This is a genomic window from Streptomyces sp. NBC_00414 (assembly GCF_036038375.1).
Taxonomy (GTDB): domain Bacteria; phylum Actinomycetota; class Actinomycetes; order Streptomycetales; family Streptomycetaceae; genus Streptomyces.
On the sequence record NZ_CP107935.1, the window covers coordinates 6359126 to 6416153 of the forward strand.

A 57028-nucleotide genomic window follows, 5' to 3' on the forward strand; every position below is an offset into this window, starting at 1 on the left:
CTGTAGAAGGGTTCCGCCCCGGTGGGGGGCTGATCGCGCAGTCCCCCGCGCCCCTGGAGGCGGCGCCTTCAGACCACCGGCTTGCCGGTCAGTTCCACGCCGGCCTCGCGCAGGTCCTCCAGGGCCTGGGACGTGGTTTCCGGGGCGACGCCGGCCGTGAGGTCGAGCAGGACCTGGGTGCGGAAGCCCTCCCGGGCGGAGTCCAGGGCGGTGGCCTTCACGCAGTGGTCCGTGGCGATGCCCACGACGTCGACCTCCGTGATCCCACGCTCGCGCAGCCAGTCCGCCAGCGAGACACCGTTCTCGTCGGCGCCCTCGAAGCCGCTGTACGCCGCCGAGTACGCGCCCTTGTCGAAGACGGCGTCGATCGCGCCGGAGGCGACCACCGGAGCGAAGTTCGGGTGGAAGCCCACGCCCTCGGTGCCGGCCACGCAGTGCGCGGGCCAGGAGTGCACGTAGTCGGGGTTGTCCGCGAAGTGGCCGCCCGGCGCGATGTGGTGGTCGCGGGTCGCCACCACATGGCGGTAGCCGGCCGGGGCCTGCCCGATCAGTTCGGTGATCGCGGCGGCCACATCCGCCCCGCCGGAAACCGCGAGGCTGCCTCCCTCGCAGAAGTCGTTCTGGACGTCTACGACGATCAGGGCGCGGCGCATGGTCGGTGTCCTTCGGCTTGGCGAGGCGCTCCGCGGGGAGGCCGGGGGATTGTGTGCGGGTCGTGGAGGGCTGGTCGCGCGGGTTCCGTGCGGCCGAGTCCGACGGCTTGCGGGCATGGCGGAGGGTGCGGTCGTTGCGGTGCCCTTTCCCGGCTTGCCGCCCGTTCACTCCCCTGCGGGCCCGGGCCGTCGCCGGTCCGGGCCCGCGTCTCTCACACGTACTCGGTCGGAATGACGGCTTCCCCCCGCGACAGCTGGGTCGCCGAGAGGGGCAGGTTCGCGCGGGCCCGCGCGTGCCGGTTTCGTACGACGTCCAGCGGTTCGCGGGCGACGACCTGGCCGCCCTTGACGAGCTGCACCAGGAGCTGACGGTCGCTGAGCTCGGCCGGAACCGCCCCCAGGCCGATCACCTCGGCCTCGGCGACCCCGTGCTCGTCGAGCCGCCGCGCGGCCCACTTGCGGCCGCCGATGGACGTCTTGCCACCCGAGGACTTCTTGGCCACCGGCAGGAGCGGAGCCTTCGGATCCGCCGACTCGGCACGAGCGACGATCTTGTAGACCATCGAGCAGGTCGGATGGCCGGAACCCGTCACCAGCTGGGTGCCCACCCCGTACGCGTCCACGGGCGCCGCGGCCAGCGAGGCGATCGCGTACTCGTCCAGGTCCGAGGTCACGATGATCCGCGTCTTCGTGGCGCCCAGGTCGTCCAGCTGCTGCCGTACCCGGTGTGCCACGAGCAGCAGGTCCCCGGAGTCGATCCGGACGGCCCCGAGCTCGGGCCCGGCCACCTCGACGGCGAGGCGCACGGCCTCGGCGACGTCGTACGTGTCCACGAGCAGCGTGGTGCCCCGGCCGAGGGAGTCGACCTGGGCCCGGAAGGCGTCCCGCTCGGTGTCGTGCACGAGGGTGAAGGCGTGGGCGGACGTGCCGACCGTCGGAATGCCGTAGCGGAAGCCCGCGGCCAGGTCGGAGGTGGTGGTGAAGCCGCCGACGTACGCAGCGCGGGACGCGGCCACCGCGGCCAGCTCGTGGGTGCGCCGGGCGCCCATCTCGATCAGCGGGCGCCCGCCGGCGGCCGAGGCCATCCGGGAGGCGGCGGCCGCGATGGCCGAGTCGTGGTTGAGGATGGAGAGGATCACGGTCTCCAGGAGCACGCACTCCGCGAAGGAACCCTCGACCCGAAGGACCGGCGATCCGGCGAAGTACACCTCGCCCTCGGGATAGCCCCAGATGTCCCCGCCGAAGCGGTAGGCGGCCAGCCACTCCAGGGTCGGCTCGTCCACGACGTTGCGCTCGCGCAGGAAGCCGATGACGTCCGGATCGAAGCGGAAGTTCTCCACCGCGTCCAGGACCCGCCCGGTTCCGGCGACGACACCGTAGCGGCGGCCCTCGGGCAGCCGGCGGGTGAAGACCTCGAAGACCGAACGCCGGTCGGCGGTGCCGCCCTTGAGGGCGGCCTGCAGCATGGTCAGCTCGTAGTGGTCCGTGAAGAGCGCTGTCGACGGCACATCCACCGGCAGCCCTAGGTCCGCAGTGTTCATGACCGGAGATGCTACCCCTATCTCGTCACTCTGACGATTTGTGGTGCTCGCGGGTGGTGCGCGTGATTTCCAGGGCTCGTTTGGCCGGGCACCCACCTGTGGTGGCAGCATGGGCCGTGTGACGGCTCCCGCACCCCTAGAGACCGAAAAGACCGAGTCGGCTGAGGAGGTCTTCGCCGTACCCGAGCCCGACGTCCCCTGGGTGACCATCGTCCACAACGATCCGGTCAACCTGATGAGCTACGTGACCTACGTCTTCCAGTCGTACTTCGGGTACTCGAAGGACAAGGCCACGAAGCTGATGATGGATGTCCACCACAAGGGCCGGGCCGTTGTCTCCAGCGGCACCCGTGAGGAGATGGAGCGCGATGTGCAGGCCATGCACGGCTACGGTCTGTGGGCCACCCTCCAGCACGACCGGAAGTGACCCGGCCGGAGACGACCGAGCCGGACTTGATCCTGCCGGACACGGCTGGACCGGCACCCGCCCGACGCCCGCGCTGTACTGGAAGTAGCGACGCAACCTGATGCCAGGACACTTCGAACCGCTCCCCGGCGGCGGCGCGGCCGTCGCGCTCGACGAGGTCGAGATCTCGATCATCCGCTCCCTCGCCGTACAGCTCCTGGAGCTCATCGGACCGGGCCCGGGCGGGGACGTCTCCGACGACCCGCTCGCCGAACTGTTCGCGGAGGGGCCGAGCGAGCCGCCCTCGGACCCCGTGCTGAAACGCCTCTTCCCGGACGCGTACAGCGGCCCCGACGTCGAGGCCACCTCGCCCGAGCAGGCCGAGGAGCAGCGCGCGTACTCCTCGGAGTTCCGGCGCTTCACCGAGAACGACCTGCGTGCCGGCAAGCGGGAGAACGCCCTCGTGGTGATCCGCACCCTGGACGGCGTCGCGGCCGTGGGGGAGGGGGGAGCGGTCCTGAAGCTGAGCCCCGAGGAGTCGAAGCAGTGGCTCAGCTCCCTCAACGACCTGCGCCTCGCGATCGGCTCCCGGCTGGACGTCGTCGACGAGGAGGACACGGACCTCCTCTACCGGCTCCCCGACGAGGACCCGCGCAAGCCGATGGTGATGGCGTACCTGTGGCTCGGCGGGCTGCAGGAGACGCTGGTCGAGACGTTGATGCCCTGACGCGAAGCGGTGATCGGCCGTGTGGCGCGACCCGGACGGTCGGGCGACGCGAAACAGACGGTCGGGCGACGCGAAACAGACGGTCGTACAGCGCGCGGTGGTCCATGACGTGACATGAAACGTTCGCTCAGCGGACGCTCAAATCCGGATAACGATCACATCACCACCCGGGCCTGCTATGTGGGCCCGGGTGTCCTATGTCCGCTTCTTCCTGTGGCATGCGCTACAAGCAGCGCGAATGCCGAATGTTGCGGCCGTGATAAATCTTCACGATCGCTCGGCGGGACACCACCCACGTCCTGCCGGGTGCGCCACTGAGCCGACCACCGTCGGCCAGGCGCGGGCGGCCTCGGGGAGGCCGTTCAGCGGGCTCGGGGAGCCCGTGCGACTCCAGTAATCCGGGGGGATCGGAAACCGGACCGAAGCCGACGAAGGCTCGGACCGGCATGGAGAAAGGCGCATGGACATGACCTCGGTGCAGGTCGGCAAGCACGACGACGAGCAGGGCGGCAACGGCGCCGCCGACGGCGACGCCTCCGAAGAGGGCTACGAACGCGGGCTCGGCAGCCGTCAGGTCCAGATGATCGCGATCGGCGGCGCCATCGGCGTCGGCCTCTTCCTGGGTGCCGGGGCGAACATCGCCAAGGCGGGCCCCAGCCTCATCCTCATGTACGCCCTCGCGGGCGTCATCATCTTCTTCATCATGCGGGCCCTGGGCGAACTGCTGCTCTACCGCCCGGTCTCGGGCTCCTTCGCGGAGTACTCCCGCGAATTCCTCGGCCCGTTCTTCGGCTACTTCACCGGCTGGACGTACTGGCTGATGTGGGTGGTCACCGGCATGGCGGAACTCACCGCCGCCGCGATCTACGTCAACTACTGGTTCCCGCAGATACCGCAGTGGGTCACGGCCCTGGTCTTCCTGGTCGTGCTCTTCGTGGCCAACCTGATCTCCGTCAAGCTCTTCGGCGAGATCGAGTTCTGGTTCTCGATGGTCAAGGTCACCGCCCTCATCGGCATGATCGTGATCGGCCTGGGCGTGCTCACCTTCGGCTTCAGCTCCGCGGGGGACACCGCCGCCGTGTCCAACCTCTGGGCCGTCGACGGCTTCTTCCCCAAGGGCATCGGCTCGTCCCTGATGACCCTCCAGGGCGTGATGTTCGCCTATCTGGCCGTCGAACTCGTCGGCGTCACCGCGGGCGAGTCCGAGAACCCGGAGAAGACCCTCCCCAAGGCGATCAACACCCTGCCCTGGCGCATCGCCCTCTTCTACGTCGGCGCGCTCACGGTCATCCTCTGTGTCGTGAGGTGGACGGAGTTCGCGCCCGGCGTCAGCCCCTTCGTCGCGGCCTTCGCGAAGATCGGTATCCCGGCCGGCGCGGCCATCGTCAACTTCGTCGTCCTGACGGCGGCCCTCTCCTCCTGCAACTCCGGCATGTACTCCACGGGCCGCATGCTGCGCACCCTGGCGGACAACGGCGAGGCCCCGAGGATCTTCAACAGGCTGTCCTCCACCAAGACGCCCGCGTTCGGCATCACCGTCTCCATGCTCTGCATGGGCATCGGCGTGATCCTGAACTACATCGTCCCGGAGAAGGCCTTCGGCTACGTCGTCTCGGTGGCCACGGCGGCGGGCATCTGGACCTGGCTCATGATCCTCGTCAGCCACATCCTGTACCGCCGCGCCGTCGAGGCCGGCCGTCTGCCCGCCTCACCCTTCCCGGCCCCCGGCGGCTCGAAGTTCAGCTGGGTCGCCGTCGCGTTCCTGCTCTTCGTCACCGGCCTCATCGCATACGACGCCGAATCCCGCGTCTGCCTGTACGTGATGGCCGGCTGGGCCGTCGCGCTGGGCATCGGCTGGGCCGTGCTGAAGTCACGCAACCCGGAGGTCACCGAGCGCCGCGAACCGGAGTTCGAGAAGATCGGCTGACTCGAGCAGGTCGGTTGATTCGAGCAGGTCCGCTGATTCGAGCAGGTCTGCCGACGGAGTCCCGGCCGAGTTCCGCGCCGGGCGCCCGGCACTCGTCGCCCAGCATGTGGGCAGCCCCGTACCACCCTTCGGTACGGGGCTGCCGTCTGCCTATCCTGACCTCATGCTGACCATCACCCAGGCCCTCGTCGACCAGATCGTCGCGCACGCGCGCCGGGACCACCCCGACGAGGCGTGCGGCGTGATCGCGGGCCCGGAGGGCACCGGCCGCCCCGAGCGCTTCATCCCCATGCTGAACGCGGCGATGTCACCCACGTTCTACGAGTTCGACTCGGGGGACCTGCTCAAGCTGTACCGCGAGATGGACGACCGCGACGAGGAACCGGTGGTCGTCTACCACTCCCACACCTCCACCGAGGCCCACCCCTCCCGCACGGACGTCTCCCTCGCGAGCGAGCCGAACGCCCACTACGTCCTCGTCTCGACCGCCGACACCGACGGGCTCGGCGACTTCCAGTTCCGCTCGTTCCGGATCGTCGACGGGGTCGTCACCGAGGAGGAGGTCTCCGTGGTGGAGGCCTACTGATCCGACGGATCCCATACTTCGGGCAGAATTCATCCACTATCTGAGATCACATTCCGGGACCCGGACCGGGAATCGATACGATGAGCCCATGGTTTCCCACGACGTGAGCGACAAGACGCCGGGCATGCTGCTCGTGGCGCGGCTGCACGTCGACCTGTGCAGGCTGCAGAGCGCCATCTGTACGCGCTGATCCCTGCCGCCGTACGGCCGTGTGGGCCACGGCTGCGCGGGGCCGCGACCGGCGTCCCCCGCCCTTTCCGGTGCACTTCCCGCGCTGCCGCGCGCACCCAGACCTGACCCGCCTTCCGCCTTCCGACAGGAGCCCGCAATCATGGCCATCGAGGTCCGCATCCCCACCATCCTCCGCACCTACACCGACGGCCAGAAGGCCGTCGAGGGCGGCGGGGAGACCCTCGCCGCCCTCTTCGCCGACCTCGAAAGCCGCCACACGGGCATCCAGGCCCGCATCGTGGACGAGGGTCAGCTGCGCCGCTTCGTGAACGTGTACCTGAACGACGAGGACGTCCGCTTCCTCGACGGCATCAACACCAAGCTCACCGACGGCGACAGCGTCACCATCCTGCCGGCCGTCGCCGGCGGCATGGTCTGACCGGGCTGCCGGGCTCTGATCACCGATGCGCTACGACTCCCCGCTGGCCGCGGTGGGCAACACCCCTCTGGTGCGCCTGCCGCGGCTCTCGCCGTCCGCCGACGTCCGTATCTGGGCGAAGCTTGAGGACCGCAACCCGACCGGCTCGGTCAAGGACCGCCCCGCGCTCCACATGGTCGAACAGGCCGAGAAGGACGGCCGGCTGACACCCGGCTGCACGATCCTCGAACCGACGTCCGGCAACACCGGCATCTCGCTCGCCATGGCCGCGAAGCTCAAGGGCTACCGCATGGTGTGCGTCATGCCCGAGAACACCTCGCAGGAACGGCGCGACCTGCTCGGCATGTGGGGCGCGCAGATCATCCCCTCCCCGGCGGCCGGCGGCTCCAACACGGCGGTGCGCGTGGCGAAGGAGCTCGCCGCCGAGCATCCCGACTGGGTGATGCTCTACCAGTACGGCAACCCCGACAACGCCGGTGCGCACTACGCGACGACGGGGCCCGAGATCCTGGCCGACCTGCCGTCCGTCACGCACTTCGTCGCCGGGCTCGGCACCACGGGGACGCTGATGGGCGTGGGCCGGTTCCTGCGCGAGCACAAGCCCGACGTCAAGATCGTCGCGGCCGAGCCGCGCTACGACGATCTCGTCTACGGGCTGCGCAACCTCGACGAGGGCTTCGTTCCGGAGCTGTACGACGCGTCCGTGCTCACCACCCGCTTCTCGGTCGGCTCGGCGGACGCGGTGACCCGTACGCGGGAGCTGCTCCAGCAGGAGGGCATCTTCGCCGGGGTCTCCACCGGGGCCGCGCTGCACGCGGCGATCGGTGTCGGCCGCAAGGCCGTGGCCGCGGGGTCGCCCGCCGACATCGTGTTCGTCGTGGCCGACGGCGGGTGGAAGTACCTGTCGACCGGCGTCTACACGGCGGCGACGACCGAAGAGGCGATCGCCACGCTGCAGGGCCAACTGTGGGCTTAGCCGGGCCTTTTCCGCCCCGCCGCCCCTACCCGTCCCGTACCTGCCTCGGGGGCGCTGCCCCCGAACCCCCGGTCCTCAAACGCCGGACGGGCTGAAGGTGCCGCCGGACGCGCGGCTATCTCCAGCCCGTCCGGCGTTTGAGGACGAGCGCGCAGCGCGATCAGGGGGCGAGGGGCGCAGCCCCATGCAGTGACGGGAAGGGTAGGGGCGGCGGGGGCGGGGGAAAAAGGGCCTATCCCGCGAGGTGGCGCACCTGGTTCCAGACGCGGGCGTCCACCTCACCGACCCGCCGCCGGAACTCCCGTACCGGCACCCCCCGCAACTCATCCGTCTCAAGGAAACTCGCGCGCCCCCGCGCATCCCCCACAGACCCCGCGGGCAGCGGAATGACCCCGCCCCGCTCGTCGTGGTACTTCGTGGTGATCTTCGCGACGACGGCCTTCCGCCCGCGTACCGACAGGACCAGGCAGGGCCGGTCCTTCGCCCCGGGCCCGTCCTCGAACGGCACGTTCGCCCACCAGATCTCAGCGGGCCGAGGCCGGTTCGAGCGCCGGACACCGTCCGACCGCCCCGGCGGCCTCCGAGTGGGCCGCGAGGGCCGTCGAGAGGGACCCCGCCGCCCGGAGGGCTTGCGTCCGCGCCCCCACCCGTCCACGAACGTCGCGACGCCCGCGAGCAGCACCACCGCCACCAACGCGAGCCACCACGACGTATCCATGCGTACGACGGTACCCGCCACGCCCGCGCCCACGCCTGCCCGCCCCGTGGCCGCCGGACCCTGACCGTTCGGGGCCCCGCACGCCCCCGAACCGGTGACACCGCAGGTGAGTTCCCCCACAACAGCCCTCGACGGAGGAGCGACCCGCCCTTTCGCGCCTTACGCTCGACGGACCGCACGACCCCCGTCTTCACTCCCCGCCCGCGGAGGTTTCTGCTCTATGAAGCTCACCGTCGTCGGCTGCTCGGGGTCGTTCCCGTCCGCGGAATCGGCCTGTTCGAGCTACCTCGTCGAGGCCGACGGCTTCCGGCTGCTTCTCGACATGGGCAACGGTGCCCTTGGCGAGCTGCAGCGCCACTGCGGTCTCTACGACCTTGACGCGATCTTCCTCAGCCACCTGCACGCCGACCACTGCATCGACATGTGCGCGTACTTCGTCGCGCGTTACTACCGCCATGACGGCGGCCGCTGCGATCCGATCCCCGTCTACGGACCGGAGGGCACGGAGCAGCGCCTGACCACCGCCTACGCGGACACCCCCTCCGCCTCCTCCATGAGCGAGGTCTTCGACTTCCACACGGTCAAGCCGGGCTCCTTCGAGGTCGGCCCGTTCTCGGTGCACACCGAGAAGGTCAGCCATCCCGTGGAGGCGTACGGCATCCGCGTGGAGCACGGCGGGCGGTCGCTGACCTACTCCGGGGACACGGGCGTGTGCGACACGCTCGACGAACTGGCCCGGGACACGGACCTGTTCCTCTGCGAGGCCGCGTTCACCCACGGCAAGGAGAACATCCCGGACCTGCACCTCAACGGCCGCGAGGCCGGCGAGACCGCGACCCGTGCCGGCGCCCGCCGCCTCGTCCTCACCCACATCCCACCGTGGACGGACCCCCAGACCAACCTGGACCACGCCCGCGAGGTGTTCCGCGGCCCGGTGGAACTGGCGACGCCGCGAGCGACGTACGAGATCTGAGCCTCCGGCATGCGAAATTCCCCGGCCGCCTACGGGCGACCGGGGAATTCAGCAGGGGCGAAGGGGAGCCTCGGGACTACTTGGCTTCGGCCTTCTGCAGCTCGGCCAGTTCCTCGTCCGACTCGCGGCCCGGCGTCGGGAGGTTGAACTTGGTGATCGCGAAGCGGAAGACCACGTAGTAGACCGCCGCGAAGCACAGACCCACCAGGACCAGGCCCCATGGGTTGGTCGCGATGCCCAGGTTCAGGCCGAAGTCGACCGCGCCGGCCGAGAAGCCGAAGCCGTCCTTCATGCCGAGTGCCCAGGTCAGCGCCATGGAGACACCGGTGAGGACCGCGTGGATCGCGTACAGGACCGGCGCGATGAACATGAAGGTGAACTCGATGGGCTCGGTCACACCCGTGACGAACGAGGTCAGCGCCAGCGAGAACATCATGCCCCCGACGACCTTGCGACGCTCGGGGCGGGCGCAGTGGACGATCGCGAGGCAGGCCGCGGGCAGCGCGAACATCATGATCGGGAAGAAGCCGGTCATGAACTGTCCTGCAGTCGGGTCGCCCGCCAGGAAGCGCGAGATGTCACCGCTCTTGCCCTCGTACTCACCGGCCTGGAACCAGGGGAAGGAGTTCAGCAGGTGGTGCATGCCGATCGGGATGAGTGCGCGGTTGGCGACGCCGAAGATGCCGGCGCCGACGGCACCCGAACCGACCAGCCACTCGCCGAAGTTGTGCAGACCCGTGCCGAGGACCGGCCAGATGTACCCGAAGACGATGCCGAGCAGCAGACCCGCGAAGGCGGAGAGGATCGGGACCAGGCGGCGGCCGCTGAAGAAGCCCGCCCAGTCGGGCAGCTTGGTGCGGTGGAAGCGCTGGTAGAGCAGGGCCACCACGATGCCCATGACCACACCGCCGAGGACCTTGGCGTCCACGGGCGCGTCGACCATGACGACCTTGCCGTCGACGGCCTTCGCGACCTGCGGCAGGTTCTTGTCGGTGAACGTGGCGAGCACGTTCTTGAAGACCAGATAGCCCGTGACCGCAGCGAGGGCCGTGGAGCCGTCCGACTTCTTCGCGAAGCCGATCGCGATGCCCACGGCGAAGAGCAGCGCCATGTTGTCGAGGATCGCGTTGCCGCCCGCAGCCATGAAGCCGGCGATCTTGGTTATGAACGCGGGGAACGACTCGCGACCGAGCATGTCGGTGTTGCCGAGGCGCACCAGGAGCGCGGCCGCGGGCAGGACGGCGACCGGGAGCATGAGGCTGCGGCCGATGCGCTGCAAGACAGCCATCGCGCCGGAGCCCTTCTTCTTCGGAGCCGCGGGGGCGGCGCTGGCCGTGGTCACAACTTCCTCCTGGGTGTCCCCCCGGCCGGAGGCGGCCGGGGGAGGGCAGAGCGCCGCCTGCGAGCAGGGAAAAGGGAGACGGCAGCGTCTTCGGGGAACGCGATCAGAGACCGCGTGGTCTACACCACTCAGTGGTGTAGACCTGTTGTAGCACGGTGAAGGTGAGATAAGGAACCCGCCAATTTTGTGGCCTGGGCCATAGTGGCGAGAGTTATTGCATAACTGGACGAAGGTTCCCGAAGCGCACGTCAAAGGCCCCCGGACCGGGTCGGTCCGGGGGCCTCGCGCTGCCTCTCGTCGGCGGGCTACGCCTTCGTCACGTCCTCGACCTCGTCCTCCGGCTCCCGTCCCGGAGTCCGCAGATCGAACTTCGTGATCGCGAAACGGAACACCACGTAGTACACGACCGCGAAGCACAGACCGATCGGGATGATCGCCCAGGGTCTCGTCGCGAGGTTCCAGTTGATGACGTAGTCGATCAGCCCGGCCGAGAAACTGAAACCGTCGTGCACCCCCAGCCCCCACGTCACCGCCATGGAGACACCGGTGAGCACCGCGTGGATCACGTACAGGAGCGGCGCGATGAACACGAACGAGTACTCGATCGGCTCCGTGATGCCCGTGACGAACGACGTCAGCGCGATCGACAGCATCAGACCGCCGATCTCCTTGCGGCGATGAGGCTTCGCGCAGTGCGTCATGGCCAGACACGCGGCCGGGAGCGCGAACATCATGATCGGGAAGAACCCGGACGTGAACTGACCCGCGTTCGGATCACCCGCCAGGAACATGTTGATGTCACCGTGCACCACCGTTCCGTCAGGCTTCGTGAAACTGCCGAACTGGAACCAGATGGGCACGTTCAGGAACTGATGCAGCCCGATCACCAGCAGCGCGCGGTTGGCGATACCGAAGACACCCGCACCCCACGCCCCCAGACTCACCAGCCAGTCGCTGAAGTCCTCCAGGCCCCGGCCGATCGGCGGCCACACCCACAGGCAGAGCGCGGCGAACGCGATCGCCACGAACGCCATGATGATCGGCACCAGCCGGCGGCCGTTGAAGAAACCCAGCCAGTCGACGAGCCGCGTCCGGTGGTAACGCTGCCAGAAGTAGGCCGCCATCAGCCCCATGGCGATACCACCGAACACACCCGGATTCTGGTACGTGAAGACCGTCACCGAGCCGTCCTGCGCCTGGCAGCCGGCGGCCACCACCTTCGCCTGCTGCGCACAGTCCTCCGGGAACTGCCGCAGCACGTTGTAGTAGACGAGGAAGCCCGCCACCGCGGCCAGCGCCGTCGAACCGTCCGCCTTCTTCGCCATCCCGATGGCCACACCGATGCAGAACAGCAGCGGCAGCCCCAGCGAACCGTCGAGCAGCGCACCTCCCGCGCCCGCCATCACCTTCGAGACGTTCGTCCAGCCCAGACCGTCGGCCCCGAACACATCCGGCTGCCCCAGCCGGTTGAGGATGCCCGCCGCCGGCAGTACGGCGATGGGCAGTTGGAGGCTGCGGCCCATCTTCTGCAGGCCCTGGAACAGGTCGCTCCCTCGGGAGCGCGCGGGCGCGGCCGCACTGTCGGCACTCATGGGTGTCCTCCTGCGTCCCTCCGGCGCCTTCCGCACCCCCGGGAACAGGATGGGTTTGGCGGCCGTTGAAAACTGGTGTAGACCAGTCGGCGAACGGTTCGCGAACGGTTTGCGCTGTCGTGATCGCCATCCTTCGGCAGGGGCGCCGGAACCGCTCGCGAAGATGGGCCAACTGTGGGTTACTGCGACAAAGCGCTGCGACAAAGCGGTTCGGATCAGGGAGTAGGACATGGCCAGCAAGGCTGAGAAGATCGTCGCCGGGCTCGGTGGCATCGACAACATCGAAGAGGTCGAGGGCTGCATCACCCGGCTGCGCACCGAGGTCGTCGACGCGAGCAAGGTCGACGAGGCCGCCCTGAAGGCCGCGGGCGCCCACGGCGTCGTCAAGATGGGCACGGCGATCCAGGTCGTCATCGGCACCGACGCCGACCCGATCGCCGCCGACATCGAGGACATGATGTAAGTCCCCGTACAACGAGACTCGCGAGCAGCGAGGTCTCACCCCTGAGGGGCCGCTTCCGCAGTACGGGGGCGGCCCCTCACCCGTATACGACTAGGCTCTTCGCCATGTCTCGCATCGACGGCCGCACGCCCGAACAGCTCCGCCCGATCACCATCGAACGCGGCTGGAGCAAGCACGCCGAGGGCTCCGTCCTCGTCTCCTTCGGTGACACGAAGGTCTTCTGCACCGCCTCCGTCACCGAAGGCGTCCCGCGCTGGCGCAAGGGCAGCGGAGAAGGCTGGGTGACCGCCGAATACTCCATGCTTCCCCGCGCCACGAACTCCCGCGGCGACCGCGAGTCCGTCCGCGGCAAGATCGGCGGCCGCACCCACGAGATCAGCCGGCTCATCGGCCGCTCCCTGCGCGCGGTCATCGACTACAAGGCACTCGGCGAGAACACCATCGTCCTGGACTGCGACGTCCTCCAGGCCGACGGAGGCACCCGCACCGCCGCCATCACCGGCGCGTACGTCGCCCTCGCCGACGCCGTCACCTGGGCCCAGGGCAAGAAGCTCATCAAGGCCAACCGGCAGCCCCTGACCGGAACGGTCAGCGCCGTCTCCGTCGGCATCGTCGGCGGCATCCCCCTCCTCGACCTCTGCTACGAGGAGGACGTCCGCGCCGACACCGACATGAACGTCGTCTGCACCGGCGACGGCCGCTTCGTCGAGGTCCAAGGCACCGCCGAGGCCGAGCCGTTCGACCGCGACGAGCTCAACTCCATTCTCGACCTGGCCGTTCTCGGCTGCACGGAACTCGCTGTCGCCCAGCGCACGGCACTTGATACCGTCCTCGGAAAGTAAAGGACGTACCAAGACGGCCGGATGTCGCGGGCAACCACGGCACCGGCCGTCGCGTCCCTACAGGTGCGGGTGAACGGCACACCACCGTCTCGCCCGCCCAGCACCAAACGGGGGCCCTGAGGCCTACGAAACGGGGCCCTCGGGGGCACCTGACCACGGGAGGACCGTTCCATGGCCGCGAGCCGCCGCCGACCACGCCGTATCACCGCCGTCGCCGCAGCAGTGGCAGCCGTCGCGCTGACGGCCGGGCTCACCACCGGTTGCGACGCCGTCAACAAGGCGCTCGACTGCGTCCAGACCGCCGACACGATCGCCGACAGCGTCACCGACCTCCAGCAGGCCGTGGAGAACGCGTCGAACGACCCGACACGGACGGACGAGGCACTCGACTCGATCGACAAGAACCTCGACACCATCGGCGACAAGACCGACGACGTCGACATCAACAAGGCCGTGGACGACCTCCAGAAGGCGGTCGGCGACGTCCGCGACGACATCAAGGCCGGCGACGAGACACCCGACATCAGCTCCGTGACCGACGCGGCGGGCGAGCTCACCAAGGTCTGCACCCCGTAGCGGCACCGGCCGGCCCCGGCGGGCGGCGGACGATCACGGGCGGCACGCGAACGGGAGCGTCCGCCTGGCTAGGGTGAGCATCATGACCCGCCTGATCCTCGCCACCCGCAACCCCGGAAAGATCACCGAGCTGAGGGCGATCCTCGCCGCGGCAGATCTACCGCACGACCTCGTCGGCGCGGACGCCTACCCGGAGATCCCCGACGTCAAGGAAACCGGCGTCACCTTCGCCGAGAACGCGCTGCTCAAGGCCCACGCCCTCGCCCAGGCCACCGGACTCCCGGCCGTCGCCGACGACTCCGGCCTGTGCGTCGACGTCCTCGGCGGCGCCCCCGGCATCTTCTCCGCCCGCTGGTCCGGCACACACGGCGACGACCGGGCCAACCTCCAGCTCCTCCTCGCCCAGCTCGGCGACATCGCCGACGAACACCGAGCCGCCCACTTCGCCTGCGCCGCCGCCCTCGCCCTGCCCGACGGCACCGAGCGAGTCGTCGAAGGCCGGCTGCGCGGCACCCTGCGCCACGAACCCACCGGTTCCCACGGCTTCGGCTACGACCCGATCCTCCAGCCCGAGGGCCACACCCGCACCTGCGCGGAACTCACCCCCGACGAGAAGAACGCGATCAGCCACCGGGGCAAGGCGTTCCGCGGACTGGTGCCGGTGGTGAGGGAGTTGCTGGGCTGAGGCACGCCGGGCCGCGGCTCTGCCCCTCGCCCGGCGTGGGGCTCCGCCCTCCCCCTGGGCCCCGATCACTCCACCTTCCCGATCACCCCACCTCTCCGTACGAGCGCATCGTCACCCGGGCGTCCAGGTCGATGCCGTTCGCGCCCGCCGGTGACGGAAGCCGCAGCACCTTGTCGAGCACGGGGCCCAGGAAGCCGCAGCCCGAAGTCCCCGGCACGGCAAAGCGGTTGTCCTTCACCCCGAACGTGACGACCAGCGGGTCCGGCGTGACGACCTCCGGCGGATCCGTCTCCATGAGCACCAGATGGACCGGGTCCGGCTCGCTGCCTATCGAGCAACCGGGCGGGACCCCGGGCCCGGATATCCGGAACGTCAGATCCAGCTCGCCCCGCCGCTCGTCGTTCGACTGGAAATCGGAGTACCCGCCGTACCGAGGCGTGATCGACAGCGGCGTCCCCCGAACTCGTAGGGGAGTGGCGGCCATCGCACCGAACACCTGACGGAACTCGCCGTCCACGGTGCCCTCCGCGAACGTGATCGCCAGCGGCCGGTCGATCGGCACGTCGGCCCGGCCGAGGGTGAGTTGCCCGGTGGCGGTCATCGCCTCGCAGCGCCACTTCGCCGGATCGGCGCCCTCCGGCAACGCGGAGAGGGCGGGACAGTCCTCGAAGCCACGATCTCGCATGCCGGCGCCGGTGTCGGCCCCGGCGTGAGGGGGCACCGCCGCTGCCGCCCCCGTGCTCGCGGCGAGAGCCGCGGCGGACAGCGTCATGGCGGACAGTGCCAAGGCCAGACGTCGACGTCGGGCACGGAACATGAAAACCCCCAGGTGAGTGACCAGGCGAGCGGGATGCTCCCGTCTGCCTCAAGGATTGCAGCCATTCCTCTGCAATGGAAGGTCTGCAGAGAATATTCTGCAGAAGTATCTCTGCAGAGATTCGGCTGCGTGTGGCGGTAGGCTTCCCGCATGAGTGATGAAGGCGAGCCGCAGGCCGCGCTCGAACCCGGGTCGGAGCCGGTGTCGGAGTCGGCGCCGGAACCAGCGCCTGAACCCGCGTCGGACCCCGAACAGGGCAGTGGAGCCGGTCACGAGCCGGGCGGCGCCGGGCGCCGCACCGTCAGTGACCCGGCGGCCCTCAAGGCGCTCGCCCACCCGCTGCGGCTGAAGATCCTCCGGCAGATGGCCGTCTCCGGCCCCGCGACCTCCACGACCCTCGCCGCCGCGCTCGGGGAGAACACCGGCACGCTCAGCTATCACCTGCGCCGCCTGGAGAGCGGCGGCTTCATCGAGGACGTACCGGAACGGCCCAACAGCCGTGAGCGGTGGTGGCGGGCGGTGCGCGGACTCGACGTACGCAGGCCGGCGCAGGACGGGATGACCGACGGCGAGCGGGCGGTCGCGGGCGCCCTGGACCGGATGCGGCTCGACGAGGACATCGCGCTGGCCCGGCGGTTCACGGAGGAGCAGGGCGACTCGGAGGGCTGGATGCGCGGCTCCCGCAGCCTCAGCCACCTCACCAAGGACGAGGTGACGGCTTTCCACGACGCCTACCTGGACCTGCTGACCCGCTTCGCCCGAGGCCCGGAGGACGCCCCGCCGGACGCGAAGCCGGTGCTGCTGCGGTGGTTCGCGCTGCCGGCGGAGTAGCGGCCCGGAGCCAAGAGCTTCGGAGCTACGAGTTCCGTGTTGCGAGTTTCGCACCACGCGTTCCGTGCTGCGCGTTCCGTGCTCGGCGCAGAAGAACGGCCTGCGAACCGGTCAATCACGATTCACAGGCCGTCCACTGTGCGGCGGAAGGGATTCGAACCCTCAAGCCGTTTCACGGGCCACAGATCCTAAGTCTGCTGCGTCAGCCATTGCGCCACCGCCGCCAGCGCATGCCATCGTACCGGTCAAGTGGGCGCTGGTCGGCGGGGGTTTGCGGTGGCTGCGCCCTCAGATCTCCAGATCCTTGATGATCTTGGCGACGTGGCCGGTAGCGCGGACGTTGTACAGGGCCCGTTCCACCTTGCCCTCCTCGTCCACCACGATCGTGGAGCGGATGACGCCCATGTAGGTCTTGCCGTAGTTCTTCTTCTCGCCGAAGGCGCCGTACGCGTCCAGGACCGTCTTCTCCGGGTCGGCGACCAGCGTGACCTTGAGGTTCTCCTTCTCGCGGAACTTGGCGAGCTTCTCGGGCTTGTCGGGGGAGACGCCGATGACGTCGTAGCCGGCGCCCGCGAGCAGGTCCAGGTTGTCCGTGAAGTCGCAGGCCTGCTTGGTGCAGCCTGGAGTCAGGGCCGAGGGGTAGAAGTACACGATGACCTTGCGGCCCTTGTGGTCGGCAAGGGACACCTCGTTGCCGTCGGCGTCGGGCAGGGTGAAGGCGGGGGCGGTGTCGCCGGGCTGGAGTCGCTCGCTCATCTCGGTTCGGTCTCCTTGCGAGGTGGTGGATACGGAAGCGAGCGTAATGGGGGTGCCGGGCGGTGCGCGGAGGACGAAGCTGACAGACTGTCGATCCGGGACAAGGCCGACGGGAACCGGCCATGGACCGGCCACGGGAAGAAACGACCACGATTACGGAGGCAGCGCGTGTCGGACACGTCGAGCACGCCGGACACCAGGACTCCGGCGCAGATCGAGGCGGACATCAAACGCCGTCGCGAGACCCTCGCCGAGACGCTCGACGAGATCGGTGTGCGGGTGCACCCGAAGACCATCGTCGGGGACGCCAAGGCCAAGGTGGCGTCCAGCATCGACCACACCCTCGGACGTGCCTACGTCGGCGTCAATCGTGTGGTCGACGACGTGAAGGGCCAGTTCGTCACGGAGGACGGGGCGCCGCGGCTGGACCGCATCGTGCCCGTGGCCCTCGTGGTGGTCGGCGTCGTCGGACTGCTCACCCTGGGCACCAGGCGCCGCAGGCGCTGAACCCACCCGCACCCCACCTACGTACGACCCGCCTACGTACGAGTGGCGCGAAGGCAGGTAAATTCGGACCGTGAGCGCCAAGAGGACTGAGCCCAGCAGCCATCACGACAAGCTGCCCATCCGGATGCTGCACGACCGTGTGCTCGTGCGGCAGGACGCCGCCGAGGGCGAGCGCCGGTCCGGTGGCGGCATCCTGATCCCCGCGACCGCGGCGGTGGGCAGGCGGCTCGCCTGGGCCGAGGTCGTGGCGGTCGGGCAGAACGTACGGACGGTGGAGCCGGGTGACCGGGTGCTGTACGACCCGGAGGACCCCGCCGAGGTGGAGGTGCGCGGCATCGCGTACGTGCTGATGCGCGAGCGGGATCTGCACGCCGTGGCCGCGGACCGGTTCGAAGGGTCCGAGGACTCCACCGGGCTGTATCTCTAGAACCTCCCGAGCAGTGCCCGAAGGGGCTGGTGACCGTTGTCACCAGCCCCTTCCGGCTGCTCCTTGCTACCTTTGAAGGGACCCGACGAGACGCGCCGTACCGGGACAGGCAAAGACGACGCACCCCTGTTGATTCCTTCACGGAGGTGCCTGATGGCCTGGGTCCTGCTCGTCGTCGCCGGTCTGCTCGAAGTCGGCTGGTCGATCGGTATGAAGTACACCGAGGGGTTCACGCGGCTCGTGCCCAGCGTGCTCACCGGTGCCGGCATCGTCGCCAGCATGCTGCTGCTGTCGCACGCGGCGAAGACACTGCCCATCGGTACCGCGTACGGGGTCTGGGTGGGCATCGGCGCGGCCGGGGCGGCGGTGTTCGGCATGGCGGTGCTCGGTGAACCGGCGACCGCCGCCCGGATCTTCTTCGTCTGTCTGCTGCTGGTGGCCGTGGTCGGGCTGAAGGCGACTTCAGGCCACTAGCCGCTCAATCGACGGCCGACGGCCGGCGGACGGTCGCCGGCCGCCGATCGGGCGAGGCTACGGGAAGTCTCCGAACGTCGTCCCGGTGCTCCCGTCCGCGCCGTCCGTCGTCGTCCCGCCGTCGCCGGTGGTGCCTCCGTCGGTGGTGGTGCCGCCGCCCGTGCCGCCGTCCGTGGTCGTGCCACCGTCCGTCGTCGCGCCGCCGGTGCCGGTCGTGCCGCCGTCCGTGGTGGTGCCGCCGCCGTCGGTCGTCGTGCCGCCGGTGTCGGTGCCGCCCCCGCCGGTGGTGGAGCCGCCGTTGTCCTGGCCCTGGGTGCCCGGGGTCTCCTCGCCGCCGGTGGTCGTGCCGCCGTCGCCGGTGGTGCCGCCCGTGGCGGTCTCGTCCTCGTCGGGGTCCGCCGGCGGGAGTTCCTGCTCCTCGGCGCCGTCCTGGAGGTTCAGGTCGAAGTCCTGGACCTCGACGCCCTTCAGCGCGGCCTTCGTGTACTGGGCCCAGATCTGCGCCGGGTACCCGCCGCCGTTGATACGTGCCTGGCCGAGTGCCCCGTACAGCGACTTGTGGGCGCCGGTGTCGGGGTCCTGGCCCATGACGGCGACGACCGTGGCGAGGTTCGGGGTGTAGCCCGCGAACCAGGCCGCCTCGTCCTCCTCCGCGGTGCCGGTCTTGCCCGCCACGGGCCGCCCGGCGGCCTGCGCGGCCGTACCGGTGCCGCCCTCGACGACGCTCTGCAGGATCGAGGTCGTGGTGTCGGCGGCCGCACGGCTGACGGCCTGCTCGGTCTTCTCGTCCGGCAGCTTCACGTCCTGCGAGCCGTCCTTGGTGACCTTCTCGATCATCGTGTACGTGCCGTGCTTGCCGTGGTTGGCGAGTGTCGCGTACGCCTCCGCCATGTCGAGGACGCTGGCGCGGGCCGCGCCGAGCGCGATGGACGGGGACGGGTTCAGGTCGGGGGTGTCCGAGGGGATGCCGAGGTCGACGGCGGTCCGTACGACCTTCGCGGAGCCGACGTCCACGGCCATCTGCGCGTACACGGAGTTCACGGACTTGTCGGTGGCCGTACGGACCGGGATCTGGCCGTACGAGACCTGGTCCTCGTTCTCCGGGGCGTACGTGCCGCCGCTCCAGCCCTGCACGGGCCGCTTGTTCGTGCCGTCGTAGAGGGTGTTCGGGGTGATCGTGCGGCCGTCCTGGGTGACCGAGTCGTTCTGCACGGCCGAGGTGAACACGAACGGCTTGAAGATGGAGCCGACCTGGTAGTCCCGGCGTGTGGCGTTGTTGTAGTACTGCTTCGTGTAGTCGATGCCGCCGTACATCGCGAGGACCTTGCCGGTCTTCGGGTCGATGGAGGCGCCGCCCGCGCGGACGTAGTTGTCGACCTTGCGGTTCTTCTTGTCGAGTTCGTCCATCACCTGGTCGTCGACGGCCTTCACGAAGGAGTCCTGCTTCGTCTTCTGCAGGGTGGTCGTGATGCGGTAGCCGCCCGCGTTCAGCGCGTCCTCGTCGAGGATCTTGTGGTCGGCGAGGTAGTCGTTGACGGCCTTGACGATGTAGCCGCGCTGGCCCGACATCCCGGCCGCGATCACCGTCTCCTTGGGCGCGGGGAACTTGAGGCCGGTCCGGTCCGACTCGCTGATCCACTTCTTCTTGACCATGCCGTCGAGAACGTAGTTCCAGCGGGCCAGCGCGGCCGGCTTGTTCTCGGGGTGCGCGACCACGTCGTACTCGCTCGGCGCGTTGAGGAGCGCCGCGAGGTAGGCGCCCTGGGCGGCCGTCAGCCCCTTGGCGTCGACGCCGTAGTAGGCCTGGGCGGCTGCCTGGATGCCGTAGGCGTTGCGGCCGAAGTAGCTGGTGTTGAGGTAGCCCTCAAGGATGTCGTCCTTGCTCTTCTCGCGGTCCAGCTTGATGGAGATGAAGAACTCCTTCACCTTCCGCGTGACCGTCTGCTCCTGGGCCAGGTAGTAGTTCTTCACGTACTGCTGGGTGATCGTCGAGCCGGACTGCTTGCCCTTGCCGGTCGCGGTGTTCCAGCCGGCGCGGAGCATCGCCTTGGGGTCGACCGCGGACTCGGTGTAGAAGTCGCGGTCCTCGGCGGCCAGTACGGCGTGCTGGGCGTCCTTGGAGATGAGGTCCAGGGTCACGTTCTCCCGGTTGACCTCGCCGTCGCGGGCGAGCTGGCTGCCGTCCGCGTACAGGTAGATGTTGCTCTGCTTCATCGCCGTGGCGTTCGCCGACGGGATCTTCACCAGGTAGTAGCCGAGCGCGAACGCGCCGACGAGCAGCAGGATCCCGACGACGAACGTGCCGAGCACCATCCGCCAGGTCGGGACCAGCCGCTTCCAGCCGGTGCGCTTGGGCCGCTTGGCCTTCTTGGCCTTCTCGGCCTTCTCGGCCTTCTCGGACATCTCAGCCGTCTCGGACTCCTCACCGGAGCCCAGGGTGTCCGGCGCCTCCGGGCCGTCCGCGGTACTTGAAGTACTCCCACTGCTCCCCGTACTCGCGGTGTCCGGAGTGTCGGGGTCTCTCGGTGCCCAGCCCTCGCTCGGCTGCTGCGGCTCAGGCTGCGGCTGGTCGTTCATCTTGTGCCGTGCTCCCGTTTCACGTCGTACGTCTGGTACGCCCTCGTACGCCTGGTGCGCCCTCCCTTGAAGACTGTCCCATCCGGCGATTCGTTCCCGGTGCGTGGCACGCGTCGCCAGAACGAGACACGAAGAAAATGCCTGGCACGGGGCACTGCCCCGGGGCTAGGCTCCAGCGCTTTGGCTCGGAACGGCTGGAGAGGCTTCGTGGTGCGGGCTTGGAGGTTGTACGCGGCCGTCGCGGCGGGCGGGTTCCGGCGGTACGCGACCTATCGGGTGGCCACCGCCGCGGGCGTGTTCACCAACACGGTCTTCGGGCTGATCCTGGCGTACACGTACATCGCGCTGTGGGACGAGAGGCCCGGTCTCGGCGGGTACGACCAGGCCCAGGCGGTGACGTTCGTGTGGGTCGGACAGGGGCTGCTCTCGGTGGTCGCGGTGATGGGCGGCGGCTTCGAGGACGAGCTGATCGAGAGAATCCGTACGGGTGACATCGCGATCGACCTCTACCGGCCCGCGGACCTCCAGGCGTGGTGGCTGGCGGCCGACGCGGGGCGGGCCGCGTTCCAGTTGCTGGGGCGCGGGGTGGTGCCGATGGCGGTCGGCGGGCTCGTCTTCCAGCTCGCGCTGCCGACCGACGCCGGGACCTGGCTGGCGTTCCTCGTCGCCGTGGTGCTCGGGGTCCTGGTGAGTTTCGGGATCCGCTATCTCGTGGCGCTGGCGGCGTTCTGGTTCATGGACGGGGCGGGGGTGCAGCAGCTGGCCGTGCTGGCGGGACTGTTCTTCTCCGGGATGACGCTGCCGCTGAACGTCTTCCCGGGCGCGCTCGGCGAGCTGGCCCGCGCACTGCCCTGGTCGGCGCTGATGCAGGCCCCGGCGGACGTGCTGCTGGGGGAGCGCACGGGCCTCGCGCTGCTGCGCACGTACGCCTTCCAGGCCGCCTGGGCCGTCGGGCTGCTGGCCGTGGGCCGGCTGGTCCAGTCGGCGGCGACGCGCAGGGTGGTGGTCCAGGGTGGCTGACCCCGGCATCCGGGAGAGGCCCGGCACAGGCTCCGGCTCGGGTACGGACACCGGGTTCGCGCCGATGGGCCGGTCGCGGCTGGTGGACGGGCTGCGGGCCTACCGGCTGATCGCCTGGATGTGGATCCGCTCGACGATGGCGTACCGGGCGTCGTTCGCGATGACCCTCCTCGGCAACTTCGCGGGGACCGCGCTCGACTTCGTGACGATCCTGCTGATGTTCTCGCGGGTCGACGAGCTCGGCGGCTACTCGTTCGGGCAGGTGGCGTTCCTCTACGGGCTGTCCAGCGCCGCGTTCGGCCTCACCGACCTGGTGATCGGCTCGGTGGACCGGCTCGGGCAGCGGGTGCGGGACGGCACGCTCGACACGCTGCTCGTACGGCCCGCGCCGGTGCTCGCGCAGGTCGCGGCGGACCGGTTCGCGCTGCGCCGGCTGGGCCGGATCACGCAGGGGCTGCTGGTCCTCGGCTACGCGCTCGCCGTGGTCGACATCGAGTGGACCCCGGTGAAGGTGCTGCTGATGCCGGTGATGGTGATCAGCGGGGCCGCCATCTTCGCGTCGGTGTTCGTGGCGGGCGCGGCCTTCCAGTTCGTGGCGCAGGACGCGTCCCAGGTGCAGAACTCGTTCACGTACGGCGGCACCACGCTGCTGCAGTATCCGCCGACCGTCTTCGCGAAGGACCTGGTGCGCGGGGTGACCTTCGTGCTGCCGCTGGCCTTCGTCAACTGGCTGCCCGCGCTGTACGTGCTCGGGCTGCCGTATCCGCTCGACCTGCCGGAGTGGGTCGCGTTCCTGTCGCCACTCGTGGCCGTCGTCTGCTGCGGGCTCTCGGGTCTCGCGTGGCGGGCGGGCCTTCGTTCGTACCGGAGCACGGGGAGTTAGCCGCGCATGAAACCCACCGACCTCGACCGTCCCTACCGTTCCGACGACCTCGGCACCGACTTCATCAGCCTCGACGGCGTCGAGAAGGTCTTCGACGTACGCAAGAAGACCGGCTTCCTGCGCAGTGAGCGGCGGGAGGTGCGGGCGGTCGACTCGATCTCCTTCACCGTGTCGCGCGGCGAGATGGTCGGCTACATCGGGCCGAACGGCGCGGGCAAGTCCACCACCATCAAGATGCTCACGGGCATCCTCACGCCCAGCGGCGGACGCCTGCGGGTCGCGGGCATCGACCCGTCCCGTGAACGCACCCGGCTCGCGCACCGCATCGGGGTGGTGTTCGGGCAGCGGACCACCCTGTGGTGGGACCTCCCGCTGATCGACTCGTACCGGCTGATGCACCGCATGTACCGGATTCCCGACGCGCGGTACGCGGAGAACCTCGACCGGTGTGTCGAACTCCTCGAACTGGGCGAACTGTTGGACGTGCCCGTACGGCAGCTCTCGCTCGGGCAGCGGATGCGCGGGGACATCGCGGCGGCGCTGCTGCACGACCCGGAGGTGCTGTATCTGGACGAGCCGACGATCGGGCTCGACGTGATCAGCAAGGCGAGGGTGCGGGAGTTCCTTCGGGACCTCAACGCGGAGCGGGGCACGACCGTGCTCCTGACGACCCACGACCTCTCCGACATCGAGCAGCTGTGCCGGCGGGTGATGGTCATCGACCACGGGCGCCTGATGTACGACGGGCCGCTCACCGGGCTGCACGAGATCGGGGAGAGCGAGCGGACGCTCGTGGTGGACCTGGAGCGCGAACTGCCACCCATCGACGTGGAGTCGGCGCGGGTGGTGAAGGTCGAGGGGCCGCGGCAGTGGCTCGCCTTCCCGGCGGCTCAGTCGGCGGCGCCGCTGGTGGCGCGGATCGCGGCGGAGTATCCGCTGGTGGACCTGTCGGTGCGGGAACCCGACATCGAGGCGGTCATCAGCCGCATGTACGCGGGGAAGGCAACCTCGTAGGCTTCTGTCCATGACGGACGAACTCCCGGCCGGCCCTTCCGGCGGATCTCCCGGCGGACTTCCCGAGTTGCGCGCCTCCGACGCCGATCGCGAGCAGGTCGCCGAGGTGCTGAGGGACGCCCTCGCCGAAGGCCGCCTGGACATGGCTGAGTTCGAGGAGCGGCTGGAGGAGACGTACAAGGCGCGTACGTACGGGGAGTTGGAGCCGATCACGCGGGATCTGCCCGCCTCCGGTGTCTCCGCGCCCGCGCCGGCCGTGTCGATGCTGAAGCGGTCCGCGGGCGCCGTGGACACCGGGGACTGGTCGAGCCGGATCGTCGGCGGTGAGGGCTCGTCCCGTTGGGGCGTGGCGATCATGTCGGGGTTCGAGCGCCGGGGGCACTGGACCGTGCCGAAGCGGTTCAACGGCTTCGCGTTCTGGGGTGGCGGGGTCATCGACCTGCGCGAGGCGAACTTCGCGGACGGTGAGGTCGTCGTCAACTGCGTCGCCGTCATGGGCGGGTTGAACGTGATGGTGCCGCCCGGGGTCGAGGTCGTCGTCCGTGGGATCGGCGTCATGGGCGGCTTCGACCACAGCCAGGAGGGGGTGCCGGGGGATCGTGGCGCGCCGCGCGTGGTCGTGACGGGGTTCGCGTTCTGGGGCGGGGTCGGGGTGGAACGCCGGGTCTCCAAGGCGGAGCGGCTGCGGCTGAAGCAGGAGCGGCTTCGTCTCAAGGAGGAGCGGCGGCGGGAGAGGTTGGAGCGGCGGGATTGAGGGGGCGCCCCTCTTTCTTGTTCGCTCCCGCGGGTCGGGTGTCCGGCCGCGCAGTTCCCCGCGCCCCTTAGGGGCGCGGGGAACTGCGCAATCTTTTGCCTTCAGGGGCGCGGGGAACCGCGCGCTCAGCCCTCACCGGCCTGCAGGGCAGTGAGTGCCCAGGCCTCCCCCCCGCCCGGAGGGCTACAGCTCGGCCGGGGCCGAACCCTTCAGGTCGTCGAGGTCGAAGACCTCAGCCATCCGCTTGTAGCCCTTGTCGCTCGGGTGAAGGTGGTCCCCCGAGTCGTAGTCGGACCGCAGACGACGCGGGTTGTACCCGTCGCGGAGCGCCTTGTCGAAGTCCGCGTAGGCGTCGAAGACGTCACCGGAGCGGATCTGGGCGTTGACGGCCTGGCGGGTGTCCTCCAGATGGGGCTGGTATCCGCGGTGCCCCTGGAACGGCATGAGCGTGGCCCCGACGACCCGCAGCCCGCGGGAGTGCGCCAGCCGCTTCAGCTCGCGCAGCCCGTCGGTGATCCGGTTCGCGTCGGTCTGGCTGGGCGTCCGCAGGATGTCGTTGACTCCGAGGGCGACCACGACGGCCTTCACGTTGGTGCGGCCGAGCACGTCACGGTCGAAGCGGACCAGACCGCTCGGGTTCTCGGCGGGCCGGCCGAGGCCGCTGGTCAGGACGCGGTTGCCGCTGATTCCCTGGTTGACCACGCTGTAGCGGGGCCCGTCCGAGTCGGAGCGCAGCCGCTCGGTGAGGACGTCCGTCCAGCGCCGGTTCTCGCCGACGGTCGAGGTCACGCCGTCGGTGAGCGAGTCGCCGATGACGACGACCGTGCCCTGCGACTCGTTGCTCAGCACGTCCAGCGCGGTCAGATAGCGCCAGTAGGGCGTCTGCCCGGTGTACGCGACACCGCTGACGTCCTCGGTGCGGTCGCCCTCCGCGGTGTACGAGATCTGCCGGGCCTGCGGGTGGTAGGTGACGGGTCCCGAAGGGGTCGGCGAGTACGTCGTCACGAGGACGTCGGCGTCGTGCGGGACGAGCAGCCGTACGGCGTCGCTGATCACCTGCTGTCCGGCGGGCACCACCACGGAGGGACGGCCGCCGAAGGTCAGGCGCCGCATCGTCTCGGCGTTCGCGGCGGCGTTGTTCGCGCCGGCCGCGACGGCGATCGAGGCGTGCGTGATGCTGAGCGGCTGCTGCCCGTACAGGTTGGACAGGGTGATCCGGGCCGCGGTGCCGCCGACGCCCACGTGCACCACGTTGCGTACCGAACGGCCCGCCATGCCGTTCGTCTCGGTGCCCGGCTCCGATCCTGCCGGGGAGGCCGACCAGGCGCCCACCCAGGTGCCGACGGACGCGGGAGCCGCGGAGTTGTGCGGGGTGCGACCACCGACCACCGCCGTGTTCTCCCCGCCGTCGTCGGCGGCGACTCCGACGTATATGGCGGTCGAAATGGCGACGATCACAGCAACGATCGCGGCCAGCAAGGCATAACCGTGACGCTTGGTCATGCGGTGCGTCTCTCCTCGGAAAAGTGGGAGCCCGGGGCTCCGGTGTGATCACCCCATGATGAGGCATGGCGTGGGAGGAACCCGACAGGACCCCCCGGATCACCCAGGACCCCGGGGCCCCGTTGAAATCCCCCGCCCGGACAGACGCGGGGAACTCCTGTTCCGTTCCAGGAGTCGGTCAGGTTGGGACAATGCGTTATGGGGGACCGGGAACGGATGGAGCGGATGGAACGAACGAAAGAGGACGAAACAGGGGAAACAAGCCCGGAAGGGCAGTCTTCCCGGCCCGACGGTGTGGCGAACCCCACGGGCGCCACCGGGGCCGGGCGTGCCGCGCCGAACCGGGCCATGAACTCGTTCAGCCCCGCCGACGAGGAGAAGTTCCGCGGGGTCCGCCGGATGAAGCTCACGGCGACGGGACTTCTGCTGTTCGTCGCCCTCGTCTACGTACTCGCGAAGTGGGCCGGGAACTCCGGCGCGGGCGCCTGGACGGGTTACGTGGCGGCGGCCGCCGAGGCGGGCATGGTGGGCGCGCTCGCCGACTGGTTCGCCGTCACCGCCCTGTTCCGCCGGCCCATGGGCCTGCCCATCCCGCACACCGCGATCATCCCGACCAAGAAAGACCAGCTCGGCGTCTCCCTGGGCGAGTTCGTCGGGGAGAACTTCCTCTCGCAGGACGTCGTACGGCAGCGGCTGCGCGCCGTCGGCATCGGCAGCCGACTCGGCACCTGGCTGGCCCTGCCCGAGCACGCCGACCGGGTGACCGAGGAGCTCGCCACCGCGCTCAGGGGAGCCCTCGCGGTGCTCCGCGACTCGGACGTGCAGGCCGTCGTCGGCGAGGCCATCAACCGGCGGGCCGACGCCCAGGAGATCGCCCCCGGCATCGGGAAGACCCTGGAGAAGGTCGTCGCGGACGGCGGCCACCGGCGGGTCGTCGACCTGATCTGCGTACGCGCCCACGACTGGCTCGTCCTCCACAACGACCAGGTGATGGACGCCGTGCAGGGCGGCGCCCCCGGCTGGACCCCGCGGTTCGTCGACAAGAGGGTCGGCGAGCGCGTCTACAAGGAACTGCTGCGGTTCGTCACCGAGATGCGGGACATGCCCGAGCATCCGGCCCGTGGCGCCCTCGACCGGTTCCTCACCGACTTCGCCTCCGACCTCCAGTCCGACACCGACACCCGTGCGCGGGTGGAGAACCTCAAGCGCGAGGTCCTCGGGCGCGGCGAGGTCCAGGACCTCATCGCCTCCACGTGGTCCTCCGTACGGCGGATGATCGTGTCCGCGGCGGAGGACGAGCGCAGTGAGCTGCGGTTGCGTGTGCGGGCGTCGCTGCTGTCCCTCGGGACGCGGATGGCCACCGACGCGAGGTTGCAGGGCAAGGTCGACGGGTGGGTCGAGGGGGCGGCGGTCTATGTCGTGACGACCTACCGCGACGAGATCACCTCGCTCATCACCGAGACCGTCGCGGGGTGGGACGCCGAGCACACCTCCCGGAAGATCGAGGCGCACATCGGGCGGGATCTGCAGTTCATCCGGATCAACGGCACGGTTGTCGGCTCGCTGGCGGGCCTTCTCATTTATGCGGTGTCGCGGGCTTTCGGGGCGTGACCCCGACCGGGGGTTCGCTTCCGCGGGTCGGGTGATGGTCTGCGGGTGCGTCGTGGCTGGTCGCGCGGTTCCCGGCCCCCCTGAAGGCAAAAGATTGCGCCGTTCCCCGCGCCCCCAGGAGGGGCTGCGCCCCATTGGGGGGGCGGGGAACGGCGCAATCTTTGCTCTTGGAGGGGGGCGGGGAACTGCGCGAACGGGCCCCCACCGGCCCGCAGCCGAAGCACGATCCGCAGACCCCCCGCCCGGCCAGGGAAGTGGCAGGTGAGAGCGCGGCGGATCGGGGAACTCGGGGAGATGTTCCCGAGCCGCAGGAGGGGTGCCGTGGCCGTCACCGACGCCGGATCCGCAGACACCGGAGCCGTCACCACCGCCGTGCCCGCCCGACTGGACCGGCTGCCCTGGTCCCGCTGGCACTGGACCATCGTCATCGGGCTCGGCACGGTCTGGATCCTGGACGGTCTGGAAGTCACCGTCGTCGGAAACATCGCCGGCCGGCTCTCCGAGGAGGGCAGCGGACTGCCCATCTCGGCCGCGCAGGTCACCGGCATCGCCGCCGCCCTCTATGTGGCCGGAGCCTGCTCGGGCGCCCTGTTCTTCGGCCGGCTCACGGACAAGTTCGGCCGCCGCAAGCTGTTCATGGTCACCCTGGCCGTCTATCTCGCGGCCACCGCCATGACGGCTCTCTCCTTCTCCACCTGGTGGTTCCTCCTCTTCCGCTTCCTCACCGGCTTCGGCATCGGCGGCGAGTACGCGGCCATCAACTCGGCGATCGACGAACTGATCCCCTCGAAGTACCGCGGCCGCGTCGACCTGATCATCAACGGCAGCTTCTGGCTGGGCGCGATCGCCGGCTCACTCCTGTCGATCGTCGCGCTGAACACGGACCTGTTCGCGATGAACGTCGGCTGGCGGCTCACCTTCGTCCTCGGCGTCGTCCTCGGCCTGGTGATCCTCCTCGTACGCCGCAACGTCCCCGAGAGCCCGCGATGGCTGTTCATCCACGGCAAGGGGGAGGAGGCGGAACGCCTGGTCACCGAGGCCGAGCGGCAGATCGAGGAGGAGACCGGACGCGAGCTCCCACCGCCCGCGGGTGAGATCACCATCCACCAGCGCAAGAGCATCGGCTTCGGCATGATCGCCCGCACGGTCTTCACGACCTACCGCAAGCGCGCCGTGCTCGGCCTCTCCCTCTTCATCGGGCAGGCGTTCCTCTACAACGCGATCACCTTCGGCTTCGGCGCGATCCTCACCAAGTTCTTCGACGTGCCGACCGGCAGCACCGGCTACTACTTCGCCGTCATCGCGGTCGGCAACTTCCTCGGCCCGCTGCTCCTCGGCAAGTTCTTCGACACCGTGGGCCGCCGGATCATGATCTCGTCCACGTACCTGCTGTCCGGCATCCTGCTCTTCGGCACGGCCTGGCTCTTCGACCAGGGCTCGCTGAGCGCGACCACCCTCACCGCCTGCTGGTGCGTCGTCCTGTTCTTCGCCTCGGCGGGCGCGAGCAGCGCGTATCTGACGGTCTCCGAGATCTTCCCGATGGAGACCCGCGCCATGGCGATCGCCTTCTTCTACGCCATCGGCACCGCGGCCGGCGGTATCAGCGGCCCGCTGATCTTCTCGGAGCTGACCAGCACGGGTGTCGTCGGGGACACGGTCCTCGCCTTCCAGATCGGCGCCGGACTGATGTGCGCGGCCGGACTCGTCGCGGCCGTGCTCGCGGTGAAGGCGGAGGGCCGCTCCCTGGAGGACATCGCCAGCCCCCTGTCGAAGGCAGAAGCCCCGTAGCCTGCGGCGTCCAGCCGTCCAGGGCCACGTCCAGGGGCTGTTGTACGACTCCGAGCCCGCGCTGCGACTCAGAGGAACGGGCGGGAACTGAGTACGCGTACTCTGTCGGCCCTGTGTACGGCAGGGGGACCTTTGTTCCCATGACCGAGAAGCTGCTGGGCCCGCTGTCGAAGCGCCCCTGGACGGAACGCTGGCCGACCCGCCTGCTGGGTGCCGCCCTGTCCTCGGCGGCGTACCTGCTCTGTGTCCCCTGGGATCTGCGCGACCACCCCGTGTCACCCGGTACGGCCGCGGAGGCGACGCCCGTGACCGTCCTCGGAGTCGCGGCCCTGGCCGTGCTGCTGCTCCTGCTGGCCGCGTACTTCGGCCGCCGTGACGCCCTCGCCTGGCCCCTGCTGCTGGTGGCGGCGCCCCCGGCCACGCTCATGTACCTCTCGTTCCACACGCACCCCGAGCCGCCCGAGCCGTCCGGTGCGCCCGGGTGGCCCTGGCAGCTGATCTGGGCGTTCTCCACCCTCGTCATCGCGGCGGGCGTGCTCGTCGCGACATCCGTGGCCCGGCGGTTCAGGGAGGACGCGGAGGAGTCGCTGGACGGGTTGGTGTTCGCCCACCAGCACCCGCACCCGTGCCGGCAGCGGGCGTGAGCGTCAGGCGCCCGTCGTGGAACCGGGCCGCACGATCATCAGGATCGTGACGGTGGCCCAGAGCAGGTTGAAGATGCCGGTGAACATGGCGAGTTGCACGGTGACCCGGGGGTTCACGGCGACCGCGGCCGACGCGGGTGCGCCCGCCTCGGATGTCGCCGCCGTCCCGGGTGTCGCCGGTGCCCCCGGCGCCTGCGCGGTCCCCGGCCCCACCGCTTCCACCGCTTCCACCGCTTCGAGGATCTCCTCCTGGCGGGGCAGCACCAGAGCCAGCAGGACGGCCGCCGCGACGCCGGTCAGGGCCATCGAAATGATCAGCCAGGTGTCGTTGAGCACGCCCATGCTGAGAGCCGTGGCCATGCCGAGTACGGGAACGGCGATGCCCAGAGCCGCGTACACCCGGCAGATCCGGTGCAGCAGGCGCACGGTCTCCGTCGCCCTCGGGTTGCCGGGATCGGCGAGGGCCCGCCGGGCGCTGGGCGGGAACATGCTGGCCGCGACGGTGACGGGCCCGACGGCGATGATCGCGACGAGGACGTGGAGTACGAGGAGCAACTTGGTCACGAGGTGACGGTAGGCGGCGTACCGGATCTTGTGGAAGTGGCGGTATCGCCAGCCTTCAACGGATTCTCGCCAGGCCTTGGCCGTGCCTCAGTCGGGCTCCGGCCAAGCTTCGGCCGAGCCCTGGCCGGTTCCGGCCGAGCCCCACCTGAGGTCCAGGCCGGTGGGGTGCCGCTTGGCCGGAATCCGGTGGCTGCCTATTCTTTTGCCATGCACACCGTGGCTGTACTGGCGCTCGACGGGGTCATCCCGTTCGATCTCTCCGCTCCGATCGACACCTTCAACTGGGCCCGGCTGCCCGACGGCCGCGCGCCCTACCGGATCAAGGTCTGCTCGCCGACCGAGGAGGTGAGCGCGGGTGCGTTCATGGTCCGGGTGCCGTACGGGCTGGAGGCGCTGGCCGAGGCGGACACGATCATCGTGCCCGGCACCACCGACCCGACCTCCCCGCTGCCGCCCGGCGTGACCGAGGCCCTGCGCGCGGCGGCCGCGAACGGGACGCGTATCGCCTCCATCTGCGTCGGCGCGTTCATCTTCGCCGCCACCGGGCTGCTGGACGGGCAGCGGGCGACCACGCACTGGATCGCGGCGGCCGACCTGACGGCCATGCACCCGGCGGTGACGGTCGACCCCAACGTCCTGTACGTCGACAACGGCCAGTTCCTCACCTCCGCGGGGGCCGCCGCGGCCATGGACATGTGCCTGCACATGATCCGCAAGGACTACGGCTCGGCCGTCGCCGCCCACGCCGCCCGGATGTCCGTCATGCCGCTCGAACGGGAGGGCGGGCAGGCCCAGTTCATCGTCCACACCCAGCCCCCGGCCCCGGCGGGCACGACGATGGAGCCCTTGCTGAACTGGCTGGAGGAGAACGCCGACCGCGATCTGACGCTGGACGACATCGCCGCCCGGGCCGGCACCAGCGCGCGTACGCTCAACCGCCGGTTCCGCGAGCAGACCGGTACGACGCCCCTGCAGTGGCTGCACCGGGCGCGGGTGCGCAGGGCCCAGCACCTGCTGGAGAGCACCTCCCATCCGGTCGAACGCATCGCCGTCCAGGCGGGGTTCGGCTCGCCGACCGCCTTCCGGGACCGGTTCAGGAGGGTGGTGGGGACGAGCCCGCAGGCGTACCGGAGGGCGTTCCGCGGAGCGCCGGACGGCGGCGCGGCCGGTGGTGTGAAGGGCGGTGCGGTCGGCGGTGTGAAGGGTGGTGCGAACGGCGGTGCGGTCGGTGGTGCGAAGGGCGGTGCGGACTTCGACCGCGGCCATGAGGTCCGCGTACCGCAACAGACGTAACCGCTGCGTCACGGCCCCCTCTGGTGCCACAACTCTCCCGGCATGACTCGTGTCGAAGTGGGCGTGAGTGAGAGCAACTCGGCTTTACCCGTGTATTCACATACAAGCCGGGCTTCCGTTCTCACCTGACACTTCATCAACGGGGGAACACATCATGACCATCAACAACCTCGGCTCCCGCCGCAGGACCGTCTCCGTCGCCGTGTCCGCGGCCTCCTTCCTGCTGCTGGGCGGCCTCGCCATCGCCGCCGCGCCCGCCTCCTTCGCGGGCACCCCTGGCGGGACCTCCGCGAACGACCGCAACTCCGACTTCGACGGCGACGGCTACAACGACGTCCTGATCGGCGCGCCGAGAGGCACCGTCGACGGCAAGGCGGGCGCCGGATTCGTCACCGTCCAGTACGGGGCGGCCAACGGCATGGGCAAGAACGACAGCGTCCCCGGGGCCCGTACCGCGGTCTTCAGCCAGTCCACCGCCGGAGTCCCCGGCACCTCGCAGACATCCGACTCCTTCGGCTCGGCCGTCGCCACGGGTGACCTCGATGCCGACGGTTACGACGATGCGGTGATCGGGGCGCCCGGCGAGGAGGTCGGTTCGCTGGAGGACGCCGGCCGGGTGACCGTGCTGTTCGGCTCCGAGGCCGGACTGGGCACCGCCCGCAGCGTCACGATCGCGTCCGCTGACCCGGCCGCCGGGACCCGCTTCGGCTCCGCCGCCACCGCGGCACGGCTGACGGGGGCGACGCAGGGCGACGTCGTCGCCGTGACCGACCACCGCGGTGCGGAACTCTTCACCTACAGCGCGGGCGCGCTGCGGCACACGGGCACCCTCGACACGACCGCGCACCCCGCCGGGCGCGCCCTCACGCCGGCCTACCTGACCACCGGCGACTACGACTCGGACGGCTACGCCGAGCTGGTCATCTCGGGGTACGGCCCCGGCGACGGCCACGCCCAGGGCTGGTCGTCGGTCTACTCGGGCGGCGAGAGCGGTGTGACCTACCAGCGTGACCTGCGCGGCGGTGTCTCCACCGCGTCGGGAGACATCGACAACGACGGGTACGACGACCTCGTCACGGGCCACAACAGCAGCCTCGACCACGAGGCGGAGGGCATGACAGGTGGCCTGATCGGCGTCTACTACGGCGGTGACAGCGGCCTGAGGGGCCAGGAGGCTCCCGAGGACGCGACCGAGGAGGCACCCCAGTACTGGACGCAGAACTCCCCGGGCGTGCCCGGCACCGGCGAGCGCGGTGACGCGTGGGGCACCGAGCTGTCGGTCGCCGATGTCGACGGGGACGGTTACGCGGACGTCGCCGTGGGCGCTCCCGGCGAGGACGTCGGCACCGTCCCGGACGCGGGCGCGGTGTGGCTGCTGCGCGGCTCGGCCGAGGGTCTGACGGCCACGGGTGCCCAGTCCTTCGACCAGAACAGCGCCGAGGTTCCCGGTACCGCGGAGGCCGGTGACGCGTGGGGGCAGCAGGTGCGGCTCGCCGACACGGACCACGACGGCCGCTCCGAACTGCTGGCCGCCGCGCCGGACGAGGACAGCGACGACGGGGTTGTCTGGCACCTGTCCGCGAGCACGAAGGGACTCGTCACGACCGGCTCGTGGCTGTACGGCGCGCAGTCGCTCGGCGCCCCGGGCGACGGCGCCGCCTTCGGCACGGCGATCGACGAGTGATCAGTACCGGCCGGTGAGGTCGAGTGGCCGGTGACGCCGGGCGGGGGGATGACCCGTGGTGTGGTGACCGGTGGTGCGGTGACCCGTGGTGTGGTGACTGGTGGTGCGGTGACCCGTGGGGCGATGACCGGTGGGGCCGAATGGTCTCAGCCCCGCCGGTCTGCCACGGCCCACGACGCCAGGGCGACGGCCCCGGCGGCCCCGAACACCGCGGGCCACGCCCCGACCTTCTTGGCGAGCGGATGGGATCCGGCGAAGGCGGCGACGTACGCGACGGACAGCGCCCCGGCGGCCCACCCGCCGGCCTGCTGCCGCCACCGCTGGGCGGCCGCTGCCCCGGCGGCGGCGAGTACGACCCCGCCGAGCTGCCGCTTCCTGGTCCAGCGGGCGGCCCCGTACCCGCCGATGAGCCCACCGGCGGCCACCACCGCGGCCGGTACCTTCGCCATCACTGCCTCCTGTGCTGCCGCGTCCGTCGATCAGCCGAGACTAGCCCGCCGGTCCACCAGCTCGCCGACCCGGCCTACCGGGCGCCCGGCAGCACCTCTCCCGACAGCGGCAGCCCCAGCCCCGCCACCGCGCGGGCGACCAGGCGGGCCATCTCGACGGCGCCCCGCTCCTGGAAGTGGGTGTTGTCCTGCACCCCGTCGGGGAAGTTCGGATACTGCCCCGCGGCCAGCCAGAGGAAGATCCCCTTGGAGGCCTCGACGCCGATCCCGTCGAGATAGGCCCGGCTGGACGCCGAGAGATCGACCAGCGCGGCCCCCTCCTCCTGCGCGACCGCCTTCGCGGCGTTCACGTACTCGGGGAAGGAGACGTTGAACTTCCCGGTGGTGGCGTTGTAGGAGCGCCGCGAGACGGGCGTCACGACGACCGGTGTCGCGCCGCGCGCCCGGGTGCCCCGGATGTAGTCGTTGCGCAGGTACTCCTTGTAGTCGCCGGGGGAGGTGTACCGCTCGGCGTTGCCCACGGTGGCGTCGTTGTGCCCGAACTGCACGAAGAGGTAGTCGCCGGCCTTGATCACCTGGTGGATCGCGGCCAGCCGCCCCTGCTCGATGAAGGAACGCGAACTGCGCCCGCCGATGGCACGGTTGGCGACGGTGATGTTCGAGGTGAAGTACGAGGACAGCTTCTGGCCCCAGCCGGCCTGGGGGTAGTAGCCGGAGCTGTAGGTCTGCGCGGTGGAGTCACTGGCGATGTAGAGGGTCCCGGCCGCCGCCGCGGCGGCACGAGCGGTACCGGGCAGACCCAGAGCACCGAGGACCCCGGCACCGGCCGCACCGCCCAGAAACCGTCTGCGACTGCTCGCCCGATCGCCCGCCCGACGATCGCTGTCGCTGTCGCTGTTGCCGGTGCTGTGACCGTGGTTGTCGCCGTAACTGTTGCCGTTGTCGCTGCTGCGGCTCATCTGACCTTCCCTTTACGGGAGTTGGGGGGATGTCAGAGCTTGGTGGCAGCAGTGGACGGAAAGGTTGCCGGGTACGGAGCGCCGCCGTTCACTGCTGGGTGTCCGCGAGCCAAGTCCGCCAGACACGACGGCTGTTGGGCACCTCGGGCCGGTCCAGCAGCCACAGCACGTACCCGGCGTGCAACCGGGCCCAGGGGTTCTCCGAACGCCGGGCCGCTTCGAGCCGTACGCGCAGCGGAGGCCCGTCGACGACCCGGGCGATGCGCACGTACTCGCGGTCCTTGCAGCGGTACGCCCGCCGCACGACGATCTCCACCAGGTCGATCAGCTTGGCCCGGGCCACCGGATCCCGCCCGATGGAGTCCACGGCCAGATGCCGGATGAGCAGTTCCTTCGTCCCCCACTCCTTGGCGGTGAGGGTCCACTCATCCGGAAAGCGGGCTTCCCACTCAAGGAAGAGCAGGGCGTAGGGCAGCCCCGGCCACGAGGCGATGTCCTCGTGGTCGAATCGGTACCACACACCGTCGGGCAGCGAACGGCTCCCGACCCGCAGACGCTCCTCCCAGGCCGACCGCAGGGCCGGAACCTCGTACGGGTTCTCCACCCCCTGCTCCTGCAACCTCAGCAACGCCGAGTTGAACCGCGCCGCGGCCTCCGCCGTCGCCTTCCTGGCGGAGGCCAAGTGATCGAGTGCGACGGCCCGTTCGGCCGGATCCTTCGAAATCAGTCCGTACGTCCAGGCCAGCCGCTCGTCCCACGCCCGGGCGTCGTCCATGTCCGCCCCGCGCCCTTTCTCATGCCCCATGGGACAGATCATCCCCGAGTGCGCCGGGCCCCGCCCCTCCGGGCACCGGTACCAGGAGGGAACGGGAGGGAAAGGGAGCGGATCGAGCGCAAGGATCCGGGAGCGGATCAGAGACTGGACCAGGGAGTTGACCAGGGAGTTGACCAGAGGGTGACGGTGACCCAGGAGGTGCTCCGGATCAGCCGGCGCAGAGCGTCACATTGACGGTGTCGCCTTTGGCCACTGTCTTCGGGCTGTGCGGGTCGACCTGGATCACGGTGCCGGGCTTGCCGTACGTGCCGCAGTCCGCCTTGTTGACCGTGCCCAGCTCGGTCTGGGTCTTCGCGATCTGCCCCTTGACGTCGTCCAGGCTCCGGCCGAGGAGCTCGATGGGGATGGTGAGGCCCTGGGGGTGGGCGTACAGCAGCGTGGCGGCGTCCTTGTCGGGTGCCGCGGTGATGGTGGCGGCGGGGGAGGACTGCGCCGAGTCCGAACTGCCGGTGATGGAGGCGAGGGCGGTACCGCCGCCGGCCACGATGAGGGCGGCCGAGATACCGGCTATGAAGGTGGCCCGCTTCCGGCGGGACCTGCGGGCGATACCGGACGCGTCGAAGCCGGGCGCGTCGGCGGAGTTCGCGAAGTCGTTCATGGCGTTCACCAGTTCCTGCTCGAATTGTGTGTGATCGCCGCAGCCGAAGGGCCGCCCGTCATGCGCGTTCATCGGCGTCCTTCCATGGGCTGCGGCGAGGAGGGTGGGGAGGAGAGTGAGGGGAACTGGCTCCGGAGCTTTTCCATCCCGCGGGCGAGCTGGGACCGTACGGTGCTCTGCGAGATCCGCAGATCGGCGGCGATCTCGGCGTCGGACAGATCGTGGAAGTACCGCAGCACCACGACCGTCCGCATCCGCATCGGCAGCCCCTGCAGGGCGCGGACCAACTGGTCCCTGCTGTCGATACGTCCGTACTCGTCGCCCGGAGCCGCCAGATCGTCGCCGACCTGCTGCGGAGCCACGCGACGGAACCGCCGCCACCGGTCGTTGGCCAGATTCACCATGATCCGCCGCACGTACGCGTCCGGGGCGTCCTTGCCCGCCACCACCCGCCACTTACGGCAGACCCGCTCCAGAGTCTCCTGAACCAGGTCCTCAGCGGCCTCACGGTTCCCGGTCAGCACAAGAGCCCCACGGAACAGGGCGGCGGCCCGAGCATCGACGAACCCACGAAAATCCATCTCCGCGGCCTCGACCTCGCCACGCCCACCGACCCCCCGATGCCACCCACTCACCAGATCCACACGCCCCTCCCTTCCTGTCACCCCCCTCGACGGAGAAGCCCGCGCTTCTGCTGCACGGGAGCAAAGAGACTTGGGTCACAGGAGCGACGGGACGCGACGCGAGACGGGGCCGGGGGGAGAGAGACACCCACCGGGCCACCAACGCAGCCGCACCGCCCCAGCCAAGTGGCAACCACACACAGAAAGCCGCTGAGCCAGCCCGGCGTACCGGCGAGACGCGACTGCGCCCGAAAACCCCGCCCCACAGCCCAACCAACCCACCCGCAAACACGCCTGGTGGGCCCCCACTCTTCCGGGCCGCGCGCTCGCTTCCAACCCGTGCTGGAGCGGGCCGAGTCAAGGGTGAAGCGAAGCGCAATCGCCGCAGGCGACGGCCGCAGGCCGCCCTTTACACGGCCCGCGGAAGCACGACACTCCCAAGAAGCGGGCGGCCCAAGCAGCACTTTGGAAGCAGGACTCACGAACACCCACTCGGCTCCACGGAGCTCAACTCATCCAGTCATCAGAGGTGGCCCTACAGCACCCGTATGAATGCCTGCCAGGCGTACGCACGGACAGCCACCATCGGTCCGCCCGCTCGCTTGGAGTCACGCACGTGCAAGCGGCCATCGACGTGGGTGCACTCGACGCACTCGCCGCCCGCACCGTTGCTGTAGGAGGACTTGAACCACGACGAGGGGGCGTCCGGAGCGGGCCGCACAATCTTCATCCTGCGTATTCCTTAAGAACGGACTTGATCAGTTGGGCGGAGCGTTGAGGGCTCAGGGCGGCGGCCCTCAAGCCGTCGAAGGCCCTGGCGTACTCCCGCACATGATGCTCCCCTTCGAGGTAGACGGCATCGGTGATGCCGTCCCGGTACACGATGTCCGGGTCCTCCTGGTCGGGGAAACCGAGCATGGTGAACGATCCCGTTGCCGGGTAGGTTCCTGAGTCGAACGGGAGGATCTGCAGGGTCACACTCGGCAGCTCCGAGCACTCCAAGAGACGTTCGAGCTGTTCTCGCATCAGTGCCCGCTCCCCGATGACATTGCGGAGAGACCCCTCGTTCACGACGAACCAGGCGTCCGGGGCTTCAGGCCGCGTCAGCATGCTCTGGCGCTCCATGCGTACACGCACGGCCCGTTCGATGTCCTGAACCGAGAGATGGGCCCCCGTCGTGTGAAGTTCGCCGGCGTAGGCCGGAGTCTGCATGAGTCCGGGAAGCAACTCGCACTGGTACTGGCGGAATGTGGAGGCCTCCTGCTCCAGGCCGATGTAGATGGAGAACCACTGGGGCACTCCCGATCCGTGCTCCTGCCACCACCCGCGCGTTTTGGCCTGCCTCGCAAGGGACTTCAAGAACTCCCGCAGCTCGTCGCCGGTCTCGTAGTAGCGACACAGCGCATCGATGTCGGACGGCTGGACCCTGCCGCTTCCCGTCTCCATCCGATTGACCTTGGAACCGCTCCAGTCCAGAGCCGCACCGACTTGGGCGCAGGTGAGGGAGTTGGCCTCGCGCAGCTTCTTCAGCTCGATCGAGAGGCGACGACGGCGTGCCGTCGGTGAACCTGCCACAACAACCCTCTTTCAGATAGCGGGTGTTCAGTCTTGCGCCAAGGGGGTCGCCTGCCAATCACTCGGAAGTGGGAATCCCGCCGTGCACATTGCATTTCGGGATGGGATCACGTCATTCTTCCGGTGAAGCGACTCTCTGTGATCTCGCGTGACGCTCTGCTGTTCATGTGAGGTCAGGGGAGTAGACATGCGACGAGAGGGGCCCTCGTGATTCGGGAAGCCTGTGTGTCACCTGGCCGGTGGAAGATGCAGTTCCTGGCGGAGGCCGAGGAGGTGTCGGCTCTACGTTCCGCCCTACGGGGCCACCTGGGCCGCTGGGGCCTGGATGAACTCATCGACACGGCCCAGCTCTGTGTCAGCGAACTCGTCTCCAACGTGATCACCCACGTCGGTCCCGGCACCCCCGCCACATTGATCGTGAGCAAGGAGGGAGCCGGCTTGCGCATCGAGGTCCATGACCCTGACACCCGCGCGCTCCCCACACTTCGCAACGAAGGCGTCGACTCCGAGTCGGGACGGGGTATGGACCTCATCACCGCTGTGACCGACCGTTGGGGTGTCCAACTCCTCGCCGACATGAAGATGACCTGGTGTGAGCTGACGATGACGCCGGTCACCCGAGATCACCCGGTGTCGATTCCTGGCGTCACCCGAGCCGAAGCGCTGTTGGACCTCTACGCAGAGGTGACGCGGACGGACGAGTTGGAACCGAGTCGGCTGAGCACGGCCCTGGCCGAGGAGGCCGTGATCGATGTCATCACGGATTTCCTGCACTGGCTTCGTGCGCACGGCTCCGACGAGGAAGAGGTGTTGGACCGTGCGCAACAGCGCTTCGACAATCAATCTGCCATGACAGTGATGAGCTGAATGAAGCGCCTGTCCGGCTCCGTTCCAAAAACCGTCCTCGACCTTGGAACGTGCGTGGTGCGGGACACCGGCGTGGGCAGGTGTCCCGCGATCCATCGAGTGTCAGGGGTGCAGTATGGCCGCGAAGAAGCCCAGGTCCGGTTCTTCCGGGGTACCGACGAGCAGCGCGCGGTCCAACAGGATGTTGTTGTGCTCGCAGCTCGTCTCCGGGAGCATCACGCAGGCGTGGCAGGCGGCGAGGTTGGTACTGCCGGTGCCGGTGGCCTCGGACTCGATGCACAGGGGATCGGCGGAGCACCACTGCGCGCGGTGCACGGCCGAGCGCAGTGCCTGGGCCAGCCGTGTCGGCTCCCCCTGGGCGACGACACCACCGAGGCTGCCCGCCGAGTCGCTGGTGGCCGTGTATATCAACAGACCGGCCATCGTCTCGTCCGCGTACAGGCGCTCGCGTAGGGAGGCGGCCGGATAGCCGGCGTCCAGGCTCCACTCGTTGATCAGCGCGTGGGCCAAGGTGTGCAGCAGCACCATGCGAGGCTCCGCGGGCGAATCGGGGACCTGCGCGGGGTCGGAGGCCCGCTCCCGCAGCAGCCGCTCGTGGTTGGCGCGGATGCGGTCGGTCCGGGCGGCCACCGCGCTGGAGGCGGCCCACCTCTCCAGGCGGTCGTCGTCCAGGCGTAGGAAGACGCCCTCACCGTGGACCTCCATGGCGGGCAGCCAGGTGGTGGGCCGCAGGGACAGCGCCGCCTCGTGCACCTCGACGTTCGAGTCGGGGGCGGTGACGCGGGAGAAGGCTTTGAGCGCGCGGACCTCACGCAGACGCTTGACGAGCATCGGCGTCGTCACGCCGGTGGGGAGGAGAGGGGCCGAGTCGCCGGACGGCGGCTCGCACACGAACTGCTGACGTCGGTCCTGGTCGGCCTCGGCGTTCCCGGCACAGAGACGTTCGTACTCCTGCCTGCGCAGGGCGAGGTAACGGTGGTTCTGCCCGGTGGAAGACCCATCGGGATCGAAATCCTCCTGGTCCTCCGCCTCGATCAGGGCGAGAACGGCGTCGGTGGGGATGTCTTCGTTCGGGAACGCTCCCTTGAGGTAGATCTCCAACTTCGAGGGATCGTCGGCGTACTCGCGCAGAGTGTCCCACCGCCCGGAAAGACGATCGGCGAGGCCGTCGCTCCAAGGCGGGATCGACAGCGCGGACTTCAGGACCGGGGACCACACGGCCGACGAACCACGCTGGAGCGTGCGCGGCAGTTGGTCGCACGTCTCGGCGGGCGCGTCCTTCAGCCATGGGCGCCGTCCCGAGCAGGGAACCTTGAGCTCGGCGAGCGCGGAGCGGCGGAACGCGCCTTCCATCGAGACCTCGGGCACGCCGCAGGTGCACGAGACGAGGACGGAACGCAGCGAGGCGGTACGACCGGAGGTACGCAGACGCAGCTCGCCGCCGCAGTGGCCGGACGCGCCGTCCGCCCGATTGCCCCGATGCGCCCACTTCCAATAGGGGAAGTCGTCGAGGTGACCGTGCTCGCACGCCACGACGAAGCGGGAGGGGACGAGGTCCTCCTCGCAGTCGGTGCAGATGTTCTTGCCGGGCGGTGGGTTGAAGCCGCGCACGTGCTGGAGCGCGTCGCAGCCGGGGCAGGAGTGCCACAGCGGGAAGCGGCGTACCCGGATGCCGTCCTTGCTGTCGTCGTTCGAGGCGGGGGGCAGCCGGAAGTGCTGGACGCCGAGGATGCGCGCCAACCGGTGCTCATGGATGATCGGCGCCTCGTCCAGGCGCCACGCCTCATGAGCACCGTCGAGGCCGGCCACGACGAACGACTCGTTGTCGACGGCGATCAGCGAACCGACACCGTAGGTGGTGATCATTTGGGCGCGGCGCACGGCTCCCCGTCGGGGGAGGTTGTGCCGGGGAGCGGTGGCGCCGGCGCCACCACGGCGACGGGCGGGGGGCGGGGTCATCGGGAAGCCTCCATGAAAAGGGCGGACTCGGCGTCGACGTCGCGCAGACTCCACAGGGTCGACCAGGCCTCGGCGTCCTCCGACTCGTCGTCGTACGCCTTGAGAAGGGACGGTGTCCTGTTCCCGCGCACGGGTTCGTAGAGAAGGCCGCCGAAGCGCTCGGCCTCCTCCACCCACCAGTTCACGAATTCGTCGTAGGCGGCGGAGGTCGCGTCGTACTCCTCCTCGTCGACTCCCTGTACGCGAGCCATGAGGATCGGCTTGATCTCGTGACGAAGGGTGTCGAGATAGTCGGCGATGCGGCCCGCGCCGTCGTTCGGTCGCGCGGCGGGGATCAGGATGCGGGCCAGCGCCACCACGACGGCGTGCAGACCACGGTCACGCGCCCGGGAGGAGAACGGTGTCACGGACGTCGACTCCACCTCTCGGTACAGGGCCGAGTGGAAGTGCAGGAAGTTCTCGTAGTGGGACCGGTCGCGGGAGCGCGTCGAGTTGAGCATGACGGCGACCAGACCGGGGTGGGAACGTCCGACCCGGCTGGTGGCCTGGATGTACTCGGCGGTGGTCTGCGGCTGACCCATGACGGCCATCAGGCCGAGCCGGTCCACGTCCACGCCGACCGAGATCATGTTCGTGGCCAGCAGGACGTCCACGGCGTCCGGGTCGGGATAGCGCCGCTCGATCTGCTTGAGCCGGGCCGGGATCGCGCTGGCGTCGATGCGGCTGGTCAGTTCCGCGTACCCGTCCGTGCGGCGCGGAACGTCGAGCCCGTCCCGCTCGGCCAGGAGGTTCAGGTACGACTCCACGTCGTCGTGCACCTGGAGTTCGGCCGCGGACAGCAGACGCAGGCTGTTGAAGTAACCGACCAGGGTCCAGTAGGCGTCGCGCACCTCGTCGGTGGTATCGGTGCGCATCGCCTGGTGCAGGAGAGTGGCGTAGGTACGGATCAGCAGGGTCGACTGACTGGTGCCGGGGGCAAGGAGTCCGACGTAGCGCCGACTGGCCTTCTCCTCGCGTGGCGTCTCGACGGCGAACCACGAGTCCCGCGAGTCGAGACCCGCCGGTGGGAACTGCCGCACCTCACGGTCGAACAGCGCCTTGCCCTGTTCCCCGGCCCGACGGATCGTCGCCGTGGACGCGATCACCTTCGGCTGGTCGGCGAGGGCGTCGACGGCGGTCTCGTACAGACCCGTGAGCGTGCCGAGCGGGCCGGAGATGAGATGCAGCTCGTCCTGCACGATCAACTCGGGAGGCGGCGTGCCGTCGGAGCGGTCACGGTTGAAGAGCGCGGCGGTGCGCTCGCGCCACGGCATCGACGCGAACTTGTCGACGGTGGCGATGACGAGCGTCGGCCGGGCGGCGTACACCGCTTCGTCCACCAGATGCACGGGCAGACCGGAGCCGGAGGCGAAGTCGCAGCCGTCGCCGGGACAGCGTACGTACATGCGCCGCTTGTCCTCGTCGACCTCGTAGTCGTCGGCGTCCATGGCGGTCCCGCACCACGGGCAGTAGTGGAGCTGGGCCGGGTTCTCCTTCTGCAGGGTCTTGCCGGCGCGCAGCTCGTCGAGCTTCCCGGCCGCGACCTTCAGCTTGTTGGGCGTGGCGGACCTGCCGACCCACATGCCGATCGAGATCTGCTCGGACCCCAGCGTCGCGGGGTCCTCGCGACGCATCAGTTCCATGGCGCAGATGAGGATCGTGGCGCGTTCGAACTGCTGAAGGGTGAGCAGCCGCAGCGTGTAGCGCATGAGGACGGTGACGCCGCCACCACGCTCCTTACCCTCCTTGCTCTCCTTGCCGCGGATGCGACGCAAGAAGGTGGTGAAGGCGATCAGACCCAGATACGCCTCGGTCTTGCCACCACCGGTCGGGAACCAGAGGAGGTCGGAGATCCGACGGTCCTCGTGATCCGCGTCCTCGATGCCGGTCAGGCACAGCAGGACGAACGCGATCTGGAAGGGGCGCCAGCGGCCTGACGTGACGTCGGGGTCGCCCGGTCGACCACCCCGTACCCAGTCGGTACGCGCCCGCTGCTGTGCCATGGCCCGGTTGGCGAGACGGAAGGCGTGCATCACGTCGGGTTCGGAGCGCAGCAGCTCGATGCCCCGGCGGATACGACGCAGCGCCTCGCGGCAGGCGCGGATCTGCTCGCGGGCGGCGTTCTCGTACGAGGTGCCGATCAGCTGGGAGGCCTCCGCGTCCTTCCGGGCGATCCACTGCTCGTAACCGTCGGCCAACCCTGCGAGGGCGACCAGCACATCGGCGTCCGGGCGGGTGGCGAGGTCGTGCATACGGAGTGCGGAGGCGTCGATCTCCGGGTTGGAATCGGTCAGCAGCACCTCATGCGTGGGCAGGAACTCGGTACGGACCTCGGGCACCGCGGCACGTTCTATGTCGGTGATCCCGACCTGCGACGCATTCCAGTCCCAGGCGGCCGAGCAGCCGTGCCCGACGGCGAACGTCGGGGCGTGCCGGTGCAGGAGCCGACTGGTCTCCAGTTCTTCGTCGACCGCACTGAGGGCGGCGGGGCGCTCGACGAAGGCGGAGGACCCGTCGGCGGCGGTGACGACCAATCGGGGCTGGAAGAGAGCGTAGGCGTCCTGCAGCTCGCGCTCGCCCACCTTGTTGCAGTTGATCAGGGTGACCGTGACGGTGACGGTTCCCGAGGCGCTGGGCCTTCGGACCAGAACGTCCAGCTTCACGCCGTCGGCCAACTCCGGCTTCGGGTCCAGCCGCCCGGGGCGGGTGACGTCGACCGGCACCTCCGGCAGGTCGAGCACCCGACGCCGCCAGTGTTCACGCTGGTCGACGGTGGTCCGCGACTCGGCCCGTTTGGGCGCCACCTTGCGGCCCTCGGGGTCGACGGGGTCGTACATGGCGGCTCGTGCCGTCACCATGATCGTGTCCGTCTCCGCCGGATCGACGGCGAACGTCAGACCCATGCTGGAGGGCCTGCGGTCCCCGGCCGATGGCAGCTCGGCCGCCGGGGCCGACTCGTCCGCGCTGTCGTGGCTCAGGACCGGGGCGACATCGAGTCCGTCCTGTTCGGCCTCGTCCTCCTCGACCTCTCGCCGCGCGGTCGCGCCGGCGGGCTGCGGATACAGCACGCCGATGGGGTAGACGGTGATCGGCGCGTCCTGGGTGAGGACTTCTTCCCGGTCCTCACCGACGGCGTCGTCGGCGGGACCGAGCAGGTCACGGCGCAGCCTCTCGACGAGGGCCTCACGGGCCCGGTAGTGGGCGTCGTGGCGTCCGGTCGTGCTGTCGGTCATGCCTTCTCGTCTCCCTTGTGAGCGCTCGAAGCGCGCCGGTAACTGCCCAGTCCGTCGAGTCGGGGGACCATCCACACCCCGTGGTCGCCGAGCCCGGCGCGGATGCCCGCGGCGGCGCTGCCCGCGACCGTCTCCACGCAGCCGACCCGCAGCCCGGCGATCTCGACGGGCCAACTCACCTCCCAGTTCCGGGAGACCTTCTCCACCGCGTGCAGATCCCCGCGGAAGCTCTCCGACACCTCGCCGATCTCACGGCCGCGGTGGTGGAGCCCGTAGGGCGGGCTCTGGTCCGGGCCCATCGGCAGCTCGTGGCGCAGCCGCAGGGTGATCTCGTCCCCGGGACGTACGTGTTCGAGCAGGTACTCCTGCACGGACAGGGCGGTGGCGTCCGGCAGGTCCGCACCCGGCGGCTCCTCCCGGTACACATCCCGGTCGGCTGCGGCGATCCCGTACCGCTGGTGCGCCTTCCACCCGCCCTTGTAGAAGCGGTCCGTACGGCGCTCCCTGCGGATCCGGGCGGTGTCCGGCGGGCGTACGTGGCAGAGGTCCGCGCGGGGCCGGGTCATCGCGACGTACAGCGCGCGCGACTCCGCGGCCGGGTCCACCACGGTGTGCTGCTTGCGCAGCTCGGCCAGGGTGGGCGGGGTCAGCAGGATCACCCGGTCGTACTCCAGGCCCTTGGCCCGGTGGACGGTCGAGACGACGAGCCGGGACGACTCCGGAGGCGCGAGTTCGTCGGGGAACCGGCCGTCGGCCACCGCTCGACGCACTCCGTCCAGCTCCAGGAACCCGCGGGGCCCCCGCGCCACACCGCGCAGGGAACGCCAGACCTGGGCGGGGTCGGTGCCGTCCGGCAGCGGGATGTCGGCGACGATCTCCAGGAAGCGCGCCTCGGCCAAGGTGGGCGCACCGGCGCGACGAAGCAGCTCGGCCACCCAGTACGGCACGGGACGGTCACGCAACGACCGCTTGAGGCTGTGGTCGACGCCGTGGGAGGCGAGCAGTTCGGACACCGCCAGGGCTTGGCGGTTGTCCCGGGTGAGGATCGCGCAGGTGTCGGGGTAGACCTGCAGGGCCGTCAGGGTCGACGGGTCGTCGAGGAAGCCCAGGTCGGGGAGGACCGAAAGCCGGCCGCACAGCTCCCGATAGAGACGTTCGCTCTCCTTGCCCGCGCTGTCCGGGCCGAGCCGCTGGATCTCGGGACCCAGCGACAGGGCGGTCCGCGCATCGGGTGTCTCGGCGCGGAAGTTCTCGGTCAGGTGCAGCTCGACCAGGTCGTCGGGGTAGGAGTTGCGTAGCCAGGTCAGGAAGTAGTCGACCTCGGCGGCCCGGGCGTCCGGGTCGTCGATCTGGAAGCCGTAGATCGACTGCGCGGAGTCCCCGACAACGGTGAACCCGCACGAGTCCTGGAACTGGTCGAGCAGGGTCTCGACCATGTTCCGGCGGTCGCCGACGAGGTCCTGCACCTCGTCGATCACCACATGGGAGGGCCCTCCCGTTTCGCCGGCCTCGACCGCTCCCTTCTCGATCGCCCGCGTCGCCTCCCTGATCCGTTCGTCGAAGGTGCGGTGCCCCCACTCCTCGTCCGGGTACGCCTGGGTCAGCAGGGCGTACGCCCAGGAGTCGAAGGTCTGGACGCGCACCCGTCGGGCTCGCTGCCCGTGGGTGGCGATGCGATGACGCAACTCGCGCACGGCGGCCCGGGAGAAGCTGAGCACGAGGATCTCCCCGGCTTCCAGCGCTTCCTCCTCGTGACCGACCAGGGCGTCGAGACGCCGGACCAGGGTGTGGGTCTTGCCCGACCCGGCGCCGGCCGTCACCAGGACGCGCGCGTCCCAGGGCCGGTCGACGACGGCCCGCTGCTCGTCGGTCAGCGCCGGGCTGTCGGCGTAGGCGTCGATCACTTCTTGCTCCAGAGGTGCTCGAACTGCGTGAAGGCGAGGGCCTTGCCGTAGTTGGTGATGTTGTCGCGAACGTTGAGGATCAGGCAGGTGTCCTTGCCGCCGTTGCGGGGGCCACGTAGACCGCGCCCGATCATCTGCTGGTACACGTTGGGGCTGTAGGTGGGGCGGGCGACGACGACAGCCCGCGTCGCCGGGGCGTCGAAGCCCTGGGTGAGGACGCCGTAGTTGGTGAGCACCCGGGTGCGACCGCTGCGGAACGCGTCGATCCGGCGGCGGCGGTCGGAGGTGGAGGTGGCCGAGTCCACGGCTGCCGCGCCGATGCCCTGGTCGTTGAGCTTGGCCGCCAGGAACTTCGCATGGCTGACGGAGGTCGCGAAGACGAGTACCGGCCAGTCGTCCGGCATGGTCCTGATCTCGGCGATGATCCGGTCGTTGCGGTCGTGGTCCTCCGCGAGCCGCTGCTCGGCCGCCTTGGACAGGATGCTCAACTGCTCGGCGCGCTGCTGCTCGTCCGGGGTGAGCTCGATCGTGCCGCCGGTGAGTTCCCGGTGCTCGACGCGGGCGAGCATGCCGAGTTCCTGGAGTTCCGCGTACGGATCACCTGTCGTGAAGACTCCCTCGTCCAGACGCGTGCTGCCGAACCGCCGGACGAGACGCTCGGTCTCCTCGACATTGGTGTTGCGGAACGGGGTGGCCGTCAGACCGAGCAGGTGCCGGTCGGTGCGGGACGCCGTGAGACCCATGTGGGACAGGATCTCGGTGTACTGCGGGGCGATGGCCATGTGGGCCTCGTCGACGATGACGAGCGCGGCTCGGCGCAGCCAGGCGTAGGCGTCGGTGTCGAGGCAGACCCGCAGCTTGGCGTCCGTGGCCACCACGAGGTGCGGCCGGTCGGTGACCGGTCCCGCCTCGTTCGTGGTCCAGAGCCGACTGATCACGAGTGGTGTCTCCGCGCCGACCTTCTCCCACACGAACTTCCAGCTCTGCACCGCCTGTTCGCACAGTTCTTCGCTCTGGGCGATCCACAGGATCGGGCCGTCCAGCTTCTCCACCTGCTTGACCCAACGGATCACCGCTTCCGCCGCCACGCGCGTCTTGCCCGCGCCGGTGGGCAGGGACAGCATTCCGCGCTGCGGGGCGATGCGGTCCAGCATGGCGAACACGTTGGTCGCCAGCCGCTCCTGGTAGTCGTGGAGGCGGGGGAACTGGGTGGGACCGGAGACCTCGATCCGGGGGTCCAGGGAAGGTGCCCTGACGCCGGCGAAGGAGTCGGGGAAGTCGAGGTCGGAGACGAAGGCGACCGCTCGGGAGCTGCCGGAGAACGACGACGGGGCGTTGGACGGATAGTTGACCTGGAGATCCCGGACGTGGACCTGAAGTATGCCGTCGCCATGGGCGTTGAACGCCAACTGCGCGATGCGGGACCCGGAGGGCTCCGCCCCACCGAGAGCGGCCTTCTCGCTGTCCAGCAGCCCGGCGGGCAGCCCGGCGCGCAGGGCGTCGGCACCGATGAGCAGCTCCAGCTTGGTCACCACGTTCTCGGCCCCGCGCACCGCCTTCAGTGTCTCCTGGACCTTACGGTTCTGCTCCTGCTGCTCCTGTGCGTCGAGCACCTGACGGCAACCCGCCTCACGGAGATTCAGGCGCAGTTCGCGGTCCACCGCGACAAGCGCCTCCAGGTCGGTGACGGGCTCCAGGACCAGGACGGTCGTGCCGTCCAGTGCGCTCCTCAACGGGGTGGCCTTCATACCGTTGGGGGTGCGCAGGACCTCTTCCAGCTCGGAGCAACGCAGCAGGGAGTGCTCGTTGGATGCCTTGCCCACCCTCTGTCGGAGCGTGGGGTAGGCATCGCGCAGCGGGATCGGCTCACCGGCGGCCACGTGCCGGGTCTCCTTGCTGATGACGTCCGCGTACGGCAACATGCCCCACTGCTTGACGAGCAGTGCAGCGTCTCCGGGGGTGGCGGTGAGCAGGGCGGGGACCTGCTCGGCGCGCAGCGCCTTGTACTCGGCCGGCGTGGCGGCCACGGCGATCTCGCCGTCCTCGCGGGTGCTCCACTCGGTGCCGACGCGACACCGGGTGAGGGAGTCCTCCGGGAAGGCGACCTCCAGACGGGTCAGCATCACGTACATGTTGCCGACGAAGGCGTCGTCCTCGCTCTCCTTCAACTGCTCCAGGAGCTGGGCCCAGTGCCTGTCCGGCACCTTGTCGAGGCTGACGGGAAGCCCCAGTTTGCGGGCCTTCTCAGGGCTGATCGCCGCGACCGGCAGCAGGTCACGGTAGGCATCGAGCTGCGGACCGACGGCATCGCTGAGCGCCTTGAGGCCCTGGGAGGTCCTCACCCGGCCGTGGCGACGCAGCATCCAGCGCAGGGGTGAGGCGAGGGGCTGTCGTGTGTTGACCTGGGCGCCGAACTGGCGTGTCCAACGGTCGATCACCGAGTCGTCGGACAACGTCGCCACGAACGCGGCCTTCGCCTCGTCCGACATCAGCGGTAGCAGGTGAAGGGGACCGCCCACAGCGGCGCCTTCGAGCTTCATGCGGTTGAGCTGCGGCCGGGCAGCACGATCGTCCAGCTGCCCCAGGGAACGCTCGTAGGCCCACTCGCGGTACTCCCGCTCGAACCAGTCCTCGCCCTCCGGCCGGTATCCGCCCGTCGGTCGGTCGCGCAGGCCGACCTCGCGGAAGAAGCCGGCGTCGTCCGAGTGGAAGCGCATGTCGACCGTGAGGGACGGGTCGGATCCGGCGGTCACCACCGGACCGGGGAGCATCGTGCTTCGCATCGGACGGTACGTACCGTCGGCCACCCGGACGTGGAGCGTGGTGAGGGGCGTCGCCACCCGGGAGCGGACCTCGTTGGAGACGTGGCTGCCTCCCGCGCTGTGGAACAGCTCCCAGAAGTGGTTCCAGTCCTGGGGTGCGTAGTTGTCGAATCCCTGGTCAAGGACGCCGACGAAGCGACCGCGCGCGTCCGCCTCCTGGATCCCGACGGTGTTCAGGGCCATCGACAGGGAGTCGTCGTCGGACAGCCCGGCATGGACGTACACCAGGTCGTCCTTCAGCCCGTCCTGGACCGATCGCCGGAAGACCTTACCCGCGACCGGCGCCACGAGGCCGTGTTCCTCGGTGAGTACAACGTGTGCCCTGCGGGCTTCGACGGCGTACGGGGACGCCATCCCGATCATGTCGGCGACGATCCGGATCGCGGCGGCGGAGGCCGCCGGGGTTCCGTCCGAGACGAGCGCCTCCAGCCACTCCTTCACCGTGGAACGGTTCAGCTCGGCGGCTTCCAGGATGTGCTTGACCTTGCCCGCGCGCAGGTTGTCGGCCTCCGCGGAGGGGTGCAGCCAGTCCGCGGGACGGCCGGCGTGGGCGTTCCACATTCCCAGCCACCGCACCTGATCCTTGGGGGTGGCCTTGCCCAGATCCGGAGGGAAGTTGAGGTCACGAGGGGTCTGCAGGACACCGTCCTGGTCCGGCAGGGAGGGACGCTGCGCAGTCGCCGCCCAGATGTGTCGGGTCAGGTAGCGGTCGGCCCAACTGACGGTTTCCGACTCGCGAGCACGACCGGGCAGCAGCGGGAGATAGGCAGCAGGGTCCTCGGCGGGCGCCAGCTTCGGCAGGGAGTCGACGACGAGGCGTGCCCCGACCTGGATCAACTCCTCGTTGAAGGGGGACGAGTCCAGCAGGTTCTGCCGGTCCTCGTTGGTCTTCCAGGCCCCGTTGAGGTATCCGCTCAAGGTGATGTCGTACTTCGTGGGGAAGAACGACCAGAACTTGCCGCGTCCCCGGGGGGACGTCAGCAGGCCGGTCGCCTCGTCCCTGGTGTATGCCTGGACCGCCCAGGAGACGTCGATGGCGATCCGGTCGTGCATCTCGCCGGCGCTGAGACGGGCGCGCTCCGTGGGGTGGTGCGTGTGCGTGAAGACGTTCCACCGGTGGGCCACGGCGGGGCTTCCCGTCCGCTGCTCGTGGACGATGCGGGTGTGACCGTCCTGCTCGGTGCTGAGCACCCGTCGGACCACCGGACGAAGACGCCGGTCCTCAAGGGTCACTTCACCCACATGCGGGGAGAAGAGCTGGAAACCGGCAGGGAAACTGTCCCGTACCGGGCTGATCCCGTTCCCTTCCTTGCGGGGAGAGGGAACGGCATGCATGTCGTAGGCCAACTTCTCGTCGGCCTTGGGGAGCAGCGGCAGGCGGACCACCGTGGTCGCCCACTGCATCAGCTCGTCGAGCGTCCGGTCCTTGCCCCGCTCGGCCGCCTCGTCCAACGGTCGGGCCATACGCAGCACCGGCGCCTCGAAGCCCTCACCGAGACGCTCGACCCCGGGCACCTGTCTGATCTGCTCGTACGCCCAGCCGCGGTCGAACCCGAAGCACCCCGTACGACCGAAGAACTCCGGCGCGTCCGACACGACGAGCACGGATTTCACGCCGACGCCGAAGCGTCCGATCTGACCGCCCCTCTTTCCGGACATACTCATCCGCAGAATGGTCTCGGCACCCTCGGGGGTGACCGGAGTTCCCTGGTTCGCGCAGTAGAGATGCGTATCCGTCAGGACGACATGCACCTTTCCACCGGGCTCGGCGGCGATCTCGTCGGCGGCATTCTGGACGAGTTCGAAGAGCTGCCGGTCACCGTAACCACCCTGGGTGATCCGTCTCTCCCCGTTCGCATGTTCGGGAATCAGTCCGGGGTCGACGCGATAGGTCTCCAGGACGCGGGCGGACTGTTCGACGACGGTCTTGATTACAGGCGTTTCGACGTCGGCCACGGGCGGGACTCCATTCGGGAACGGCGAGCACGAGGAAGGGCGGGAAACGGTCACCTGGAGAGCTGGCCAGGCGTGGTGCGGGACGATGAAGTGCGTGGTGGGTGGAGTGCCGCTGCTCGTGGGGTCAGCGGTGACGGTGAGGACAGAGACGCGGAGTCCGAGCCGATGGTTCCTGTTTCTCTGTGACCCAGAGGGAGGAAATCGTTTCTTCGGCGTCGCGTCGAATGCGCAGGAGTTCCGTGGGGCCGAGCGAGGACGCGAAAATGGAATGGCTGGTCACGGGAACCTTCGTTCGTGGCGACAGAGACTGCTCGTACAGGACGAGATGGGCGCACGAATGGGGGAGGCCTGGTGACCTGCGGCGCACTAAAACCAAATGCGAAAGAAAGAGGGACGTGGCGCTGGGCCGCGTTTCCTGACGGGAGGTTAGCGAGTCCTGTTCGAGTGGTGCAAGGGGGTGTTGCGGAATTCGGGTCCCCACTTGCCGTAGGGGGTCTGGGAACAAAAGGGATTTAAGGTGCATGGAGTGATGAACCAGGGTGAAAGGATCTGATCTGCGAGAGCAATATTTCGAGGGTCGGGATGTGCTCGTCAAGTATTGTTTGACAGGTCGTCGTCGCGTCAATCGCCCGTGCCGTGGGCCGGACGGTGACCCGAGAGGGGGAAGCGTGGAGGTCGGAGAAGACTTCGGGCCTTGGCTGGCCCGTCAGCTCCAGCTGACGAGGATGAAGCAGACGGAGCTGGCCGAGGCGGTGGGAGTGACCCGTGCCGCTGTCTCCGCCTGGATCACCGGCCGGGCCGAGCCCCGGACCGAGACGATCAACAAGATTGCCGAAGCGCTCAAGCTGGACGTGGGTACGCTCCATACCCGCACCACCGATACCCTGGCCGGCCTCCCGATCACTTGGTACCACCGCCCCGGACACGCCGACGGCGGAAGGGAGTTCGGCAACGCGGCGGCCTTCGCCTTCGAGGCCGACCTGGAGGTCCTGGCCCGCGAGGCGACCCAGAACAGCCTGGACGAGCGTCGCAGGGAGAACGAACAGCCGGTCCGCGTCCGCTACACCCTGAACGAGCTGACCGGCGAGACCCTGGCCCGATTCCGCACGGCCATCCGCTGGGACGACCTCTTCCCGCACTACGAGAGCGCCGCCGCGCAGGACCAGAAGGTCGGCCGTGTCATCAGCGCGGGACTCCGTGAGATGTACGAGCGCGACCGCCTGGTGCTGCTCCGCGTGGACGACTACAACGCGAGCGGTCTGACGGGCGACGACTACGCCGACGGCCGCTTCGCCGCTGTCGTACGGCGCCAACTCGACAGCCGCAAGGCCGACTCCGGCGCCGGTGGCTCCTACGGTTTGGGCAAGGCCACCTTGTGGGCCACCAGCCGGCTCGGCCTCGTTCTCATCAACTCCACCCTCGCCGAAGCACACGAAGGGCGCACCGACCGACGGCTGATCGGGCGCCTCGACCTGCCGTGGCGCGAGGTGGACGGCAAACCGTACGCGGGCCCCGCCTGGCTCGGCCGCCCGGACGCCGAGGCGGACAACGTGGACGTGGTGCGTTCCTGGTGGGCGGACGAGGACACCGCCAGGAGCCTGCACCTCGATCGTGAGAGTGACGACCCCGGCACCTCTTTCCTCATCGTCGGGGCGCACGATGTCGCGAGCCTCGCGGGAGCCCGGTCCGACGGTGACCCGAGCGACGACGAGGACAGCCTGGAACGCATGCACAAGCGGCTGGTCCAGGCGCTCGGCCGTAACTTCTGGGCGGCGATGACGACGGGCGGTGACCGACAGCCGCTCCTTGAGGCGTCGGTCCGCACCCAGCGCAACGGCGACGAGTTCCTCAAGGAGGAGCGGGTCGACCCGGTGATCTACCAACCGGCGCGCTCCCGGGCCCTGCAGGCTTTCCTCGCGGGGAACACGGTGGAGCGGATCACCGAGGTGGGCCAGGTGGCCGCTGTCACCGTGCCGCTGAAGGTGCCGGACATCGAGGGACGTCCCGGCTCGGGCGGCGAACACCGAGCCGTGCTGCTCGTCACCGAGGCCTCGGACGCCGACGGCAAGCCGAACCAGGTGACGGCGATGCGCGGCAACCGGATGACAGTCAGGACGAGCCGCGTTCCCGACCTCCCCATGGGAACCGACCCGTTCCAGGCGGTCCTTCTCGCGGGGCGCGCCGCGGGCGAGGACGCTCCCTTCGCTGCGGAGGCCGAGGAGTTCCTACGGACGTCGGAACCGCCCGAGCACAACAAGTGGAGCCAGACGGAGGAGCTGCGTATGCGGTACTCGCCGTCGGCCCACCGTCGGATCGCGGCGCTGACGACGGCGACGAACAAGGCCGTGAAGGAACTGGTCGCCGTCCCGAAGGAGAAGAAGGACAGCAGCGGCACAGGGAAGGTACGCAAACGGCTGAAGATCTCCGGCAAGGCTGCCGCCAAGGGCAACGCGGCCGCGGCGTTGCCGAAACTCGACGACCTCGACGCCGCGGTCGGCTCCGACGGGGCGTGGCAGGTCACCGCCGAGGTGAAGGTGCCCGTGGGCGGTGAGACCTGGCACATGAGCCCGGTCGCGAAGATGGACGTCAGATCCGGTCCCCGGCCTGTGGTGCGGTGGGCCGAGCTCGTAGCGGTCAGTAACTGCGAAGTGGTCGACGGCATCCTGCACTTCGCGCCCGGCGCGCGCCGGGCCTCCTTCCGAGGAGTCACCGACGTGAGCACGCACCCCGTACGAGCGGCGCTGACCGGTCTCGTGGTCGAACTCCACACGGGCAAGGGAGACAGCGCATGAAGGCCTATCCGTACCCCCGCCCGTCCGGTCCCGTGACCATGCGCGTCACGGCCGTGCGGCTGAGCGGCCCCGACGAGGCGCGGGAGGACCTGGACACCAAGGGGTACTCCGTCGTGGAGCAGGTCGTGGCCCTCGGGCGCGCCGAACGCCCGGACTGGGAGACGGCTCGGCTGAAGCTGTCGGCGACCGTGCCGGCCCGGGAGATAGAGACCAAGGGACACTGGTCGGAGGTGACGGTCGTCGCCGTCCTGGCTGAGAAGGCCACCAACGCCCGGACCGTCGCCCGGCTGGAGCCGGAGGGACCGGACAACCGGGAGTGGACGGGAAGCATCACGCTCGTTCGGCCCGACCACCTGGACAGGGCGACGCTCTCCGTCCACGTGGTGGCCACCGTCGACGGCGTGCCGGGCCGGATCATCGCCTCCTCGGAGCGGGACTGGATGGTCGACGTGACGGCCGACGTTCCGCTGCGGGACCGGCAGTTGGACGTCGTGACGGTCAGCTTCGCGCGTGCGGCCGAGTGGCTGCGCCCCTTCCGGGACGCGCCATGGATGGTGGACACGTCGGGCCGGATGCCGACCGTCCGTCTGAACACCGACTTCGACGGCCTCACCGCGTTGGTGCAGGGAGCGGGGACCAAGGTCGAGAGTCTGGTGGGCGAGATGTTGCTCTCCCAGTTGTGCACCGACGTGTGGACCGCCGTGTTCCACACCGCGATCGGCGACCTGGAGATCGAGGACGACGGCACGCCGCTCCTCCCGCCCGACTGGCGGGGTGAGGTGCTGCGCGAGATGTTGCCCGACGTCGTGCCTGGGCGCTCCGTCGAGGACGCGCTGCGCGAGGTGCACGCCCGACGTACCGGGGACGGGACCTGGGCCGAACTCCAGCCGCGCATCCACTACGCCGCCACGCGCCGCGCCGAGGTGCCCAAGGCGTTGGGCGAGACCGTCCGTGGCATCGAACGACTCGACCAGGAGGCCACCGCGTGACCGCAAGACCCGAGCACCTGCCGGAGCGGCTGGCGCTGCTCGCCGACATGCAGGCCGCCACGTACATCACCGAGGGTCTGCTGACGGGCCGTGAGGACGTCCCGTCGATCGCGTTGAACAAGGCCACGGAGGAGTTGCCCGTCGACGACGCCCGATTCCGCCTGCGGCGGGTGCGGGACCTGATCGACGACGTCATGTACAAGGTGCAGGCGGAGGAGAGGCCCGTCACGGCGGCGGATGCCTGGTTGGCTCCCCGCCTGCACGCCACGCTCCGGCTGACCCGTCGGGAGGCGGCGGACGCACGGCTGTGGAACTACCTGGCACTCGGAGTGGCACCGGACTACGTCGTCCGGCGACACCTGCCGACGACGCCGAAGAAGGACGGCGGCGCGCCGAGTGTGGCCCGGGCCAGGTTCCGTGGCGTCCACTACACGCAGGCGTTCGCTCGGCTGTGGTGGACGGCGGAACTGTTCCGGAACGGCCCTGACTACGGACCCGTCGTGGTCGCGTGCGGGAACCAGGACATGCTCAACACCGCACTACGTATGGACGTCGTCGATCACCGTCCCACCGCCCTGGCCCTTGTCCGCCTCATCGAACGCGAGGTGATACGCACCGGCCGGGAGGCCAACGCGCTGGCCTCCGCGGTCAACGCGTCGGCTGCCACGTTGATGTACGACGTGGTCGCGCCGGACTCCGAGCGGGACGCGGAGCCTTTGCGCGACTGGATCGCAGCAGCGGAGGGAGCCTCCCCGGTCAGTCGGAACGCGCTGCCCGAGGGCCCGGAGGAGGAGCGTGCGCCGGAGACCTCGGTGGCTGTGCTCACCGACTACTTCGAGGGGCTCTTCGCGGATGCTCCGGTGCGGGGCCGTGAGGTTGTGGAGGAGTCCTCGGCAGGCTGATCATAAGGGTGCCCGGTCGGACAAACTCGCTCCCGCGGGCACCCTTCGAGCCGGAGATCTGCGCTGCGCAGCGCATCGACGGAGCCGCCCCATTCGAGGTTCAGCCCGTCCGGGAAAGAGGGGGCCAGGCCGAGCGCAGCCCCAAGGACGTGCATGCCGAACACAGGAGGCACCGCATTACCGACCTGCTGCGCCTGGTCTCTTCCGGACCACGGGAAATCCCCGGGGAACGATTGGAGGACGCCGGCCTCATGAAGGGTGAAACGAGACAGAGGTTTCCCGTTCGCGTCCATCGGTCGATTGCGGGAAATCTTACCCGTGACAGTGAATGAAGGTTGGTCCCAGTGTCGAATTCCCCGCTTCTTGGGATCTCCGCCGGAACCATAGTTGGAGACCACGTAGAATTTCGAATCGCGCGAAATCGAATCGTGGGAGGCGTCCAGCTCCTTCTTCGCGGCGAACAATGCGGTGTGCATGGAGCGCCACGGTTTCTTTGAACTTGTTTCGGGTTCCTTCGATTCGACGGGAAACAGCGTCGCGTCGTCCCCGACGGATTTCTGCCGAAGGGTGACGAAACGGTCGTGTGTGGGACCGGGCAGCTTCAAGGGCTCTTCCGGGTGCTGCTCCCCGTCGATGAGGCGGGCGATGAGGACTGCTCGTTTACGCGTCTGCGGGACGCCGTACTCCTCGGTGCGTAGTACCTCGTAATCAACCTGGTACTTCACGTCCTCGTTCTGCACCTGCCCGGAACTGTCGAGGCGT

At 69.4% G+C, this 57028-nt stretch carries 51 protein-coding genes, 1 tRNA gene and 1 riboswitch (1 of these 53 only partly in view); of the genes, 29 read left to right on the plus strand and 23 right to left on the minus strand.

Annotated features, from left to right (window positions below; all coding sequences use genetic code 11):
- Positions 1-68: 68 nt before the first annotated feature.
- Together OHS59_RS27680 and OHS59_RS27685 are read right to left on the minus strand one after the other, a co-directional pair.
- Positions 69-653: a nicotinamidase gene (locus OHS59_RS27680; protein ID WP_328496066.1), complete on the minus strand. Its 585-nt coding sequence runs from the start codon at positions 651-653 to the stop codon at positions 69-71.
- 212 nt (positions 654-865) lie between these two features.
- The gene (locus OHS59_RS27685; protein WP_328496067.1) at positions 866-2194 is read right to left on the minus strand and encodes a nicotinate phosphoribosyltransferase; all 1329 of its coding nucleotides are present in this window, start codon (positions 2192-2194) and stop codon (positions 866-868) included.
- A 109-nt stretch (positions 2195-2303) separates the two neighbouring features.
- On the opposite strand from OHS59_RS27685, the gene clpS reads away from it, so the two are divergent.
- The 7 genes from clpS (at position 2304) to OHS59_RS27720 (ending at position 7426) form a co-directional block, all read left to right on the plus strand.
- On the plus strand, positions 2304-2621 hold the full coding sequence (clpS, locus tag OHS59_RS27690) for an ATP-dependent Clp protease adapter ClpS (RefSeq protein WP_217455605.1): 318 nt from the start codon (positions 2304-2306) through the stop codon (positions 2619-2621).
- Between the two features lie 100 nt (positions 2622-2721).
- Positions 2722-3327, plus strand: coding sequence for a DUF2017 domain-containing protein (locus OHS59_RS27695; RefSeq protein ID WP_328496068.1), 606 nt, complete (start codon positions 2722-2724; stop codon positions 3325-3327).
- A 466-nt stretch (positions 3328-3793) separates the two neighbouring features.
- On the plus strand, positions 3794-5254 hold the full coding sequence (locus OHS59_RS27700) for an amino acid permease (RefSeq protein WP_328499385.1): 1461 nt from the start codon (positions 3794-3796) through the stop codon (positions 5252-5254).
- 163 nt (positions 5255-5417) lie between these two features.
- The gene (locus OHS59_RS27705) at positions 5418-5840 is read left to right on the plus strand and encodes a M67 family metallopeptidase (RefSeq protein WP_328496069.1); all 423 of its coding nucleotides are present in this window, start codon (positions 5418-5420) and stop codon (positions 5838-5840) included.
- 88 nt (positions 5841-5928) lie between these two features.
- Positions 5929-6030 carry a putative leader peptide gene (locus OHS59_RS27710; protein WP_313904860.1) on the plus strand — a complete coding sequence of 34 codons (102 nt, stop codon included), beginning with the start codon at positions 5929-5931 and terminating at the stop codon, positions 6028-6030.
- 141 nt (positions 6031-6171) lie between these two features.
- Positions 6172-6450: a MoaD/ThiS family protein gene (locus OHS59_RS27715; RefSeq protein WP_328496070.1), complete on the plus strand. Its 279-nt coding sequence runs from the start codon at positions 6172-6174 to the stop codon at positions 6448-6450.
- Positions 6451-6475: 25 nt separating this feature from the next.
- Positions 6476-7426, plus strand: a complete 951-nt coding sequence (locus tag OHS59_RS27720) for a PLP-dependent cysteine synthase family protein (protein WP_328496071.1) — start codon at positions 6476-6478, stop codon at positions 7424-7426.
- 232 nt (positions 7427-7658) lie between these two features.
- On the opposite strand, the gene OHS59_RS27725 is transcribed toward OHS59_RS27720, so the two are convergent.
- Positions 7659-8144, minus strand: a complete 486-nt coding sequence (locus tag OHS59_RS27725; RefSeq protein ID WP_328496072.1) for a type II toxin-antitoxin system PemK/MazF family toxin — start codon at positions 8142-8144, stop codon at positions 7659-7661.
- A gap of 220 nt (positions 8145-8364) precedes the next feature.
- On the opposite strand from OHS59_RS27725, the gene OHS59_RS27730 reads away from it, so the two are divergent.
- Entirely contained in the window at positions 8365-9117 is a 753-nt protein-coding gene (locus OHS59_RS27730) for an MBL fold metallo-hydrolase (RefSeq protein ID WP_328496073.1), read from the plus strand.
- A gap of 76 nt (positions 9118-9193) precedes the next feature.
- Here OHS59_RS27730 and OHS59_RS27735 read toward each other — a convergent pair whose 3' ends face one another.
- Both OHS59_RS27735 and OHS59_RS27740 read right to left on the minus strand, forming a co-directional pair.
- Complete coding sequence (locus OHS59_RS27735; RefSeq protein WP_328496074.1) at positions 9194-10459, minus strand: PTS transporter subunit EIIC; 1266 nt, start codon at positions 10457-10459, stop codon at positions 9194-9196.
- Positions 10460-10764: 305 nt separating this feature from the next.
- On the minus strand, positions 10765-12051 hold the full coding sequence (locus tag OHS59_RS27740; RefSeq protein ID WP_328496075.1) for a PTS transporter subunit EIIC: 1287 nt from the start codon (positions 12049-12051) through the stop codon (positions 10765-10767).
- A gap of 229 nt (positions 12052-12280) precedes the next feature.
- Here OHS59_RS27740 and OHS59_RS27745 point away from each other — a divergent pair, with 229 nt between their 5' ends.
- From OHS59_RS27745 to rdgB, 4 genes are all read left to right on the plus strand, one after another.
- Complete coding sequence (locus OHS59_RS27745) at positions 12281-12514, plus strand: PTS glucose/sucrose transporter subunit IIB (protein ID WP_307133230.1); 234 nt, start codon at positions 12281-12283, stop codon at positions 12512-12514.
- Positions 12515-12618: 104 nt separating this feature from the next.
- Positions 12619-13356: a ribonuclease PH gene (gene rph, locus OHS59_RS27750; protein ID WP_328496076.1), complete on the plus strand. Its 738-nt coding sequence runs from the start codon at positions 12619-12621 to the stop codon at positions 13354-13356.
- A 171-nt stretch (positions 13357-13527) separates the two neighbouring features.
- Positions 13528-13932, plus strand: coding sequence for a hypothetical protein (locus OHS59_RS27755; protein ID WP_328496077.1), 405 nt, complete (start codon positions 13528-13530; stop codon positions 13930-13932).
- Positions 13933-14014: 82 nt separating this feature from the next.
- On the plus strand, positions 14015-14617 hold the full coding sequence (gene rdgB, locus OHS59_RS27760) for an RdgB/HAM1 family non-canonical purine NTP pyrophosphatase (protein ID WP_328496078.1): 603 nt from the start codon (positions 14015-14017) through the stop codon (positions 14615-14617).
- 82 nt (positions 14618-14699) lie between these two features.
- On the opposite strand, the gene OHS59_RS27765 is transcribed toward rdgB, so the two are convergent.
- Positions 14700-15389, minus strand: coding sequence for a hypothetical protein (locus OHS59_RS27765; protein WP_328496079.1), 690 nt, complete (start codon positions 15387-15389; stop codon positions 14700-14702).
- Positions 15390-15584: 195 nt separating this feature from the next.
- Between OHS59_RS27765 and OHS59_RS27770 the strand changes: the two genes are divergently transcribed.
- Positions 15585-16265: a helix-turn-helix domain-containing protein gene (locus OHS59_RS27770; protein WP_328496080.1), complete on the plus strand. Its 681-nt coding sequence runs from the start codon at positions 15585-15587 to the stop codon at positions 16263-16265.
- A gap of 139 nt (positions 16266-16404) precedes the next feature.
- On the opposite strand, the gene OHS59_RS27775 is transcribed toward OHS59_RS27770, so the two are convergent.
- Positions 16405-16489, minus strand: a tRNA-Leu gene (locus OHS59_RS27775).
- 64 nt (positions 16490-16553) lie between these two features.
- The gene (gene bcp / locus OHS59_RS27780) at positions 16554-17021 is read right to left on the minus strand and encodes a thioredoxin-dependent thiol peroxidase (RefSeq protein WP_328496081.1); all 468 of its coding nucleotides are present in this window, start codon (positions 17019-17021) and stop codon (positions 16554-16556) included.
- Between the two features lie 168 nt (positions 17022-17189).
- On the opposite strand from bcp, the gene OHS59_RS27785 reads away from it, so the two are divergent.
- The 3 genes from OHS59_RS27785 to OHS59_RS27795 all read left to right on the plus strand — a co-directional run bounded on the left by OHS59_RS27785 (position 17190) and on the right by OHS59_RS27795 (position 18429).
- Positions 17190-17528, plus strand: a complete 339-nt coding sequence (locus tag OHS59_RS27785; protein WP_328496082.1) for a DUF3618 domain-containing protein — start codon at positions 17190-17192, stop codon at positions 17526-17528.
- A 124-nt stretch (positions 17529-17652) separates the two neighbouring features.
- Positions 17653-17955: a GroES family chaperonin gene (locus OHS59_RS27790; RefSeq protein WP_443061652.1), complete on the plus strand. Its 303-nt coding sequence runs from the start codon at positions 17653-17655 to the stop codon at positions 17953-17955.
- A gap of 64 nt (positions 17956-18019) precedes the next feature.
- A riboswitch (guanidine-III (ykkC-III) riboswitch) is annotated at positions 18020-18080 on the plus strand.
- 28 nt (positions 18081-18108) lie between these two features.
- The gene (locus OHS59_RS27795) at positions 18109-18429 is read left to right on the plus strand and encodes a DMT family transporter (RefSeq protein WP_328496084.1); all 321 of its coding nucleotides are present in this window, start codon (positions 18109-18111) and stop codon (positions 18427-18429) included.
- 57 nt (positions 18430-18486) lie between these two features.
- On the opposite strand, the gene OHS59_RS27800 is transcribed toward OHS59_RS27795, so the two are convergent.
- Positions 18487-21006 carry a transglycosylase domain-containing protein gene (locus OHS59_RS27800; protein ID WP_328496085.1) on the minus strand — a complete coding sequence of 840 codons (2520 nt, stop codon included), beginning with the start codon at positions 21004-21006 and terminating at the stop codon, positions 18487-18489.
- Positions 21007-21216: 210 nt separating this feature from the next.
- On the opposite strand from OHS59_RS27800, the gene OHS59_RS27805 reads away from it, so the two are divergent.
- The 4 genes from OHS59_RS27805 to OHS59_RS27820 all read left to right on the plus strand — a co-directional run bounded on the left by OHS59_RS27805 (position 21217) and on the right by OHS59_RS27820 (position 24677).
- Positions 21217-22026: an ABC transporter permease gene (locus OHS59_RS27805; RefSeq protein WP_328499386.1), complete on the plus strand. Its 810-nt coding sequence runs from the start codon at positions 21217-21219 to the stop codon at positions 22024-22026.
- 64 nt (positions 22027-22090) lie between these two features.
- The gene (locus tag OHS59_RS27810) at positions 22091-22909 is read left to right on the plus strand and encodes an ABC transporter permease (protein ID WP_328499387.1); all 819 of its coding nucleotides are present in this window, start codon (positions 22091-22093) and stop codon (positions 22907-22909) included.
- A 6-nt stretch (positions 22910-22915) separates the two neighbouring features.
- Complete coding sequence (locus tag OHS59_RS27815; RefSeq protein WP_328496086.1) at positions 22916-23923, plus strand: ABC transporter ATP-binding protein; 1008 nt, start codon at positions 22916-22918, stop codon at positions 23921-23923.
- Between the two features lie 10 nt (positions 23924-23933).
- Complete coding sequence (locus OHS59_RS27820; RefSeq protein ID WP_328496087.1) at positions 23934-24677, plus strand: DUF1707 SHOCT-like domain-containing protein; 744 nt, start codon at positions 23934-23936, stop codon at positions 24675-24677.
- 183 nt (positions 24678-24860) lie between these two features.
- Here OHS59_RS27820 and OHS59_RS27825 read toward each other — a convergent pair whose 3' ends face one another.
- A complete protein-coding gene (locus tag OHS59_RS27825) occupies positions 24861-26180 on the minus strand; it encodes an SGNH/GDSL hydrolase family protein (protein WP_328496088.1) in 1320 nt (439 codons plus the stop codon).
- Positions 26181-26405: 225 nt separating this feature from the next.
- On the opposite strand from OHS59_RS27825, the gene OHS59_RS27830 reads away from it, so the two are divergent.
- From OHS59_RS27830 to OHS59_RS27840, 3 genes are all read left to right on the plus strand, one after another.
- Positions 26406-27791, plus strand: a complete 1386-nt coding sequence (locus OHS59_RS27830) for a DUF445 domain-containing protein (protein WP_443061509.1) — start codon at positions 26406-26408, stop codon at positions 27789-27791.
- A gap of 294 nt (positions 27792-28085) precedes the next feature.
- Positions 28086-29579, plus strand: a complete 1494-nt coding sequence (locus tag OHS59_RS27835; RefSeq protein WP_443061653.1) for an MFS transporter — start codon at positions 28086-28088, stop codon at positions 29577-29579.
- 140 nt (positions 29580-29719) lie between these two features.
- Complete coding sequence (locus tag OHS59_RS27840) at positions 29720-30223, plus strand: hypothetical protein (RefSeq protein ID WP_328496090.1); 504 nt, start codon at positions 29720-29722, stop codon at positions 30221-30223.
- 3 nt (positions 30224-30226) lie between these two features.
- Here OHS59_RS27840 and OHS59_RS27845 read toward each other — a convergent pair whose 3' ends face one another.
- Complete coding sequence (locus OHS59_RS27845) at positions 30227-30787, minus strand: protease (RefSeq protein ID WP_328496091.1); 561 nt, start codon at positions 30785-30787, stop codon at positions 30227-30229.
- A 207-nt stretch (positions 30788-30994) separates the two neighbouring features.
- Here OHS59_RS27845 and OHS59_RS27850 point away from each other — a divergent pair, with 207 nt between their 5' ends.
- Both OHS59_RS27850 and OHS59_RS27855 read left to right on the plus strand, forming a co-directional pair.
- Entirely contained in the window at positions 30995-32080 is a 1086-nt protein-coding gene (locus OHS59_RS27850) for a GlxA family transcriptional regulator (protein ID WP_328496092.1), read from the plus strand.
- Between the two features lie 154 nt (positions 32081-32234).
- Positions 32235-33764: an FG-GAP repeat protein gene (locus tag OHS59_RS27855; protein WP_328496093.1), complete on the plus strand. Its 1530-nt coding sequence runs from the start codon at positions 32235-32237 to the stop codon at positions 33762-33764.
- Positions 33765-33910: 146 nt separating this feature from the next.
- Here the strand turns inward: OHS59_RS27855 and OHS59_RS27860 are convergent, their stop codons facing one another.
- From OHS59_RS27860 to OHS59_RS27890, 7 genes are all read right to left on the minus strand, one after another.
- Positions 33911-34213 (minus strand): hypothetical protein, encoded by a 303-nt coding sequence (locus OHS59_RS27860; protein WP_328496094.1) that lies wholly within the window; start codon positions 34211-34213, stop codon positions 33911-33913.
- Positions 34214-34287: 74 nt separating this feature from the next.
- The gene (locus OHS59_RS27865) at positions 34288-35172 is read right to left on the minus strand and encodes a rhamnogalacturonan acetylesterase (protein ID WP_328496095.1); all 885 of its coding nucleotides are present in this window, start codon (positions 35170-35172) and stop codon (positions 34288-34290) included.
- Between the two features lie 88 nt (positions 35173-35260).
- Entirely contained in the window at positions 35261-35977 is a 717-nt protein-coding gene (locus OHS59_RS27870; RefSeq protein ID WP_328496096.1) for a hypothetical protein, read from the minus strand.
- 178 nt (positions 35978-36155) lie between these two features.
- On the minus strand, positions 36156-36677 hold the full coding sequence (locus tag OHS59_RS27875) for a hypothetical protein (RefSeq protein WP_328496097.1): 522 nt from the start codon (positions 36675-36677) through the stop codon (positions 36156-36158).
- The gene (locus tag OHS59_RS27880) at positions 36674-37186 is read right to left on the minus strand and encodes a SigE family RNA polymerase sigma factor (RefSeq protein ID WP_328499389.1); all 513 of its coding nucleotides are present in this window, start codon (positions 37184-37186) and stop codon (positions 36674-36676) included. Before OHS59_RS27880 ends, OHS59_RS27875 begins: the two co-directional genes overlap by 4 nt.
- Positions 37187-37763: 577 nt before the next feature.
- The gene (locus OHS59_RS27885; RefSeq protein ID WP_328496098.1) at positions 37764-37958 is read right to left on the minus strand and encodes a DUF397 domain-containing protein; all 195 of its coding nucleotides are present in this window, start codon (positions 37956-37958) and stop codon (positions 37764-37766) included.
- Positions 37955-38803: a helix-turn-helix domain-containing protein gene (locus OHS59_RS27890; RefSeq protein WP_328496099.1), complete on the minus strand. Its 849-nt coding sequence runs from the start codon at positions 38801-38803 to the stop codon at positions 37955-37957. The genes OHS59_RS27885 and OHS59_RS27890 overlap by 4 nt, the downstream gene beginning before the upstream one ends.
- 246 nt (positions 38804-39049) lie before the next feature.
- Between OHS59_RS27890 and OHS59_RS27895 the strand changes: the two genes are divergently transcribed.
- A complete protein-coding gene (locus OHS59_RS27895; protein WP_328496100.1) occupies positions 39050-39670 on the plus strand; it encodes an ATP-binding protein in 621 nt (206 codons plus the stop codon).
- Between the two features lie 102 nt (positions 39671-39772).
- Here OHS59_RS27895 and OHS59_RS27900 read toward each other — a convergent pair whose 3' ends face one another.
- The 4 genes from OHS59_RS27900 to OHS59_RS27915 are packed head-to-tail and all read right to left on the minus strand — an operon-like array spanning position 39773 to position 51583.
- On the minus strand, positions 39773-41629 hold the full coding sequence (locus OHS59_RS27900; protein ID WP_328496101.1) for a DUF1998 domain-containing protein: 1857 nt from the start codon (positions 41627-41629) through the stop codon (positions 39773-39775).
- Positions 41626-44901 (minus strand): helicase-related protein, encoded by a 3276-nt coding sequence (locus OHS59_RS27905; protein WP_328496102.1) that lies wholly within the window; start codon positions 44899-44901, stop codon positions 41626-41628. The genes OHS59_RS27900 and OHS59_RS27905 overlap by 4 nt, the downstream gene beginning before the upstream one ends.
- Positions 44898-46805 carry a UvrD-helicase domain-containing protein gene (locus tag OHS59_RS27910; protein ID WP_328496103.1) on the minus strand — a complete coding sequence of 636 codons (1908 nt, stop codon included), beginning with the start codon at positions 46803-46805 and terminating at the stop codon, positions 44898-44900. Before OHS59_RS27910 ends, OHS59_RS27905 begins: the two co-directional genes overlap by 4 nt.
- Positions 46802-51583 carry a DEAD/DEAH box helicase gene (locus tag OHS59_RS27915; protein ID WP_328496104.1) on the minus strand — a complete coding sequence of 1594 codons (4782 nt, stop codon included), beginning with the start codon at positions 51581-51583 and terminating at the stop codon, positions 46802-46804. Before OHS59_RS27915 ends, OHS59_RS27910 begins: the two co-directional genes overlap by 4 nt.
- Positions 51584-52251: 668 nt before the next feature.
- Here OHS59_RS27915 and OHS59_RS27920 point away from each other — a divergent pair.
- From OHS59_RS27920 to OHS59_RS27930, 3 genes are read left to right on the plus strand one after another with little or no spacing between them, the layout of a single operon-like run.
- Positions 52252-54375, plus strand: a complete 2124-nt coding sequence (locus OHS59_RS27920; RefSeq protein ID WP_328496105.1) for a helix-turn-helix domain-containing protein — start codon at positions 52252-52254, stop codon at positions 54373-54375.
- Positions 54372-55364: a hypothetical protein gene (locus tag OHS59_RS27925; protein ID WP_328496106.1), complete on the plus strand. Its 993-nt coding sequence runs from the start codon at positions 54372-54374 to the stop codon at positions 55362-55364. The genes OHS59_RS27920 and OHS59_RS27925 overlap by 4 nt, the downstream gene beginning before the upstream one ends.
- Positions 55361-56266, plus strand: coding sequence for a DUF6339 family protein (locus OHS59_RS27930; RefSeq protein ID WP_328496107.1), 906 nt, complete (start codon positions 55361-55363; stop codon positions 56264-56266). Before OHS59_RS27925 ends, OHS59_RS27930 begins: the two co-directional genes overlap by 4 nt.
- Here OHS59_RS27930 and OHS59_RS27935 read toward each other — a convergent pair.
- Positions 56194-57028: the 3' portion of a DNA cytosine methyltransferase gene (locus OHS59_RS27935; protein WP_328496108.1), read on the minus strand. Its footprint extends 554 nt past the window's final position; 835 of the gene's 1389 nt are visible here — the last part of the coding sequence; its start codon lies off the right edge, out of view; it ends in the stop codon at positions 56194-56196. The two genes, OHS59_RS27930 and OHS59_RS27935, sit on opposite strands and share 73 nt — an antisense overlap.

Coding starts and splice junctions, on each gene's coding strand:
- OHS59_RS27865 (WP_328496095.1), bottom strand. CDS start 35,172: ATGAGCCGCAGCAGCGACAACGGCAACAGTTACGGCGACAACCACGGT.
- OHS59_RS27925 (WP_328496106.1), top strand. CDS start 54,372: ATGAAGGCCTATCCGTACCCCCGCCCGTCCGGTCCCGTGACCATGCGC.
- OHS59_RS27710 (WP_313904860.1), top strand. CDS start 5,929: ATGGTTTCCCACGACGTGAGCGACAAGACGCCGGGCATGCTGCTCGTG.
- rdgB (WP_328496078.1), top strand. CDS start 14,015: ATGACCCGCCTGATCCTCGCCACCCGCAACCCCGGAAAGATCACCGAG.
- OHS59_RS27855 (WP_328496093.1), top strand. CDS start 32,235: ATGACCATCAACAACCTCGGCTCCCGCCGCAGGACCGTCTCCGTCGCC.
- OHS59_RS27870 (WP_328496096.1), bottom strand. CDS start 35,977: ATGGGGCATGAGAAAGGGCGCGGGGCGGACATGGACGACGCCCGGGCG.
- OHS59_RS27850 (WP_328496092.1), top strand. CDS start 30,995: ATGCACACCGTGGCTGTACTGGCGCTCGACGGGGTCATCCCGTTCGAT.
- OHS59_RS27895 (WP_328496100.1), top strand. CDS start 39,050: ATGCAGTTCCTGGCGGAGGCCGAGGAGGTGTCGGCTCTACGTTCCGCC.
- OHS59_RS27880 (WP_328499389.1), bottom strand. CDS start 37,186: ATGGATTTTCGTGGGTTCGTCGATGCTCGGGCCGCCGCCCTGTTCCGT.
- OHS59_RS27800 (WP_328496085.1), bottom strand. CDS start 21,006: ATGAACGACCAGCCGCAGCCTGAGCCGCAGCAGCCGAGCGAGGGCTGG.
- OHS59_RS27835 (WP_443061653.1), top strand. CDS start 28,086: ATGTTCCCGAGCCGCAGGAGGGGTGCCGTGGCCGTCACCGACGCCGGA.
- OHS59_RS27900 (WP_328496101.1), bottom strand. CDS start 41,629: ATGACCCCGCCCCCCGCCCGTCGCCGTGGTGGCGCCGGCGCCACCGCT.
- OHS59_RS27680 (WP_328496066.1), bottom strand. CDS start 653: ATGCGCCGCGCCCTGATCGTCGTAGACGTCCAGAACGACTTCTGCGAG.
- OHS59_RS27830 (WP_443061509.1), top strand. CDS start 26,406: ATGGAACGAACGAAAGAGGACGAAACAGGGGAAACAAGCCCGGAAGGG.
- OHS59_RS27795 (WP_328496084.1), top strand. CDS start 18,109: ATGGCCTGGGTCCTGCTCGTCGTCGCCGGTCTGCTCGAAGTCGGCTGG.
- OHS59_RS27685 (WP_328496067.1), bottom strand. CDS start 2,194: ATGAACACTGCGGACCTAGGGCTGCCGGTGGATGTGCCGTCGACAGCG.
- OHS59_RS27815 (WP_328496086.1), top strand. CDS start 22,916: ATGAAACCCACCGACCTCGACCGTCCCTACCGTTCCGACGACCTCGGC.
- clpS (WP_217455605.1), top strand. CDS start 2,304: ATGGGCCGTGTGACGGCTCCCGCACCCCTAGAGACCGAAAAGACCGAG.
- OHS59_RS27720 (WP_328496071.1), top strand. CDS start 6,476: ATGCGCTACGACTCCCCGCTGGCCGCGGTGGGCAACACCCCTCTGGTG.
- OHS59_RS27825 (WP_328496088.1), bottom strand. CDS start 26,180: ATGACCAAGCGTCACGGTTATGCCTTGCTGGCCGCGATCGTTGCTGTG.
- rph (WP_328496076.1), top strand. CDS start 12,619: ATGTCTCGCATCGACGGCCGCACGCCCGAACAGCTCCGCCCGATCACC.
- OHS59_RS27695 (WP_328496068.1), top strand. CDS start 2,722: ATGCCAGGACACTTCGAACCGCTCCCCGGCGGCGGCGCGGCCGTCGCG.
- OHS59_RS27755 (WP_328496077.1), top strand. CDS start 13,528: ATGGCCGCGAGCCGCCGCCGACCACGCCGTATCACCGCCGTCGCCGCA.
- OHS59_RS27770 (WP_328496080.1), top strand. CDS start 15,585: ATGAGTGATGAAGGCGAGCCGCAGGCCGCGCTCGAACCCGGGTCGGAG.
- OHS59_RS27875 (WP_328496097.1), bottom strand. CDS start 36,677: ATGAACGCGCATGACGGGCGGCCCTTCGGCTGCGGCGATCACACACAA.
- OHS59_RS27905 (WP_328496102.1), bottom strand. CDS start 44,901: ATGACCGACAGCACGACCGGACGCCACGACGCCCACTACCGGGCCCGT.
- OHS59_RS27790 (WP_443061652.1), top strand. CDS start 17,653: ATGCTGCACGACCGTGTGCTCGTGCGGCAGGACGCCGCCGAGGGCGAG.
- OHS59_RS27730 (WP_328496073.1), top strand. CDS start 8,365: ATGAAGCTCACCGTCGTCGGCTGCTCGGGGTCGTTCCCGTCCGCGGAA.
- OHS59_RS27820 (WP_328496087.1), top strand. CDS start 23,934: ATGACGGACGAACTCCCGGCCGGCCCTTCCGGCGGATCTCCCGGCGGA.
- OHS59_RS27700 (WP_328499385.1), top strand. CDS start 3,794: ATGACCTCGGTGCAGGTCGGCAAGCACGACGACGAGCAGGGCGGCAAC.
- OHS59_RS27840 (WP_328496090.1), top strand. CDS start 29,720: ATGACCGAGAAGCTGCTGGGCCCGCTGTCGAAGCGCCCCTGGACGGAA.
- OHS59_RS27725 (WP_328496072.1), bottom strand. CDS start 8,144: ATGGATACGTCGTGGTGGCTCGCGTTGGTGGCGGTGGTGCTGCTCGCG.
- OHS59_RS27810 (WP_328499387.1), top strand. CDS start 22,091: ATGGGCCGGTCGCGGCTGGTGGACGGGCTGCGGGCCTACCGGCTGATC.
- OHS59_RS27745 (WP_307133230.1), top strand. CDS start 12,281: ATGGCCAGCAAGGCTGAGAAGATCGTCGCCGGGCTCGGTGGCATCGAC.
- OHS59_RS27860 (WP_328496094.1), bottom strand. CDS start 34,213: ATGGCGAAGGTACCGGCCGCGGTGGTGGCCGCCGGTGGGCTCATCGGC.
- OHS59_RS27740 (WP_328496075.1), bottom strand. CDS start 12,051: ATGAGTGCCGACAGTGCGGCCGCGCCCGCGCGCTCCCGAGGGAGCGAC.
- OHS59_RS27715 (WP_328496070.1), top strand. CDS start 6,172: ATGGCCATCGAGGTCCGCATCCCCACCATCCTCCGCACCTACACCGAC.
- OHS59_RS27765 (WP_328496079.1), bottom strand. CDS start 15,389: ATGACGCTGTCCGCCGCGGCTCTCGCCGCGAGCACGGGGGCGGCAGCG.
- OHS59_RS27705 (WP_328496069.1), top strand. CDS start 5,418: ATGCTGACCATCACCCAGGCCCTCGTCGACCAGATCGTCGCGCACGCG.
- OHS59_RS27885 (WP_328496098.1), bottom strand. CDS start 37,958: ATGAAGATTGTGCGGCCCGCTCCGGACGCCCCCTCGTCGTGGTTCAAG.
- bcp (WP_328496081.1), bottom strand. CDS start 17,021: ATGAGCGAGCGACTCCAGCCCGGCGACACCGCCCCCGCCTTCACCCTG.